This is a genomic window from Sedimentibacter hydroxybenzoicus DSM 7310, assembly GCF_013403245.1.
In the GTDB taxonomy this organism is placed as follows: Bacteria; Bacillota; Clostridia; order Tissierellales; family Sedimentibacteraceae; genus Sedimentibacter; species Sedimentibacter hydroxybenzoicus.
This window is the reverse complement of record NZ_JACBNQ010000002.1, coordinates 403,700-459,376: the sequence shown is the minus strand read 5'-3', so window position 1 is coordinate 459,376 and position 55,677 is coordinate 403,700. Positions and strand designations below refer to the sequence as shown.

55 protein-coding genes and 2 pseudogenes (1 of these 57 running past the window's edge) are annotated in these 55,677 nt (G+C 36.9%); 10 read left to right on the top strand and 47 right to left on the bottom strand.

Annotated features, from left to right (window positions below; all coding sequences use genetic code 11):
- Window positions 1–351: 351 nt before the first annotated feature.
- The 47 genes and pseudogenes from HZF24_RS04805 to HZF24_RS04585 form a co-directional block, all read right to left on the bottom strand.
- The gene (locus tag HZF24_RS04805) at window positions 352–897 is read right to left on the bottom strand and encodes an SDR family oxidoreductase (RefSeq protein WP_179237129.1); all 546 of its coding nucleotides are present in this window, start codon (window positions 895–897) and stop codon (window positions 352–354) included.
- Between the two features lie 28 nt (window positions 898–925).
- Window positions 926–2,971, bottom strand: a complete 2,046-nt coding sequence (locus tag HZF24_RS04800; RefSeq protein WP_179237128.1) for a catalase — start codon at window positions 2,969–2,971, stop codon at window positions 926–928.
- Window positions 2,972–3,600: 629 nt separating this feature from the next.
- Window positions 3,601–4,065: a hypothetical protein gene (locus tag HZF24_RS04795; RefSeq protein WP_179237127.1), complete on the bottom strand. Its 465-nt coding sequence runs from the start codon at window positions 4,063–4,065 to the stop codon at window positions 3,601–3,603.
- Window positions 4,062–4,436, bottom strand: coding sequence for a hypothetical protein (locus tag HZF24_RS04790; protein ID WP_179237126.1), 375 nt, complete (start codon window positions 4,434–4,436; stop codon window positions 4,062–4,064). The genes HZF24_RS04795 and HZF24_RS04790 overlap by 4 nt, the downstream gene beginning before the upstream one ends.
- 108 nt (window positions 4,437–4,544) lie before the next feature.
- Window positions 4,545–5,591 (bottom strand): HigA family addiction module antitoxin, encoded by a 1,047-nt coding sequence (locus HZF24_RS04785; RefSeq protein WP_179237125.1) that lies wholly within the window; start codon window positions 5,589–5,591, stop codon window positions 4,545–4,547.
- 31 nt (window positions 5,592–5,622) lie between these two features.
- Entirely contained in the window at window positions 5,623–5,922 is a 300-nt protein-coding gene (locus tag HZF24_RS04780; protein WP_179237124.1) for a type II toxin-antitoxin system RelE/ParE family toxin, read from the bottom strand.
- Window positions 5,923–6,111: 189 nt separating this feature from the next.
- A complete protein-coding gene (locus HZF24_RS04775; protein ID WP_179237123.1) occupies window positions 6,112–6,594 on the bottom strand; it encodes a GtrA family protein in 483 nt (160 codons plus the stop codon).
- Between the two features lie 40 nt (window positions 6,595–6,634).
- Window positions 6,635–7,999 (bottom strand): aldehyde dehydrogenase, encoded by a 1,365-nt coding sequence (locus tag HZF24_RS04770; protein ID WP_179237122.1) that lies wholly within the window; start codon window positions 7,997–7,999, stop codon window positions 6,635–6,637.
- A complete protein-coding gene (locus HZF24_RS04765; RefSeq protein ID WP_179237121.1) occupies window positions 7,977–9,614 on the bottom strand; it encodes a xylulokinase in 1,638 nt (545 codons plus the stop codon). The genes HZF24_RS04770 and HZF24_RS04765 overlap by 23 nt, the downstream gene beginning before the upstream one ends.
- Window positions 9,615–9,633: 19 nt before the next feature.
- A complete protein-coding gene (locus tag HZF24_RS04760) occupies window positions 9,634–10,290 on the bottom strand; it encodes a TetR/AcrR family transcriptional regulator (protein WP_179237120.1) in 657 nt (218 codons plus the stop codon).
- A gap of 2 nt (window positions 10,291–10,292) precedes the next feature.
- Window positions 10,293–11,444: a class II aldolase/adducin family protein gene (locus HZF24_RS04755; RefSeq protein WP_179237119.1), complete on the bottom strand. Its 1,152-nt coding sequence runs from the start codon at window positions 11,442–11,444 to the stop codon at window positions 10,293–10,295.
- Window positions 11,445–11,467: 23 nt separating this feature from the next.
- Window positions 11,468–12,955, bottom strand: a complete 1,488-nt coding sequence (locus tag HZF24_RS04750) for an aspartate aminotransferase family protein (RefSeq protein ID WP_179237118.1) — start codon at window positions 12,953–12,955, stop codon at window positions 11,468–11,470.
- 208 nt (window positions 12,956–13,163) lie between these two features.
- A complete protein-coding gene (locus HZF24_RS04745) occupies window positions 13,164–13,766 on the bottom strand; it encodes a HutD family protein (protein WP_179237117.1) in 603 nt (200 codons plus the stop codon).
- 555 nt (window positions 13,767–14,321) lie between these two features.
- Window positions 14,322–15,677, bottom strand: coding sequence for an S-layer homology domain-containing protein (locus HZF24_RS19340; protein ID WP_322790718.1), 1,356 nt, complete (start codon window positions 15,675–15,677; stop codon window positions 14,322–14,324).
- 101 nt (window positions 15,678–15,778) lie between these two features.
- Window positions 15,779–16,036 carry a hypothetical protein gene (locus tag HZF24_RS04735; protein ID WP_179237116.1) on the bottom strand — a complete coding sequence of 86 codons (258 nt, stop codon included), beginning with the start codon at window positions 16,034–16,036 and terminating at the stop codon, window positions 15,779–15,781.
- 17 nt (window positions 16,037–16,053) lie between these two features.
- Window positions 16,054–16,431 (bottom strand): hypothetical protein, encoded by a 378-nt coding sequence (locus HZF24_RS04730; RefSeq protein ID WP_179237115.1) that lies wholly within the window; start codon window positions 16,429–16,431, stop codon window positions 16,054–16,056.
- Between the two features lie 30 nt (window positions 16,432–16,461).
- On the bottom strand, window positions 16,462–17,979 hold the full coding sequence (locus HZF24_RS04725; RefSeq protein WP_179237114.1) for an S-layer homology domain-containing protein: 1,518 nt from the start codon (window positions 17,977–17,979) through the stop codon (window positions 16,462–16,464).
- 109 nt (window positions 17,980–18,088) lie between these two features.
- Window positions 18,089–18,853, bottom strand: a complete 765-nt coding sequence (locus HZF24_RS04720; RefSeq protein WP_179237113.1) for a hypothetical protein — start codon at window positions 18,851–18,853, stop codon at window positions 18,089–18,091.
- Window positions 18,854–18,869: 16 nt separating this feature from the next.
- Window positions 18,870–19,844, bottom strand: coding sequence for a hypothetical protein (locus HZF24_RS04715; RefSeq protein WP_179237112.1), 975 nt, complete (start codon window positions 19,842–19,844; stop codon window positions 18,870–18,872).
- 163 nt (window positions 19,845–20,007) lie between these two features.
- Window positions 20,008–20,496, bottom strand: coding sequence for a PAS domain-containing protein (locus HZF24_RS04710; RefSeq protein WP_179237111.1), 489 nt, complete (start codon window positions 20,494–20,496; stop codon window positions 20,008–20,010).
- Between the two features lie 163 nt (window positions 20,497–20,659).
- The gene (locus HZF24_RS04705) at window positions 20,660–21,433 is read right to left on the bottom strand and encodes a helix-turn-helix domain-containing protein (RefSeq protein ID WP_179237110.1); all 774 of its coding nucleotides are present in this window, start codon (window positions 21,431–21,433) and stop codon (window positions 20,660–20,662) included.
- A gap of 46 nt (window positions 21,434–21,479) precedes the next feature.
- Window positions 21,480–22,268 (bottom strand): helix-turn-helix domain-containing protein, encoded by a 789-nt coding sequence (locus HZF24_RS04700; RefSeq protein ID WP_179237109.1) that lies wholly within the window; start codon window positions 22,266–22,268, stop codon window positions 21,480–21,482.
- Between the two features lie 233 nt (window positions 22,269–22,501).
- Window positions 22,502–22,817, bottom strand: a pseudogene (locus tag HZF24_RS04695) (hypothetical protein); the annotation flags it as partial.
- 282 nt (window positions 22,818–23,099) lie between these two features.
- Window positions 23,100–23,318 carry a hypothetical protein gene (locus HZF24_RS04690; protein WP_179237108.1) on the bottom strand — a complete coding sequence of 73 codons (219 nt, stop codon included), beginning with the start codon at window positions 23,316–23,318 and terminating at the stop codon, window positions 23,100–23,102.
- A gap of 11 nt (window positions 23,319–23,329) precedes the next feature.
- Window positions 23,330–23,881 (bottom strand): nucleotidyl transferase AbiEii/AbiGii toxin family protein, encoded by a 552-nt coding sequence (locus tag HZF24_RS19185; protein ID WP_322790717.1) that lies wholly within the window; start codon window positions 23,879–23,881, stop codon window positions 23,330–23,332.
- Between the two features lie 4 nt (window positions 23,882–23,885).
- Entirely contained in the window at window positions 23,886–24,338 is a 453-nt protein-coding gene (locus tag HZF24_RS19180; RefSeq protein ID WP_281372246.1) for a nucleotidyl transferase AbiEii/AbiGii toxin family protein, read from the bottom strand.
- Entirely contained in the window at window positions 24,319–24,987 is a 669-nt protein-coding gene (locus tag HZF24_RS04680; RefSeq protein ID WP_179237107.1) for a DUF6088 family protein, read from the bottom strand. The genes HZF24_RS19180 and HZF24_RS04680 overlap by 20 nt, the downstream gene beginning before the upstream one ends.
- Window positions 24,988–25,172: 185 nt before the next feature.
- Window positions 25,173–25,424: pseudogene (gene rhuM / locus HZF24_RS18920) on the bottom strand (RhuM family protein); the annotation flags it as partial.
- A 116-nt stretch (window positions 25,425–25,540) separates the two neighbouring features.
- Window positions 25,541–25,750, bottom strand: coding sequence for a hypothetical protein (locus HZF24_RS18915; protein ID WP_246345948.1), 210 nt, complete (start codon window positions 25,748–25,750; stop codon window positions 25,541–25,543).
- A gap of 134 nt (window positions 25,751–25,884) precedes the next feature.
- Entirely contained in the window at window positions 25,885–27,054 is a 1,170-nt protein-coding gene (locus HZF24_RS04670; protein ID WP_179237106.1) for an IS1096 element passenger TnpR family protein, read from the bottom strand.
- Between the two features lie 75 nt (window positions 27,055–27,129).
- Complete coding sequence (locus tag HZF24_RS04665; RefSeq protein ID WP_179237105.1) at window positions 27,130–28,911, bottom strand: hypothetical protein; 1,782 nt, start codon at window positions 28,909–28,911, stop codon at window positions 27,130–27,132.
- Between the two features lie 210 nt (window positions 28,912–29,121).
- Entirely contained in the window at window positions 29,122–29,445 is a 324-nt protein-coding gene (locus HZF24_RS04660) for a multidrug transporter (protein WP_179237104.1), read from the bottom strand.
- Between the two features lie 817 nt (window positions 29,446–30,262).
- Entirely contained in the window at window positions 30,263–31,279 is a 1,017-nt protein-coding gene (locus HZF24_RS04655; protein ID WP_179237103.1) for a PDDEXK nuclease domain-containing protein, read from the bottom strand.
- 325 nt (window positions 31,280–31,604) lie between these two features.
- Complete coding sequence (locus tag HZF24_RS04650; protein ID WP_179237102.1) at window positions 31,605–32,159, bottom strand: hypothetical protein; 555 nt, start codon at window positions 32,157–32,159, stop codon at window positions 31,605–31,607.
- Between the two features lie 251 nt (window positions 32,160–32,410).
- The gene (locus HZF24_RS04645; RefSeq protein ID WP_179237101.1) at window positions 32,411–33,229 is read right to left on the bottom strand and encodes a hypothetical protein; all 819 of its coding nucleotides are present in this window, start codon (window positions 33,227–33,229) and stop codon (window positions 32,411–32,413) included.
- Window positions 33,230–33,665: 436 nt separating this feature from the next.
- Window positions 33,666–36,548, bottom strand: a complete 2,883-nt coding sequence (locus HZF24_RS04640; protein WP_179237100.1) for a TrlF family AAA-like ATPase — start codon at window positions 36,546–36,548, stop codon at window positions 33,666–33,668.
- Between the two features lie 157 nt (window positions 36,549–36,705).
- The gene (locus HZF24_RS18910; protein WP_246345947.1) at window positions 36,706–39,204 is read right to left on the bottom strand and encodes a GNAT family N-acetyltransferase; all 2,499 of its coding nucleotides are present in this window, start codon (window positions 39,202–39,204) and stop codon (window positions 36,706–36,708) included.
- On the bottom strand, window positions 39,191–39,682 hold the full coding sequence (locus HZF24_RS04630; RefSeq protein ID WP_179237099.1) for a helix-turn-helix domain-containing protein: 492 nt from the start codon (window positions 39,680–39,682) through the stop codon (window positions 39,191–39,193). Before HZF24_RS04630 ends, HZF24_RS18910 begins: the two co-directional genes overlap by 14 nt.
- On the bottom strand, window positions 39,675–40,331 hold the full coding sequence (locus tag HZF24_RS04625) for a hypothetical protein (RefSeq protein ID WP_179237098.1): 657 nt from the start codon (window positions 40,329–40,331) through the stop codon (window positions 39,675–39,677). Before HZF24_RS04625 ends, HZF24_RS04630 begins: the two co-directional genes overlap by 8 nt.
- Before the next feature lie 30 nt (window positions 40,332–40,361).
- Window positions 40,362–40,652 carry a hypothetical protein gene (locus HZF24_RS04620; RefSeq protein ID WP_179237097.1) on the bottom strand — a complete coding sequence of 97 codons (291 nt, stop codon included), beginning with the start codon at window positions 40,650–40,652 and terminating at the stop codon, window positions 40,362–40,364.
- Window positions 40,630–40,857, bottom strand: a complete 228-nt coding sequence (locus tag HZF24_RS04615; protein WP_179237096.1) for a hypothetical protein — start codon at window positions 40,855–40,857, stop codon at window positions 40,630–40,632. The genes HZF24_RS04620 and HZF24_RS04615 overlap by 23 nt, the downstream gene beginning before the upstream one ends.
- Before the next feature lie 366 nt (window positions 40,858–41,223).
- The gene (locus tag HZF24_RS04610; protein ID WP_179237095.1) at window positions 41,224–42,471 is read right to left on the bottom strand and encodes a recombinase family protein; all 1,248 of its coding nucleotides are present in this window, start codon (window positions 42,469–42,471) and stop codon (window positions 41,224–41,226) included.
- Between the two features lie 243 nt (window positions 42,472–42,714).
- On the bottom strand, window positions 42,715–43,791 hold the full coding sequence (locus HZF24_RS04605; protein WP_179237094.1) for a Shedu immune nuclease family protein: 1,077 nt from the start codon (window positions 43,789–43,791) through the stop codon (window positions 42,715–42,717).
- 233 nt (window positions 43,792–44,024) lie between these two features.
- Window positions 44,025–45,719 carry a hypothetical protein gene (locus tag HZF24_RS04600; RefSeq protein ID WP_179237093.1) on the bottom strand — a complete coding sequence of 565 codons (1,695 nt, stop codon included), beginning with the start codon at window positions 45,717–45,719 and terminating at the stop codon, window positions 44,025–44,027.
- 371 nt (window positions 45,720–46,090) lie between these two features.
- Window positions 46,091–46,891: a UvrD-helicase domain-containing protein gene (locus HZF24_RS04595; RefSeq protein ID WP_322790715.1), complete on the bottom strand. Its 801-nt coding sequence runs from the start codon at window positions 46,889–46,891 to the stop codon at window positions 46,091–46,093.
- A gap of 264 nt (window positions 46,892–47,155) precedes the next feature.
- Window positions 47,156–48,223 (bottom strand): tyrosine-type recombinase/integrase, encoded by a 1,068-nt coding sequence (locus HZF24_RS04590; RefSeq protein WP_179237092.1) that lies wholly within the window; start codon window positions 48,221–48,223, stop codon window positions 47,156–47,158.
- Window positions 48,224–48,225: 2 nt separating this feature from the next.
- Window positions 48,226–48,729 (bottom strand): helix-turn-helix domain-containing protein, encoded by a 504-nt coding sequence (locus HZF24_RS04585; protein WP_179237091.1) that lies wholly within the window; start codon window positions 48,727–48,729, stop codon window positions 48,226–48,228.
- Window positions 48,730–48,880: 151 nt separating this feature from the next.
- Here HZF24_RS04585 and HZF24_RS04580 point away from each other — a divergent pair, with 151 nt between their 5' ends.
- The 10 genes from HZF24_RS04580 to HZF24_RS04535 all read left to right on the top strand — a co-directional run.
- Window positions 48,881–49,099 carry a toxin-antitoxin system, antitoxin component, Xre family protein gene (locus tag HZF24_RS04580; RefSeq protein ID WP_179237090.1) on the top strand — a complete coding sequence of 73 codons (219 nt, stop codon included), beginning with the start codon at window positions 48,881–48,883 and terminating at the stop codon, window positions 49,097–49,099.
- A 31-nt stretch (window positions 49,100–49,130) separates the two neighbouring features.
- Entirely contained in the window at window positions 49,131–49,769 is a 639-nt protein-coding gene (locus HZF24_RS04575) for a BRO-N domain-containing protein (RefSeq protein ID WP_179237149.1), read from the top strand.
- A 55-nt stretch (window positions 49,770–49,824) separates the two neighbouring features.
- Window positions 49,825–50,031, top strand: coding sequence for a hypothetical protein (locus HZF24_RS04570; RefSeq protein ID WP_179237089.1), 207 nt, complete (start codon window positions 49,825–49,827; stop codon window positions 50,029–50,031).
- Window positions 50,032–50,066: 35 nt separating this feature from the next.
- Entirely contained in the window at window positions 50,067–50,216 is a 150-nt protein-coding gene (locus HZF24_RS04565; protein ID WP_179237088.1) for a hypothetical protein, read from the top strand.
- A 38-nt stretch (window positions 50,217–50,254) separates the two neighbouring features.
- Entirely contained in the window at window positions 50,255–50,644 is a 390-nt protein-coding gene (locus HZF24_RS04560) for a hypothetical protein (RefSeq protein ID WP_179237087.1), read from the top strand.
- 162 nt (window positions 50,645–50,806) lie between these two features.
- The gene (locus tag HZF24_RS04555) at window positions 50,807–52,678 is read left to right on the top strand and encodes a CHC2 zinc finger domain-containing protein (protein WP_179237086.1); all 1,872 of its coding nucleotides are present in this window, start codon (window positions 50,807–50,809) and stop codon (window positions 52,676–52,678) included.
- A 5-nt stretch (window positions 52,679–52,683) separates the two neighbouring features.
- Window positions 52,684–53,082 carry a sigma-70 family RNA polymerase sigma factor gene (locus HZF24_RS04550; RefSeq protein WP_179237085.1) on the top strand — a complete coding sequence of 133 codons (399 nt, stop codon included), beginning with the start codon at window positions 52,684–52,686 and terminating at the stop codon, window positions 53,080–53,082.
- 197 nt (window positions 53,083–53,279) lie between these two features.
- Complete coding sequence (locus HZF24_RS04545) at window positions 53,280–53,726, top strand: helix-turn-helix domain-containing protein (protein WP_179237084.1); 447 nt, start codon at window positions 53,280–53,282, stop codon at window positions 53,724–53,726.
- On the top strand, window positions 53,716–54,963 hold the full coding sequence (locus tag HZF24_RS04540; RefSeq protein ID WP_179237083.1) for a PBSX family phage terminase large subunit: 1,248 nt from the start codon (window positions 53,716–53,718) through the stop codon (window positions 54,961–54,963). The genes HZF24_RS04545 and HZF24_RS04540 overlap by 11 nt, the downstream gene beginning before the upstream one ends.
- A 10-nt stretch (window positions 54,964–54,973) precedes the next feature.
- A protein-coding gene (locus tag HZF24_RS04535) for a phage portal protein (protein ID WP_179237082.1) crosses the window boundary here: on the top strand, window positions 54,974–55,677 show its 5' portion. 613 nt of this gene lie beyond the right edge of the window; the window shows 704 of its 1,317 coding nt (coding positions 1–704); it begins with the start codon at window positions 54,974–54,976; the stop codon falls past the right edge of the window.

Below are 55,677 nucleotides of genomic sequence, written 5' to 3'. Positions count from 1 at the left end.
TTATACCTGTTTTTGCCAACCAAAAAAAGCTTTTTCTTTATTTGTTACTTTTTCTTAACTCATGCGTTTGTCGTGAGTATATTTCCATGATTATCTCACCTTATCTCATCAGTGGGTATTAATGTACCGTCAGTCATAACAACAACTCATTAAAGTTTGTATTTTTACCCTCTATATTACAATCCTGCATCAGAATTACGCATCCAACGTGCCTTGTTGCTGCAAATATGATGACCATCTATCCTTGTGCCCCTTGACGTCAGGATGTATTTTTAATAATTTCTATGCTCAACATTTGGTCACACTATAAAGGAGCAGCCTTCCAACTGCTCCTCTTCTATGAACTTGTGACTACGAATAACGAATTAAACCTCCGTTTACGTGGAGTATCTGTCCGGTAACATATGCTGAATCATTTGAAGCTAAATAAACATATGCCGGGGCAACTTCAAAAGGTTGAGCGGCTCGACCCATGGGGGTATCTGTCCCGAGAATCGCTACATGCTCCGGAGGATAAGTACTTACACTCAATGGCTTCCAGGATGGTCCCGGCGCTACAGCATTTACACGAATACCTTTTTCTGCAAGAGATAGCGCCATAGTTCGAGTAAAAGAAACAATAGCACCTTTAGAAGCTGAATAGTCAATAACCGTCGGTGCCCCCTCATAAGCAACCCTAAACGTTGTACTGATAATAGAGCCTCCATATTCTAAATGAGGCAGTGCAGCCTTTGTCATATAGAAAAGCGGATAGACATTAGTACGGAATGTGTTTTCTAATTGTTCGTCCGATACATCCGTTATATCTCTTGTATATGGCTGCACAGCTGCATTATTCACGACTACGTCCAATTGTTGGTACATTTTAATAGTATGAGCTACTGCTGCCTCATTCATTTTTCTCCTTACTTAAAATATACTTATCTTAAACATGATAAAGATAACTAGGTCGTTCCCAAAAACGTTGCTTAGCCATCGCATCAATAAATATCTGTCCAAATTGAGGTTCTGAATCGATAATAACTCCCGGCATTTCTTCAATACCCATTTCTTTCAGTAAATGGCTGCTCTCTTTTATAGCTCCTATCGGTTTGAAATGATTGTACATATGCATAATGAAGGTACGAGCTTGGTAATGAAAATAATCATCCGCTCCGGTGCCGCCAACAAGATAGGCGCCCTCATAGCTCAATGGAGATCCTGTCAGAAAGCTTTGATCCACCTTATATGAGTATCCGTCACTACCGTTAACCTCACCCAGTTTGTTGCTGACAATAACCGGATGCATCCCCGATTCCTTCCACTGTTTCAAAAGGACATCCACTTTACTCCCGGGAAAACCTTCAGCAAGGAAAATAGCAACCTTAAGTGTATTCGCCACAAAAGTTGTATTCATCAGGCTGATAGCCGGCGACGATTTCGTAACCGTTGATTCTTCAACATTTGGTACGGTAACACCAACATTTTTGGCAACAGGCTCGGCAAGTTCTCTGCTGACCCTTGCTAAGCGGTCAACCATTTGCTGGCGAACAGCTACATGAAGGCATCTTCCTAATTCAAAACTATAGGCTCCAATAATATGCTCTCGCTCTACCGGTGTCATACTGTTCCAAAATAACCTGGCCTGTGAATAATGATCTTTAAATGATGGGGCTGTTTTACGCTTTTTCAATCCTTCTACACTTGAAGGATAGGTAACAAAACCTCCCTTGTCTACCGGAACTTCTGATGGTGTATTGCCTGCCAATAAGTTTTTGTGATATGAGACTTTTCCACGGTCAATCACATAACGTGAAGCCCCGTCTCGTTGGTTGTTATAAACCGGAACAATCGGTTTATTAATCGGGAGCTGTTGATAATTCGGACCTAATCGTGCCTGTTGTGTATCGGTATATGAAAATAATCGTCCTTGTAGCAGTGGATCATTGGAGTAATCAACCCCGCGAACAATATTCCCCGGATGGAATGCACTTTGCTCTGTTTCCGAAAAGGCATTATCAACCGTTCTGTTCAACGTTATCTTCCCTATTTTTTGGAGCGGAACTTCCTCTTCCGGCCACAACTTAGTTGGGTCTAAAATATCGAAATCAAACATAAATTCTTGATCTTCTTCGATAATCTGTACAGCAAGTTCATATTCCGGATGATTTCCCATCTTAATATTTGTCCAAAGATCCCTTCGGTGAAAATCGGCATCTTCACCAAGTTTTTGTGCTTCATCCCAAATTAATGGATGAACACCTAATACAGGTTTAACATGAAATTTGATGAAGCGGGCAACTCCATCTTTGTTTACAAAACGATACGTATGCACGCCGAAACCCTCCATCGTCCGGTAATTCTTTGGAATGGCCCGATCAGACATAATCCACATCGCCATATGGGTTGTCTCCGGGTTACTGCCCATAAAATCCCAGAATGTATCGTGAGCCGTTTGACCTTGGGGGTATTCATTGTCAGGTTCTGGTTTAACAGAGTGAATCAAATCAGGAAATTTAATAGCATCTTGAATAAAAAAAACAGGCATATTTATCCCGACAATATCAAAGTTTCCATCATTTGTATAGAACTTAATTGAAAAACCCCGCACATCTCGAACTGTTTCATTGCAACCTTTTGATCCAACGACTTGTGAGAATCTGACAAATAACGGCGTTTTTTTAGCAGGATCTTGTAAGAAATCTGCCATTGTCACATCACTCATAGATTGATATAATTCAAATTCTCCATGAGCACCGTAACCTCGCGCATGGACTACTCGCTCAGGTATTCTTTCTCTATCAAAATGTGCCAGCTTTTCTCTGGCAAGAAAGTCTTCTATTAAAGTTGGCCCACGCTCTCCTGCGGTCAGTGAATTTTCATCATCAACAATCTTTTTTCCTTCATTAGAAATCATCTCTTGATTATAGGTATCTCTAACAAATGATTCTAATTGCTCTTCTTTTTTGTTTAAATTTTTACGTTCACTCATGTATATTCATCTCCTAACAATGGTAATTAGACTTATCTTTACTAAAAAAATAAAATTTATTCGTAGGAATCTTCTCTTTATTACCTTCAGTGTTAATCTATAAAATCGTAAGGGGGAGGAAAATTAGGGCTATAATACGTAAGAAAGAGGTTATCGAAAATCAGGTAGTTTCAGCTTCATAAACTAGTTACCTTTTCTTTACAGGAATCCACAGTTCACTATAATAGTTCTCGTCCTGCACTCCATTTTTGTAGACGTACCCAAGAAGGACGTACCTTTTGTGAATACACCAAAAAAAGATACGTCCCCAGAGACCTTAGAATCCTCTGATATAAAGGAAGTATGGGTTCAGGGGTGCAGAGTTTAATTATTACTACGCCCAGGACTGTCTACAGGACTTCTTTGGATTTTGAGTATCCTAAGGATAAGATGGTCACGATTATGGATGAGATGAATGAGAGTATGAAGGAGTTTTTGAGGAAGAGTAGGAGGTGATTTTCTCCACTAAGCCATCATAAGATATCTAGGAAAGATCTGTTGCGTCTACATTAATTAGAACATCCTCGTATGAGAAATACCTACAATTCTGAGCAGCCCTTTCAAAATGTTGTTTGAAACATTTACCCGTATTACTTACAGATATCACCTTTATACATTTCAGGATAATTATATTTTTGTTTCTTTTTAATTTTAAACAAACCATCCCACCAATTAAAGTATTTTGGAAGCTTCTTTCTTAATAGTAAATTTAACTTGCTTTTCGGACTATTAGTTGATTTTATAACAGCATATTCATTTGTAGCTAATAGAATACAAAATAATAATACTGTTATTATCATAAACATAAAAATACCCCCAATATAATCATCTATAAAATCAAGATTTAATGTTCCAGTAAGTTTGAAATATATATATACGTATATTAGAAAACCAAATAGAATTAATATTGCTATTATCATATCGTATAATATCTTTATTACTTCTTTAAACAGCCTGACAAAAATATTATTTTTCTCTAATTTCATAAACCATTGGTATTCTGCACTCTGTATGCCACATGCTTCAAAATAGCTGTTTTCTACCATTCTTTTCAACCCTGTAAACTATCCCAAAAGTTCTCCCAATAACCACCATCCCGTTTTTCTAGAAATATCTTAAATTGTTCTTCCGTTTCATAGTAACAATTTAAAAATAAAAAATCCAATATATAATGTATATTTGATTCTTCACTACTGTATTTGTCAAAAAATACTCGAAGATTCTTTTCTCGTTTTTCAGCTGAACTTTCATTTTCAATATGCCTTATTGCGTGAAAAACAGGGCAAAGAACTTTCTCAATACTCCTATCCAACTCATGATAAAACTTTTTCCTTTTTTCCTGTCGTATCCATGACATGTATCCAATAAACCCTGTCAACAAAACTGGTATTATTGTCACAATCATGCTGTTAAACTCACTTTTCAAATAACCACTTCCCTTCAACCAACTAAATGTTTTTCATATCGCTTAATAGGCTTTAGATTAACACTATGCCCAACCTATAATTCAATATTTTAACCGTCCGTATTATCATTAACTTATTATATACTTCGTTTTTAAATTGTTATACCGTCCGTAATTTATATATCCCTCTTTTTGAAGCCTTCCAACAACAATTCCCGGATCAATATCTACTTCATGCGCAAAGTCTATAATACTTCGTTCGTTAATTTCATATTCTTTTACATACTTTTCAAATTTCTCGGTAGGAATTAATGTATTCTTAGAAAAAATATCAGCACTATTCTCATCATCGGTTGTACATTCTGCTTTTCCGATATGACCTAAAATAATATGACCTAATTCGTGAAATAAGCTGAACCAAAACTTATCTGCATCCTTTCCTCTGACAGATAAAGCTACAACTATTTTACTTCCCTCATAGAATGTTGCTCCATGGAGAAACGAGCCTCCAATATGAGGTAAAAACACCAATGCTATACCGCATGAAGCCAATTTAGTTTCTAATTGTTGACAAAAATCTTTTGGATTCATCATTGTCATTTTTCTGATTTGCGGTATTATTTCAATTAGCCTTTTAATATCTATCGGAGATGTATCTGCTTTTCTGCTTTCCAGTTTAGCTTTCTGAGCCCATGCCAATAAAGCATAGTCACTTTTTTCTGATGTTGACAGCTTTCTGCATGCGATTCCCGGGACAAGGTTTCCACGCCAAAATTCCAATTGTGCAACTTCAAAATATTTTCGCAAATTAATAACTTTCTCCTGACATTTTGACGTGTCCTCCACCCATCCGTTCTTGACCATTTCTTTATAAGGAATTTTTTTTGCTATTTCTATATCTGTATCCATTGCATTTTCTTCATTTACTTTTGCTATTTTCTCACGATATATAGATTCTAAATTGCACCAAAATTGAGCCGGAACCCCCAATACCATCTCCAGTCTCATTGCCGTATCAATTGTCAACTGAACCTCTCCATTGATCAATTTACTTATATGTTTTTCTGACATCCCCATTCTTGCTGCAAACTCTTTCTGATTCATTCCACGGTTAAGCAGCTGCTCCTTTATGGTTACACCTGGTGGTGTAGCTATATAACTACGACTTCGCTCCATCGTACTTCCTCCTTTATAGCTTTCAATTGCATTAATTATGATAGTCTACTATTTCCATAATATTCGCAATCTGAATTTCCTTTCCTTTTTTCTCAAATACAAGTCGATATGGATGTACCAAATCTACCGCGTATTGATCCCTCCTGTTTCCCTTAAGCTGATGGCATCGACCTATTCCAAATTGAACCATCATTTCCACATTCAAAGCGGCTTTAATTTCATCTATACGTTGATGTATCTTTAATGCCATATCACGCCCATGTCTTTTTTCTGCTTCTTGAGCATTCGTACACACCTTCTCAAGTTTTTTGGTTTTAAATTCAATTTGCAACGAACCACCTGCCTTGTATCATAATTAACCTTTGCGGTAAATTTATACTATCATTTTATCATTTAATTGTCAATATAAAATTAACCTATAAGGTAAATTTATGTGTTGAATCTTGTGTTTCACATAAAAATAAAAAAGCACCTGTATTGTCAGATGCTTTGGTATAATTATAAAATCACATGTAAAAATTTATTTTTTCTTCCTTGCCAAATTATTTGTATCAATCGTATTTCGGAATACGTAAAAGCGGTCGTACAGGAATTCGAGGACGAAATTTGACAGCATGATAATTATTGTAACCAGATACTCGTTCCAGAGCAGGGTGTCGGCCAGGTGATTTCCCAGGAGAGTTGATGCCGGGGTGAACACGCAGTAGAAACCGAAGGTTTTCAGCATGGCAGAGGATACATTGTCTGCAGAGCGAAATGTGTATCTGCGGTTTAAGGTGAAATTCCAAAGTACGGACATGACCAGAGCTATTAAATAGCACAACCAGTAACGCAAATTTGTCAGCTCATTGAGCAGGGAAAAAACAGTTATCTCTATTACTCCTGCGGAAGCAGAGAAAAGTGCAAATTTAATACCGCGAACTACTTCTTTTTTTACAGTTTGATTTTTCACTTCATTATATTCGTCATTGTATTCATCTTCTTTTTCAGGTACTGCGTTCATAATATCCTCCATTGACTGATGTTTCATGTCCAGCTATATATTATTTTAAGAAAAATCTCATAAGCTTATCTCTTTTGTGGGAGTATGGTCTGTAACGGATGGGGATGTCAAGCCAGTTTGCTTTTTTTAAAATACTCCTGTAATGAGTAAATGTGTCAAAGCTCTTTTTCCCGTGATAGCTTCCCATGCCTGAATTTCCCACACCTCCGAAGCCCATATGCGGAGTGGCAATGTGAATAATGGTGTCATTGATACATCCTCCTCCGAAGGAACACTTGCTGAGCACCTGTTTTTCAATGTGGGAATCCTTAGTAAACAGGTACAAAGCCAACGGTTTCGGTTGTTTTATGATGTAGTCGATACATTCGTTGATATCCTCATATGTGATAATGGGCAGAATCGGAGCAAATATTTCTTCCTGCATAATCGGTGAGTCCGGCTTTACATCATCAAGCAGCGTTGGCTGTATAAATCTGCGTGCTGTGTCCGTATTTCCGCCCTCAACAATTTTACCGCTGTCAAGCAGTCTTATTATGCGTTCGAAATGCTTTTCATTTATAATTGTGTTCATATTATTAATTTCATGTCCGGGAAAAAATGTTTCCAAAGCATACTTATAAAAAATTATAAATTCATCTTTTACATCTCTGTGAATGAAAAGATAATCCGGAGCCACACAGGTCTGACCTGCATTCAATACCTTGCCGAAGGCAATACGCTTTGCGGCAAGCTTAAGATCTGCCGTTTTGTCTACGATAACCGGGCTTTTTCCTCCAAGCTCCAAAGTCACAGGCGTAAGATTCCTTGCGGCATTCTCCATTACCTGACGACCTACTGCCGGGCTTCCCGTAAAAAATATATAATCAAATTTTTCCTCCAGCAGCATGGTATTTTCCTGTCTGCCTCCTTCTACAACGGCTATATATTCTTCGGGATATATGGACCCGAGCATTTGTGCAATGGCATGACCGGTGGCAGGGGCATATGCCGACGGCTTTACAACAGCCGTGCATCCTGCGGAAATAGCTCCGATAAGCGGCTCAAGACACAGCTGTATAGGGTAGTTCCATGGAGCCATAATCAGTGCAACCCCATAGGGCTCAGGCGATATAAACGATTTGGCAGGAAAGTGAGCCAGAGGTGTGGGAACTTTTTTATCCCTCATCCATCCGGACAAATGCTTGATATGGAAGCGCAGCTCCTCTAAGACCATTCCAACCTCTGTCATATACACTTCCGAAGGGCATTTGTTCATATCCTTTTTCATTGCTTCGTTAAAGATATTTTCATTGTTTTTTATGGCATCTTGTAATTTGCGGAGCATTGATATCCTGAATTCAAAACTTCTTGTACCGCCCTCCCGAAAATATTCTCTTTGCCTTTCAACCAAGCTGTGACAATTCATTTCCTGACACCTCAACCTTCGTATGTAAATATTTAAAGTTTTTCTTATTGCACTTGTATAGTCTTTTGAACACCTGATAGTTTCTTTCATATACTGCTCTTGTTTTTTCGTCCGGTATAAAGGACTGCTCAACAGAAACGTATTCCTTTACCGTCTCAAGCTTTTGGATAATTCCCAGACCTGTACCCATAACCGCCGCCGCACCTACTGAACCTACATTCTGGGGATTTGCGGTCACATCAATCCTGTGTCCCGTTATATCAGCCAGCATCTGTGCCGTAACGGGAGAAAGAGCTCCACCGCCCACAAACCGTATTGTATCAGAAGACTTTATTTTTTCCTTCTGGCACTCAAGCATCCATTTCAGATGGTAGCATACACCCTCCACCACAGCACGTATAAGCTCGGTCTTGCCCGTATCGAGGGTAATGTTGAAAAATATCCCTGAAGCATCAGGATCCTCAAAGGGACACCTGTTTCCGTGAAGCCACGGGGTAAAAACCACTCCCCCTGCTCCCGGTTCTATTTTACTTATGGTTTCCATCAGATAGTCGTACAAGCTTGTATACAGAGTTTCCTTGCTTTCGACCACGTGTCTTTTTTCCAAATATATGTCTATTTCGTCCAAGGCAAGGTGATCCTTCACCCATTCGAGACACTTCCCTGCAGTTTCCATTTCCGCAAAATAGTTATAATGCCCGCTTTGTGCTCCGACAATGGCAGCAATCATTTTTGATACGTCAACTTTTTGTCTGTCCACAATTGTCGACACCCATCCGGAGGTTCCCAGGTATATGTGAGTATCTCCCGTCTCAACACAGCCTGCTCCTATTCCTATGAGAGAAGCATCTCCTCCGCCTCCGAACACGGGTATACCATGTACAAGACCCAATGCTTCGGATGCTCCCCGGGTGAGATATCCTGCTACGTCCGTTGATTTAATCACATGGGGAAGATGCTCCGTCCTGACTCCGTACATTTGGCAGAGTGTTTTGCTCCAGCCTCTTTTTCCTTCTCTGGTATCATACAATAGTGTTGCAAATGCGGAATCCTCCGTCATTACAAATTTGCCTGTACACCTGCAAATGAGATATTCCTTTACGTCCAGCCATTTATGCGTTCTTTCAAAGTTTCGCGGCTCATTGTGCTCCACCCATTTATATTTCCAGACCGGATCCTTGACGCTGATGGAGGCTGCCCCGGTTATAATCAGGCTTTTTACAAGCTTGAATACATTGGCTCCCGCGACCTGAATCCCATGTGAGATACCTTCCTTCATTTCCCTGACGGCACGCTGATCCATATAGCTCATGGGTCTTCTGACAGCGGAGCCGTTTTCGTCAACCAATACAAGTCCCTGCATTTGCGAACAAAAAGATATGCCCTTTATATCGGACGGTTTTACATCTGCAGAGTCAAACAGCTTCCTTGTGGTGGAGCACATGGCATTCCACCATTCATTTTCATCCTGCTCCGCCCCGCCGTTTTCAACCATATAAAGACCGTAGCCCTCATGCACACCTGCTATGAGCTCTATTTTTTCACCTATGCCGAAAAGGCAGGTTTTAACACCGGTAGTTCCTATATCATAAGCAATTACATATATCATATCCATATCCTTTTCTTCGTGCTCATCACATCTGATCCCTATGAACAATCTCAGACCGGCTGAAGGTAAATGCAGATTCGATAAATTTCAACAGCTCTGAAACAATCATTTCATCATTATCGAAATCTTCCTTGCAATATACCCTTGCTCTTTCGGTATAATAATCACAGCAGTAGGAAAACTGCAGCATAGTCAGCAGATTATCAAAGAAAAATGCAAAGAGTCTCGGGTTAATATCATTCCTTATGTCTCCATCCTTTATGGCTCTTTCGATAAATTCCGTATACACCCTTGCGGTCATGCTCTCTATCTCGGCAGCATACATGGACACATATTTCCTGCCATTTTCCGAAGCAATCCTATTGTACATTTTGATATAAACACCGTATTCCTTTGAGTAGTCCTGCACCGCACGTATCATCCTTTCAGCCCGCACTAAAAGCTTATCGTTGCTTTGTGTTACCTCATTCAATACGGATTTCAGTATATCGAGGCTTTTTCTCAGGCAGGCATGGAAAAATTCTTCCTTATTTTCATAATATTTATAAAGAACTCCGACGCTTATCCCTGCTTTTTTTGCAATTGTGTTGACATTTGCACCATCCAGTCCCTTTTCGGCAAATTCAGCTATTCCGGTTTCAAGCAGTTCTGAAAGTTTTTCCTCTGTCAGCTTTTTTAACATATTTAACCTCGTTGTTCTTTCATCTTAGAGTATTTATTTTTATAGACAAATCGTTGTATGTGTGCATCCATCGTACTTAAATAATCTGTTTTGTTTATGGCCGCGGCATACAAATCGGCAGCGCATCCCTTCCTCAGGATCATGGCGGCGGCTTTTGCATCACTTTCGGTTTTTCCCGTGCAGAGAGCACCTTCATTCTCTATTAAAACAGCATTTTTCTTCTTTAATTCCTTTGCTATAGCCCTTGTATTCAGCAGGGCGTCTTTTACCGTCCTGATATTCACACCCACAATCTGCACAAGATCATCCATAAAGGGTCTCAGCTCCCGTCCGGTGCTGCTGACTTCAACTATCTCGTCGTCAGTTGAATGTATAATATAAAGAGCATCGCAGGATTTATAAATTTCGGCATGAAGGACCGCTGCCTCAGGTGCCGCTTCCGGCAGTTTTTCTGTCAGATATTCTGAGGATTTGCCGTTGCATTGAAGAATAAACTTGTTTCCTTCACGACAGCTGCTTCCGTAATCGCGGATCTGTACCGTATTTTTTATATTTTTACCGCTTTTATTTTTGCCGCATGACTGCTCATATATATCCTTTGACATTTTTTCGAGAGTCTGTGCAATTTCAAAAGAATTATCAAGATCCTCGCCCATGCAGATTGTTCCGTGATACTTCATCAAAACAGCCTTACACCGGGGATTACCGCCAAGTGCCTTGACAACATTTTTACGCAGCTTCCCCGTTGATGACATCCCATAGGCCGCACATGGGACAATATCTCCTAATATTTTTTTATACTCATCATTGACCGGAACAATGTCTTTCCCCTCAATACTGAGGACAGAGGCCATCTGCTGATGTGTATGAATTATATAATTAACATCCGGACGCAGCCTGTAGGTATCCGCATGTATCCCCTTTTCACTGGAGGGTTTTATATCTCCCTCATAGGAACAATCGGCAATATTGACCTCCACTATCTGCCCGGGTGTAAGCGTTTCATACGCAAGACCGCTGGGGGTTATGACAAATTTGTCGTCGGAAATACGGGCGCTGATATTGCCCCATGTCCTTGCGATAAGACCGCTTTCCGCCAATATTTTTCCTCCGAGTATCACAAGCTCTTTCGCTTCTTCAATTGAATACTTCATAATTGACTCCAATCTTTATACCGTCAGGATAAATCCAAAGGTCCGCATTTGGATAAAACACGGTCAAACCTTGACAACACATCGTCTATCATTTCCTCCGTGTATGCGGCACTTGTATATAGTCTTGAACCGGCTAATGTTACAATTCCTTCTGCCATATATGCGGCTCCCATGTGCTCCATTTCCTTTTGACGTATTCCTGTTTCCTTCAGAATATTGGGGATTTTCCATGGCTTCTTCCAGTCCACGGAAAAATGCATGGTTCCCGCATTATCCAGATGGCAAATCGACCCCTGATTAAATGCCACAAAAGGCAGCTCATACTTCCTGATTATTTCCTGCAAGCCCTCAGTCAGACGGTCTCCCATGCGTCCCGCAGCCTCACAGGCATTTGTTCTTTCAATTTCGCACAGAGTATAATAGCCCGCTACGCAGGATATGGGTGTTGCCGCCATTGTACCTCCGCACATGGCCTTGGGGATTTTCTTGCCGGACGAATCAAGACCTGCTCCTAAATGAGCCATACAGTCCTTGTGTCCGCCCACACCTCCGGCACCGGGATAGCCTCCCGCAATTATCTTTCCAAAAATCGTCAGATCCGGGTCTACTCCAAAATAGCCCTGAGCACCGCTCGGTCCGATACGAAATCCCGTCACAACCTCGTCAAAAATCAAAAGTGCCCCATACTGATGCGCCAATCTTTCCGCTCCCTGTATAAACTCCCTGGAAACAGGACGAGTACCGCTCTCCGGTCCCATGGGCTCAATATACACCGCAGCGGTTCCGCCGTACATCTTATTTTTTCTCAGCTTTCTTTCAAGATCATCAAGATCATTGGGGAAAAATTCGTCCGTGTGCTTGAACACGAAGTTCGGCACACCCTTTGACATCATCCCCTTGGTCCCGGGTACACGCATACCATAGGCAAGCTGATCAGACCATCCGTGATAAGCTCCACCCATTTTCAAAATATTCTTCTTTCCCGTTTTCAACCGTGCAATACGTGCCGCACACATGCATGCTTCCGTTCCCGAGCCCAGCATACGGAACATATCCACAGAGGGCACCATCTCAGATATCTTTTTTGCAAGCTTGTATTCATATTCGTGAAAAAGACCGGTCGAGGGTCCGCATGTATTTAAAAGTTCGATTACCTGTTCTCTGACGGAATCCGGATTACTCCCCAAAATTGTAGGTCCTCCTGCCTGCAGCAGATCATAATACCAGTTTCCGTCGGCATCGTACAGCCTAGCTCCCTCCGCCTTGGTTATAACGATGGGAAAGGGATAATTAAATGCAAGATTGTGCTGCACACCTCCGGGGATTATCTCCCTGGCTTCTTCAATCATTGCCCTGGATTCAATGCATTTTTTATTGAAATAGTTTTCGACGTAATCATCCAGAAATGCTTTCCGAATCGAATACACAGGCTTTTGAATCAACTCATCAAGCTGCTTGGTAACCTTTTCCGCATCAAGGTAATTATCAATTGCAAATCCATTGTAAGCCAATTTTACACCTCCATTCTCGTGAATTATAATTCACGTCTTACACATATTATATGCCGGCATATATTTCTTGTCAAGGAATAAAATGATGCTGTACAGAGGACTTGTGATATTTTTGGCAGGACACACTTTCGCGCAATGATACTGAACCGATCAAACACTCAGTTCGGAAATTGTGCGAGTAAATATCCTCAGAATGCCCATGATATTTCTACCATATATATATTTTCGCCGCTAAAATATCAGCATTTCCCATAGAACTTATTTTTATATTTAAAACGCATTCACTTTCCACCTTAATTAAAAGAGTCTGAAACTGATTGATATTATAACCTTTCCCATCTACATCAACAGATACATCCTTGCTGCAGGCATATATGAAATAAAAAAATTCTTTAAAATCTCCATTAATTTCTTCCACAAATAATTGTTCCTTATTAATACATATACTATCAAGCTTCCCCTCAGCTCCGCTCCTGAGCATCAGGTTGAAATCTCTTACTTTTCCAAAGCTTACAGTATCCTTATTCCCATCAAATTCATACACTTCAAACGGTTGCAAATCAATATACTGTATATGATTATGTGTAAGCTTGAGCTGTCCGTCAAGAGGAGTAATGAATCTATATACACCTTCTAATTTAGTGAACTCTGATTTTTCTGATTCTACTGTGGCAGAACTTAATCTGAATTTAAAATTACGCCTGCTATAATCAGCCTCTTCCGGATATATAAAAAGCTGGGTGGTTTTACCCCCTGACCATGCTGTTGTAATATATTCATCTTCTGTTATCAGTCTTGTATTGATCTCCATTTTTATTTCCTCACAATAGATTTGTAATACATAAATTGTATTACATTATTTTACACTTTACAATATAAACTCACCTTGTCAGTAATCACAATTGTACGCCCACATTTATGACGCATTTTATGAGAAACAAGCTGTAACTGATGGTGCGTTGAAGAATACAATAATAACAATATTATACAGGAGTAATATTCATGCATAGAAGGATATTTTAATAAATTTATACGGAGACGCAAAAAAGCTAACGCAATTAGAAAATGTTTTGTCCGGATTTCTTAATAGAAATAGTATTCCCCTTGAAATACACCGTGTTTCCGACTCGGAGCAATTCCTGAGGGAATTTCAATGTTTCAAGCCCTTTTTTATCAAGGGTCGTACTTTGGAACATATCCAAGGTTAGCTCTCGTTTGTGAGATATCCGGTATGATAAAAGCCTGCCCTTCAGATAAAGGGCAGGCTTTTACGCATTGTTGCAGCCAGGCTAATCGGCACGGGGAGCAAAGGAGCAGTCAACCACACACTGCGGATGGCTACTCCTTTTTCGTTAAGGCTGCTCCGCTATCTTTTCAGCAGATTATACAGCACCTGGACCATCTCCGCCCTGGTGGTCGTACTTGTCGGATTTAACATCCCAGCATTACCTCCAATGGTTTCTGTTTTAACCAGCAGTGTCATGGCATCCTTCGCCCATGATGCAATCTGCCCCGCGTCGGAGAAGTTATCGGCAGGGTTTGCATATGGCTCGATGCCGTAGGCTCGCATCAGCATGACGATGAATTCGCCGCGGGTCAGCTTGGCGTTGGGGCTATAGTTACTGTTGCCCGTGCCGCCTGTTATTCCTCTGGCCGCGATGAAGCTTACTGCCTTGTGATACCACGCGCCCGCAGTCACATCGTTGAAGCTTACTTTATTATAGGCCACCGCGTAATTGCTGAAGTGTGTGGTGCTGAAGGTGACCATTCCAGTTGCCGGATCATAATGTCCGTTGGGGATGGTGACAACATTGCCGGAGCCGTCGATGTACCAGATGACAATGCTTTCCGGATTGGCAAGCTCCGCCGCAGTTGGTGTATAGGGGATGGACACCGTTACAGGCGCGTTGGGATTGTTCCAGTTGGTTTGTCTGCCGTCGATGGACAGCGTGAGTTGGATCAACGGTTTATCGCCTAGGGCAGCCCTAACATCGTTGGGCAGGGTTGCCCTGTCGCCTTTGCCGATACTGATCTGCGCCTTATCTCCATCCACGCCCTCAGTGCCTGTCAGCATATTGGACGGAACCATGATGCTGCCTGCATCGGTATTAAGAGTCAGCGCACCTTGGACATAAGCCGTTGACAGCTCCGGAACCGGTATGCCGACGGAATAAGTGCTGACATCGGGTATAGACGGTATGGTAATGACAGTTCTACCCTGAGCGAAGTTCTGTGAGCCTGCATCTACAGAGGCACTTCCGGCACCCCCGTCAACTGTGACCGGCAGCGTCGTTTCAGTACTGTTTCCAGCTTTAACGTCTGCTTTATAGGTCGGAGTAGCCGGAGTTGAGGGAGTACTGCTTCCGCCCCCTGAACCGCCTCCGCCTTTATAGGTAAATGTGGCGTTTATTGCATGGTTGGTCGTAACATTTGTAAAGGTATAAGTTGTTATAACGCCCTGATTGACGCCGTTAACCGTCACGAAGTTTATCCGGTATCTTGAGTCAGGAGTTATTGTAAAGGTCTGGTTGCTGCCTTCTGCCACATTCACAGCACCGCTCGGGCTGACACTGCCGTCGCTGCCCGCCGAAGAAGGGGTAAAGGAGATATCGTTTCCGGAAACCGTATAGGAGACGTGACCCAATGTACCGGAGGTTCCCAAATGATCCTGAAGGGTTACCGGGGTTCCATTAAGCCTTTGTCCTGTGACTGTGAAGCTCACCGTCTCCGGTTCTCCCTCCGTCAGGGACACGGCGCTGTACAGCGTGACGGAAGGATCGCCCTCGGTATAAATGCTGTACGCATCGACTTCTCCCGTGGCGATTATTGAGCCGTTATACGAGTCGTCTCGCCAACCGTATCGGAAACGGAAAGCTTACCACTATCGTTCGTGATACCATTTATAATACCGCTGATTTTACCACTAGTAATTGTCACTTTGGCGGTGCTTTGGGTTCTTATGCCCTCCAGTCCTTCAATTTCCCCACCGCTGATATTGACTTCTCCTGCTGCATTAACCCCGTATGACCCGCAAATCGTGCCGACGGAGATATTGACCTCACAGTTTTGATCTTCCGCCAAAATGCCGCTGGCAGTACCTACTGCTCTCCAGTAACTATGGCGTCGCCGCTGATGTTGGCGGTACTGCCTGCCGTCAAGACAACACCCGCACCACCGGTAGTATGCGTACTCTTTACCTCGCCACCACTAACGTTTACCAGACTTTTGCCGTTGGCGTATATTCCCCAATAGCTTCCCGTTACTTCACCACCGCTGACATAAACCGTACCTCCACTGGTAACCTCGATACCAGCGGTGCCGCTGATGGTTCCGCCGATACCCTTGATATAGTTAAATGCTAAAACAAAATCGCCCCAATTATCCACCAAGTTTTCATCCGCTGCCAATGCGGTAACTGGGAACAGGCACATGACCATCATTACGGTTAAGATAAAAGAAATAAGTTTTCGTTTCATATCAACACAGGTCTCCTTTCTGTCTTTCCGCTATTTACTGAAGTATTCATACGCCCTTGTGCATACGGCGACGGCCTGCTCACGCGTAGCATCCCCATCCGGATTGAATAGATTGTTTCCGACACCGGTGACAATACCTGCCTTGGCGCAGTAATAAACACCGTCCCGCGCCCAGGACTCCACCTTGCTGTCATCAGCAAACAAAGCACTGAAATCGGGGGTAAAGTCCTCGCCCGGGCTGATAACCTTGAGCGCCCTTAACAGAATGGTCGCCATCTGCTCTCTCGTCACCAGTTGATTCGGCGCATATTTGTTGTTGCCGACACCTGCTACAAGTCCCAGGTTTGCAGCCTTAAGAATTTCGGGATTCGTTGTATCGCTATAGCTCGCTGTTCCAACCGTCGCTGTTTTTCCCGTATATTTTTCATACAGCTTTACGGCGATTTCCGCGAATTCCTCACGGGTGATCTTGCCGGACATATCACCTTTGATACGGTCGGTGATGAGTCCGTAACCGGCGGCTTTGTCAAGCTCCGGCTTTGCCCAATTGGAAGCGCCCTCATACGCCGGCATCCCATGAGCAATCACGTTGGAGAAAGGCGAATAAATGTCCCCGTTTTTGCCGGCTGCCGGGTAATCAGCATAATCAAAACTATAACGGAATTTGACCTCGTACGTTGCGGCATCAAAGTTTTCCGTATTCGCGAAGTAGTCGCCGGCATCCGCGGTGAACTGCTCCTTCATCCACATATATGAGCCCGCATCCGTCCATGTGCCGCCGTCCGCCTTGATCCAGACGTTTGTGAATACTCTTTGATTGGAAATATTGTTGAGCAGCTGGATATCGTCGTGGGCTTTGTCCGCGCGGAAATCCAGATACGGACGGCCGTCGTAAGCCTGTTTCAACTCCGCCGACAGCAGCACAGGTGCGTGGCTTATCAGCGAAGAGGGGTCTTGAACCTCCTGTTTGTTTGAAAAGGATACGGCAGCGGACCATGGGGAGTAATATTCGTAATCCTCACCGCTGTCGGAATGGTAAAAGCTCACATAATAGCGAACCCTGAAATGCATCGAATGGCTATCAAAAAAAGCTTTGCCGCCCGGCAGGATGCCGTCGGGGATTGCTTCGTCAAAATAGGCGTCGTAGATGTGGTAATTGGAAACCCACACGCCGTATTCATCGCTGAACCCGGTATCCTGTGTAAAAACCCAGTCATCATAGCCGGGCTGCTCCGAACGCCACTTGCCGTTATCGAGCTTGTAGTCGACCTGAGCAGAAGTATCGAAGCTGTTGTATCCCGCTTCCTCCATGCGGCCATCCTCGCATGCCTTCACCAACTCCCGAAGCTCGTCGGTGCCGCCGAAGCCGATGTCAAAGCTCCATCGTCCGTCTTCGTCGTATTCCAGATCGTCACCGTTAAAAAGGACACCGACGTTTACAGGCGCGTTGTAGGACGAGGGCGGCGTATAAGCCGCGAAGGCTACTGCTGGAACAAAACCTGTCACCAATATTAACGCAATAAGTAATGAAATTGCTTTTTTCTTCATAATATAATCATTTCCTTTCTTTATTTAAAATCAATATGTTATTTGGAATCGTAAGCCCCTTTTACCGGCGCCGCCACATAGGGGCTAAATCCTTCCGTCAGATCTAAGGCTATGGAACCAACGGCGCAAGCTCGATCTCCGAAGGAATTGCGCCCGCCTCCAGGCGTTCTATTTTACCGTTGAAGCTTCCAAAGACATCCGTAATCAGCTTTATTTCGGAATTTGTTTTAATGATCTTGCAGGTTGCGGCCATGTCGAGCTGCATATCCTGGCCGAATCCATACCCTTGCGCCGCTCCGCTGAAATTGGTGGGGTTATCTCCCTTTGTGGGCATAAGAAACTCGGCGTTCGCTGATCCTTGCAATAAAGGGTCGGGGTCTTGCGTGAGCGGCGCGAGATTATTCGGTACAAGCTGAAATGTGCATTGCTGAATTACATGATCGGACTCAAATTCCAGATAGTCCACGTCGGCAAGCTCATAATCTTCCTTAACGTCCCAATATGCATGGATTTTTCCGGCTACGGTAAACTCCCCTTCATAAGGCGACGGACTGCCGTCGTTGACGGCATAAAGCTCTATGGTGTATTCACAGGGGATTTCATCACTGCCGTACACGCCAAAGAGCGTTCCCTGTTTCTTTTCTTCTATGGTGATGAGCCAAAGATACGTTTCATCATCCGCAGTGCCGGAGGGTGTCGGCGAGGCTTGGGGCGAGACATCAGAGGCCGATGAAGTCTCCGGAGGAGAAACCGCTGAAGCGGCAGGGGATGAACCGTTTTGCGCATGGTCGACATCTCCCCGGGCACCGCATCCCGCTAAAGTGGAGAGCAGGCAGAAGGTGAGACAGCATAGTAAAAGTAAATTTCGTTTCATGATACCGCCCCCTCTGTTACTGCTTGAATTGGATGCCATTCAAAATCGCTTCATAATCCGCGGCAAGGGAATCAAAGCTGTCCGCCAGATCGCCAAATGTCAGCGCATAGGTTTCATCCTCCGCAAAGAGATACACAGAGGTGTATTTCATTTCCATCTTGCTGACTTCACAGGTAAAGGTCAGCTTTTTCGCTTCCAAGCCGCTTATCGTAATGTCCTCTACATCTCCCTGTACCGCGAAATTGTCAAATTGTCTACCGAATATATCAAGCGCCTCGCTCACTACATCATCCAGCGTGTCCCCTGAAAAATTTTCGGTTTTGATCATGAAGCCTGCGGTGTTTTTCATGTATTGGTGCTCCAACACAGAACCTTCCACCGGCTTCCATCCATCGGGAAGCGCTACGACAATATCAAGCTCGGTTGCCTGATCCGGTGATGAGGGTTGAGGCTCAGCATCGCCGGAAGCGGGGTCCCCTTGGGCGCCGTCCGTTTGGGGCTGCTGTGCCTGATGTGTATAGGAGATAAAGCCTTCCTTTGCGGAAAAATTGTAGATAAATTCGGCTGCATCGCCGTTTTCGTTCAATCCTCCCGTCATAATCATGTCGGCATCGGACAATTCCATACCGCCCGTATATCCAAGCGCCTTGAGTTTTTCAACATACGCTTCGGCATCATCTTTTTCCATCCCCTCATAGGTAACCGTGCACTGCTGCTCCCCGTCGTCATTGAGTACTGCGGCGATGGTGGCCTTGGGCTTGGGGAGATCTCCCATCTTGTCGCCGGGCCAGGGCAGATTGTCTCCGGCGGTGATGCTTCCACCATCTTCTCCCTCGATAGTGAATTTGTCGCCGTCGATATCCACATTCCCTCCGCCAATTCCTTCAATAAACTCCTCTGCGGCCTTTTCCGCAATTTTTTCCTTCGCGCCGCAGCCGACGAGAGCGGTAAGCATAAGAATTGCCAACAGGCAACTGATTGTTTTTTTCATTTTTCTTTATCCTCCTTCATTTGAGTATGGTGAACTTGCCTATGAGGGGAAGCGGTTTTATTTTTTTCGATATCTTCCGGTGTATAGATGCTTTGATCTGTCATAATCAGTTCCTCCTTTCATTACGGAATGACAATTTGTGTCGGCAGACCGACTTTGGCGCTCAGATGGTAAAAACGGCTACGCCGTGCATGATCAAACCGCCCTCGGCAGGGATTGGGAAAATAATGGCCTTACGATATCCTTTTAGTGGCAACTCCGTTTTTTTCTTTAATCCCTCGAATCCGGTGAGTGGATTCTTCAAATTGTCTAAAAATTGGTTTTTTCCCGCAAAGACCTGCCTGATTGCGCTATCCAACTCAACGTTATTTGAAATGCAATCGTAAATACTGAGTTTTCTGTCGCCGAGCTCTTCGCCGTCTGCTCCGGTCGCAGCAGAAAAGGCATCATTGACTGTTTCCAAAACTCCTTGCGGTGTAAAAACCGCAATGGGGTAGGGGCAAAAATCAATGATCTGGGAAAACAGGCTTTCGTTTGCGGTAAGCATCTGGAACCGCCGGATCATCTGATCCTGATGCTGTACCTTCTTTTCTAATTCTTTTTGGAGCACAAGCAGTTCCGACAGCAGTTGTTCTTTTGTTTTCTTACCCACGGAGCATATCCTCCTTTCCGCATAAATTTGATTTTATAGTAACAGAATACTTCATTTTTAGATATAAGCTATGGACCCAAATTCAGTAAGAAAAAGACCATTTAACGCCAAAAGCCTCCGGAATTTCCGGAGGCTTTTGGATGGTACTTTCATCTGTTCAGTTCTATCGTGCGCTTTTCCGATATTGGGAGGGGGAAAGTCCCGTCCTTTCCTTGAAAACCTTCGCGAAATAGCCGTTATAGTCTAAGCCGCAGGCGGAGAAAGTCTGGGATACAGACAGGTTTGAATCCAACAATTTTTCTTTTAGCTTATTGATTTTTAGGCTTATGTAGTAATCGTGGGGCGTCATACCGGTATGCTTTTTAAACAGCCTTGAAAAATGGGTTCGGCTCAGCCCGACTGCTTTCGCGGTTTTGTTTACATCGAAGGTTTCTTGCCAATGGCTTTCGATATATTCTTTCGCTTGAATGATTTCATTTAACTTTCGGTAAACCCTTCTCGGGTATAGGACAGCAACCACAAAAGACAATTTATCATGAGAATCCTTAATCGGGAAAAGGGTAATATCATGATAAATGGTCTCAAGATCACAATCATTGATACCGTAACGTTCAAAGACGTCATCAAGCGGGGCTCGAATATCGCTAAAAAACACCGTTTCACCCTGGAAGGCTTTTTTTACCTCATTCATATATCCCATAGCCTGAATGGATGGATCCTTCAGAAGATTATACTTGCCGATTACCATATCTGCACTGGGGATATTGAATTCTTTTAAAGCGGCCTGATTGACCAGCACAGATATTCCATCCGGACTAAATACTTCAATTTGAAAAGGACATAGCTCAATAATTTGTTCAAGAAGCTCTTCGTTCTGAAAAGCAGCTTGAAATGACTCAGCAATACCGGGCTGCTGATCCTTTAAGTCATCTATCACTTAACTCACCTCCATTTTGAGAATTGTAGATATAACTCCATAAAAGCTATCTTTTTGTGTCCTTATTCCGGTATTGTGATGGGGAAAGTCCCGTCCTTTCCTTGAAAACCTTCGCGAAATAGCCGTTATAGTCCAGGCCACAAGCGGCAAACGCTTGAGATATGGACAGATTTGAATCCGACAATTTATCTTTAAGCCTACCTATTTTAAAGCTTATGTAATAATCATGCGGCGTCATACCAGTATGCTTTTTAAACAGCCTTGAAAAATGGGTTCGGCTCAGCCCGGCCGCTTTCGCGGTTTCTTTTACATCGAAAGCATCCATCCAATGAGTTTCAATGTATTCCTTTGCCCTCTCAATTTCTTCCTTGCCGCGGTAAATTCTTCTGATTATCTGAATGCTCACTATATACGCGACTTTTCCGGCATTATTAAAAATTGAAAACATCGTGATATCTTGATACATAGCTTCCATATCATAATCCTGCACACCATAACGCTCCGCCAAAGTATCCAGCGGGACCTTAATATCCGGGCAATAAACAGTTTCTCCCTGAAATGCCTGTTGCAACAGGCTGCAGGGAATTGCGGCTGAAATAGTTGGGTCCTTTAAAATATTGTATTTGCCGATAATGGTGTTCTCAAGCAAGGCCCGGGTAATTCCGTATTGTTGAAGCACAGCTTCGTTGACAAACACCGCTGTGCCGTCAGGCGCAAAAACATGAATCAGGTACGGGAAGAATTCAATTGCTTTGGCAAGCAAACCTTCTTTATCGGAATTAAAAAAGGATTGAAACGAATCCGATAAGCGGCTTTGATTGTCTTTATCGTTCATCGACATAGAATGTCAACTCCCTTCTTTGTATCACCTATCTTTTTTTGTCATTATACTACAACTTACAGGATATTTCAAGGAAAGGAAAAATACCGTAAACTCAATTGCAAAAGTAAATTCCACCCCTTATGCAGCAAACCATAGAAATTTTTTCCGATGCGGCAAACAACGCTATCTATATAAAAAAGTTGCTTACTCCAATAGAGCAAACAACTTTTTGTTTCCATTCAGTTTTATATTACTCGGAAATATTTCAACGCATCTTTAATTGCCTCTACCATTTTAGGCGTTGGGTGTTTCCGTGCTGCTTCAATTCCTCTACGGCATTTGGAGCGTCATACTTCGTCAATGTAAGCCGTATGCACCTTAAAATCTTATTTACTTTCTATGTACTCTTTTATCATTTTATAGGTGGCTCTTTCGCTTGGCCTGTATTCCTCCGCCTTTTCCGCTATTTTATCAATGGGATTTTTCCTTCACCCTCGCCAAAGTCCACATTTGCGTTGATATATGCGTCTTGTGTGAGAGAAGTACAACCGTCTCCACATGCCCTGAGTGTGCAATTCTGATGACCGTTAAGCCTGATACCCCCTTGGCGGAAGGGTATATTTTCAATAATTCCATCACTCAACCTTTCTTTTTTTATAAATATCTTCATCGTCGAAAATCGGAACGGTAAATTAATCCTCTCCAATAACCGATACAAGTTCACTATACTTTTCTTCGCTTAACTGAGAACTGAATCTATTGATTATATCAACGATCAAAGCTTCTACAGAAATGCAAAAGGCACACCGTGAGTTCATTCACAGTGTGCCTTGGAAATATTTTTTATTGATTTTTTAGCTCGCTTACCTTGGCAGTGTCTATATAGTGGGTGGCATAAGCTTTTTCAATATCTTCCTTACCGCTTTTAGAGAAGCGAAGCTGCTTTGTATGAGGAAACTTTTTATCTCCCCACTGCTTATAAAAAGCCCCTGAAGCTATTGCCACACCAGTCTTCTGATACATAGAATTATGCACTTTCCCTATAATTTCATTGTTGTTCATCCTATGCCTCCTTACAGCATTTTCTGCTGTGTATCCCCACCGGCAGTTTGAATCCTTTCAAGCCCCTCATCTAATTGGAGCAAGGTTTGATTCAATGCTGTTATGCTTTCCGATAGCTGTGCCGTTGAAAGGACATCTCTTTGGGAAAACACATAGATCTCCTGCATTTTTAAAAAAGCTGCTGTCAGCTCGGAATCCACTCCTATGGCATCAAACAGAGTAAATTCAGAAAAGGGCTTTTCCGACAAATCGCTTCCGATGCGTTCCCTTTCCTCTGTTCGTTTATATGCCAGCATTGCGGTGAGCTCATTGGGTGATAAAAGCAAGAAACGTATTTTTTCCTGTTCCATCATAATGGTCAGATCATATAAATGCTTAGCTGTATCGAACAGCATACGCCGTTGATAGTAAAACTCTGCAGCCAATATTTTGTCGGCAAAGATTCGTTCCAGCTTGATGGTCTGAATGAAAAAGGGCTTAATCCTGTAAGTTGATTCGAGAATTATTTGCTGCTCATGGGTTGCCTCCGAATAAAGCAAGGGTGAGATTTCAAGAGGCTCCACCGGCTCACTGATGGTAAAAGAGGTTGCCTCTACCTTGACATAGCACAAACCGTTGCAGAGCATCGGCAGCATCTACATCGGTTTCTGGAATGTATTCATATACGCTGGTGATGCTGCCCCTCTGATTACTTTCTCTGGCTTTATCCCTTGTTCTGGAAAGGGTTTGATAGCTATTTGCCGATGTTTCCAGCCGCTTTTTCCCTTGACTTTTAGAGCAGTCATGGATTGCAACTGTAAGGTCGATATCTTCAGAAAAGCGTTTCATACGACCAATTGATTTGTATAGGGCAGTTCCGCCTTTAAAATATGCAGGAAGGGACTCCTGCTTTTGGGACAGCTCCTGCAGCAGCAAGGTCAGATAGTAGTCCTTTTCTATTATGTCACTTCGGATGCCTGTTCTGCGGCTAATATCGGAGAGCAGGGCCTCAAATGCGTCTTTATCCTGATGTAAGTTCATCATTCACCTCCATGAGTAAATCAATAAGGGGCAGTATAACTTTCGTCGGGTAATTCCTGCGGGCGGTAAATATCAACGTAAGAATATCCAGCTCCTGTCTCTTTGCGTGTCTTGCCAACAACAGCTTCGGTCTTTCCGCATCAATATGGGAGCCTTTAAGCTCTATTGCTAAATCAATAAACTGGAGATATTTCCAGTTGTCATTTGTTACGGTCACAACCGGCTTTTTCAGTTTGATATGATATTCGTCAGGGAGTTTTGCAGTGTGGCGGTTTGTGGTGATTTCCATGTCACGGGGTATCAAGGTTGTCAGTCCCAGCTTATTCAGCAAAAAGGCACCGGATTCATATCCTATTTTTTCTCCGTTTTGTTCCGTCAATGCTTTTTTCATCACCTGATCAGTGCTTGGTGTTGCTTTTCCAAAAACAGTCTGCTTTACCTGACAATAGACACCTTTTTGAAGTCGCTGGATTTCCCCTTTGTCTGCCATCCGTTTCAGTTTCACATTGGTTAAGGTTTTTGCTTTCTCATATGGCAGAGCAAAGGCTCCCGCCAATTGCCGGGCAATATCCTCTGTCTGGATTGCTGCCTCGTAGGGCATATTTTTAACCGTATCTGCAATATGCTCTCCATATCCAATCTGTTCCATGAGTTTCACCTCCCAACAAAGTGATATTATGATTAGATATTTTAATTATATTATTACCATTATAATATCACTTTATTCATTGGAAGTCAATCTGTTTCCACTTGCATCCCAAGGATCTGCCAAATATACAGAGGCGCTGTCAATGTAAATCCCAGACAAGCAAAGCGTGTACTTTCTAATCAGAATTACTCATCGGTGCTCTCTAAAAACAGATCAAAATCTCTCTTAAATAATTGGTCTTGCACAATGCGATATTTTTCAAATTGTGTTTCAGCATGGAGTTTTGCCTTTTCTGCTGATATTTTCCCTGCATTCATCAATAAATCTCTTCCGTTGAACTCTATAAAACTATCCAAGCGATTTGCCCAATCTTCCATTGTCATCGGAATGCTGTTCTCTGCTTGTATTTCTGCATAATCGAGATACATTGAAAGTAAGAGATCATCACTAGCAGTTTGTGCAAAAATTGCACATACTGAATCTTCTTCTAATACATCGTCCAAAAATACCTTTTTAAGTGTTTTGTAATCACAGAACGATCAACACAGTACAGTTATGAAATCATTTTTTGTGTCAGCCATATATTTTCATCTTGGTAACGAACTTCAACGGAGCTTTCACCGCTTCCGGAAACAAATGTTAAATATTCTGCCGCTGCAGAAACCGTCAGATTACTTTCCTTATAGTCCGTCAAGCTTTTAATCGCTTTATTTCTTTGGTTTTCTAGTTTTTTGACTTTGCTTTCTCTATCATCAGATTTCATAATCAATTGTCTCCGATCCTTTACATTTACGCTTTTCCATGAATTTAGCAAGCATAACTGTCACTTTTCTTATATACTATTAGAATGTTTCAGTTCAATATTATTCATATATGTACCACTCAATTCCCATTTTACTACCAATCGCAACCATACTGCTTCGGTGCTTCACCTTTTACCTCACTTATCTCGCATTCCTGTGTATGTTCATTCAATATACGTTCTACTGTAATCTGAAAATTCCACTTATCCCCAAAATCAAATAAATATCCGAATTGCATTCCTTCATAAGGCAAAAGCTCTGCCAATAAAACTGTATCAGCCTGCCATATTTCATCCTCACACTCCGGTGCATAGTACCTTCTTTGGGAGGTTCCTGAGCCAATTTGAAAATAATACAGATGATCCATATCAAAGCCAACACTTTTTTGAATCAAATAATGCAATTCCTCCAGAGTAAACTGATCACCTATTGTTATTTTCCTGATACAGGAACCAATCGTTATTTTAAATTCAATTGTGTGAAGTCCTGCTTCCACCGGATATGCCCAAAACCCCATCAGCTTCTCTTCCATGTTAACAGTATCTTCTTCTACGACATTCCTAATGATTGGTAACACCGTACTGACATCTAGGTTATACCAAAATATCCTATCCTGTTTTTCCAACAGATCTTTCCAGGCATACCCTTCCTCTGTCAGATAAAGTGTCTTAATTCGAAACTTATTATCTTTATTCTCTTCTTTATCCTCCAGCCATTGAATACGAAGCAATTGGAATAATGCAAAAAGGCGAATCTCCGGAATATAATAGCTTCTCCAGGGTGACGCTATCTTTCCTCTGAACGGACCTTGTAGTGCTTCCTCTTCCCTTGCTCCTCTAATCACCTCAAATATTCCGTCTCTCATAAATGGCGAACGTAAATCCCCCAATGCCTGCTGATACTCCACAAGCCATATCGTCATCATAAGAATATACCGTTCCATAGCCGACATATGAAAAAATATTGAATATCTTTGACCCTTTTGAACGGTCATACCTTTCCCTTTCTTGCTCACAATCTTAAGAATACCGGCACGTATCGAAAAAAAATAAAAGAAATCAATTACTGTATAATAATCCTGTGTTCTTCCATATGTCAGGTATTTCTCCTGAACTATATCAAACAAACCATTCAATGCAAAGCAATCCTTTTTCCCAATATGACCTGTACGCTTTGACAGTTGTACTTCATTTAGCTCAAGATAATCCAAGAAGAGTTGATATTCCTTTTCTAATTTTTCTGCTGCCTTTTGAAATAGTTTCATATAATCTCCTTTTGTATCGATGGAGTATGTTTACTCCCATATCCTATCCGCTGTTTTTTAATATCATTGATTCATCTATTTTTTCATTCCATATATCACCAATTCCTTGCGGAACGCACTTCGTCTGGAATACTCATTTCTGTATTTCTCCATAATATGTGCCTTAGCATCAGGAATACCAAGAGACTCCTGTACTTCTCCAAATGCAGCGATAAAGGAAGCACACTCCCCATAATAGTTTCTATGATTTCCTTCCATAATCCCAGTCACTCTGCCGGCAATCCATTTTTCAATTTTCCCTAACCATTTCTTTGATTCTTCTATTGTTAGTTGTACTTCATTCTTCCATGAATTGAAAAGCTGTGAAAACAATTCATTATCCGATAGTTTAGAATTAATTTCCGTTCCCCGATAAAACTTATCAGCGGATATTTTGCAGACAGACTTTGCCCTGCTTTGCATTGTCTTCATACCTTCCGGAAATTTTTCTCCTTGAAACAGAAGCAAAAACATAAATGCCAGTCCCTGCTTCATAAACGTTGATGACCAACCAAGGGCATTCTTTTCATGCATACCCACAGAATACATCCTTTCAAACTGTTCTTCAAAAAACAGCATAGTACAATAACTCTCTTGATAAAGATAATTTTCCCTCTCGGCATTCATGTCGTAAGAAAGACTTTTTTCTCGATTTTTCGTTTTCTGATAAGTCTGTTCTATAATAAATTTAAGTTCCTGTTCCCATTGTTTCCAATTATTAGAGCAGATTCTTATTCGCATATAGTTAACCACTGTAGTTTCAGAACGAAATGCTTCAATCCAGCATTTTTCCATCTTCTCATGATCATTCAATTTCACTGCATACTCTGCTGTAAGAAGTGCTATTTCGCTCCTGATTAGATAAGAAGATGGAATTTTCTCCATTGCTTCTATCCCAATTTGAAACATACTATCACTTTCATCAGAATTCAGTTTTATCTCTAAAAACTGCTGATACAAGGAAGGATGCTCCGCCACATATTTTCTTGCATTTTCCAATAGACAGCTTTCATCCTGAATCATGGATTGAGATTCTCTTAATAATTTGTCCGCTGATTTACTTTTTTGTGCACCAAGGTATCCTATCCACATCGTAAGAAAAGCATCAAACTGTGGTAGTTCATCATTTCCAGATTGCATGATATCCTCAAGCTTCACATCATTACACCTAAAATTTCCCATCATGCAATATATTTCGTCTGCTCTTTCTTCAAGTGGGTTTCCCATATAGGCAAGATATAAACATTCCTTTACAAACGGAATATACTCATGCCCTAATAAATTATATTGTTCTAACTCATGCATATATAAAGGGGAACCATTATAATCGCAATAATCACCTTCCGAAGAAACCTCTAATACAGATAGAATTTCTGAAAGCTCATATCCCTCTATATATAACTCCATGTCAACGCAGGTATGAATTAATTCCATTGCTTCATTAATATCCTTTAAAATTCCCTTTGGGTCAGAGAAGAGAACCTCATCTACATCACTATTGTACCAGTCATCCCACTCTTCATTATATTCACTTTCTAAAAGACGATCTGCAGAGTTGATTTGAATTAATCTCTCTTTTATGCTTTCTATGTCAGTTACTATTTGAGATATTCCATCATCAATGCACTTTTTGCAGGATTTGCTCCCTGATATATTTTCATAAGATCTCATCAATTGCAGCAAATTATTTCTTCTATTTTCAGGCCACGTTCTTGCTATCTCATGGATCAGCATTTCCATATTTTCATGGCTTAAATTCTTTGACAGTGCATCCACTTCTTTGAGAAATTTAGGCAACTTCATGCGCTCATTATTCATTTTTTTCCTTCCATCATTTCAACTCTTTTGAATTTATCTTTAAAAACCTACGAATTTCTATCATTTACGATCGCTGTATCCACAAAATCTGTTCAATCCAAAAACTTCTGATTTTTCTTTGAAGATGACAAACTCCAAACCGTATACCATTTATTGTTCCAATAGAGCATTTCATATGGATCAATCATTCAAAACTCCATATACTCTGAACTACCTCTTAACAAAGGCACTTACCGTTTCCTTCAGCTCATCACTGAACTCTTCGAGATCTTCAAAGCTAATTGCACCATCATTTATAAGTGAAACAATGTTATAAATAAGGTTCGACCGGCTCATTTCTAATTGAACACCAGTTTTCTTCATATCTGCCTTTATTCTCTTGTCCAGCCTCCAAAACTTTTCTGATGGGTTAGCGTCTTCACTTAGTAATTCTATATATTCCTTCTTGAGCTTATTCATGTAGGCTTCCTGCCAATCAGCAATTTTATTTTTGAAAAGCGTCCAGTCCCCCTTTGCAAATCTCTGCTCTTGCAAAGTCTCAAGCCTCCCTTTAATTTAAGATTTTTATTCTATTTCAGTTATTAAGTTTTCTTTATAATTGGCAACTGTAAAGTTTTTCTTTAAAGTCCATATGGGCAGTTATCATAAAGATGCATATTTTCATAAATCTTACTCTATCTATAAAACTCCATTAAACCTCCACTGCAGTAGCACAAAAGCCTGCCTCAGTCTTCTATAATATTCTCAACTGCTCCCATTTCATAATAATTCAACCATGTTCTAAAATGCGAGGTCTGAACGAATCCTTCCAATTCTCAATATTTAACACCATCAGTCCTTCAAAACTGCCTGCTTTCTCAGGCTTATATCAAACATCCTCCGACAAAGTACAATCGTACTTTCTTATCTCTACCTTTAATACAAAAACAGACCTCCGAATGTTCTACAAAAATTCCGGGAGTTAAATACTTCTTCAATATATCCTATGCACTTGGTTTGATAACATCTGTTTTAATATATAAATCTTTATCGGCATCGGCAGAAATTCAATCCACTATTTTAAAATAATAACAATTACTTCAAAATTAATTTTTAGTAGCTACCTTTTCTTTTATTTTACCATATAGAGGATATAACGTACATTATCATCTGTTATTTTACATGACATATTTCAACGCAAATCTCCACGTGCCTTGAGAGTACAATAATGATGTCATAAGTATCTAGTATCCCCTTGGTGGGAAGGTATACTTCTAAAAATGATTACCCGTTTATCAGTAGCTTGCTCCTCAATTATAAGTCGATATTCCCCGAGACATTAGAGCAGGCTCAATGTCCTATACTCAATGAATTATTTTTCCTGTAATCTGTTAATTACCTTTTCCACCTGCTCTATCAGTTCTTTCTTATCTGGAATATAATACGTATACTTCGAAGCAAAAATATTATTGGATAAGCCACCTAAGGCATACTCTGCTGTCAATGCATCTTTATCTGTGCACAATATAATGCCAATTGGCTTATTATCACCTTCATCATTAACTTCATTTTCGTAATAATTCAAATACATATTTAACTGCCCTGTTGCTTCTGGCATAAGCTTCGTTGTCTTAAGTTCAATAATCACATATGACTTCAAAGGTTTGTTATAAAAAACCATATCTGCATAATAATGTGTATTATTTATAGTAATTCTCTGCTGAGTACCTACAAACATAAAGCCTCTGCCAAGTTCCAACAAAAACTTTTCAATTTGTTTAATTAAAGCCTTTTCAAGATCGCTTTCCATCATTGGCTTGTCCTCTGGTATACCAAGAAATTCAAAAACATAAGGATCTTTTATAATATCCTTTGGTTCATTAATTTCAATTCCGTTCATCGCTAACTTTGAAACTTCCTTTTTATTAACTTCACCTTTCGAAAGCAATAATCGCTCATATAACGAAGTACTTATCTGCCGTTTCAACTCTCGCACAGACCACTTTGCATTTACAGTTTCCTTTTCATAAAAATTGCGTTTATCCTTATCAGATATACTAAGTAATTCACAATAATGAGACCAACTCAATTTTCCAGACACCGTCTGGATTTTTTGATATGTCTGATAAAACAATCTCATGTTATAAAGATTTGCACGCGAAAAGCCTTTACCAAACTCTGCTGTCAGTGATTTTGCTAGCTGTTTCAATGTCTGTTCACCATACTCTGCTCTAATACTATCATTTTGCTCATAGCGAACAATAATTTCACCAATTTTCCAATAAGATAAGATTAATTCATTATTGACTTCTCTCGCAATATTCTGACGTGCATTATCCAAAATGTCTCTAATTTCACCAACTATAGGATTCATAATATCATTTGCCATATAGAATCTCCTTCCCAATTTATTGAATTTCACAACTAGTCCCGATTTAATTTATCTATAATTCAATTGTAATATGTCATACATGTTTATAACTTGTATGACAATCATCCAGACACACTCCCATATATTCTCCGAAAATTACGCCGATGTTCTCTTAGCAATTTTCCTTCAAATAAACTTTAATCCCTTCGAATCCAGAAAATTAAAGTGTATTTAAAGTTTGCTTTTTCTATTAATTATGTAGTTATGTGGATAAAATCAAATATCAAAATGATATAAAAGCATGATGCTGCACTTATGTCATATATTAAGACTATTTTTATTTCTATCTAAAATTGTTTTTTATCAATTTTAGATTTTCATTCCATATTAATTCCAAGTCCTCGGTGTCAGGTTCAGCTTGCTCCCAATGAGTACCATAGTTCTTTAGGTGTTCATATATCAATTCTAATTGTAACCACTTTTCTTCATAAATTGTATACATAATTCCAGCTAATCGATTAACCATATATTTGTTTAGTATTTTCATGTCTTCTTGTGTTAATTTACCATTAGCATGCATATCCTCAACTGGTCCATTTCTAAATGCATAATGAGTTAATGCTTTAGCAATACCATCTATATTTTCTTGTTTTAAAAGTCTGGCTTTGGAGTCATTATTCAAACCTTTGTAAACTTCACTGCTCTGTGAAATAAATTCATTGAAAATTTTATTTTTTATTGATATGCCAAATTTATTGCGTTTATATCTGACTTGATTTTTGGTAACACCATAAATCTCTGCAATAGTATAATCAGATAGATTTTGTTCATAATATAGATCTTTAAGCTTTGCTTCACTAATTTCTTTCCACTGTTTCAATTTAATTTTATCATTCATTATAACAGTACACTCTTTTCTCAATAATATAATAATTGATACTCTCAAATATCCTTTCACACTTCATTACCTTAGGAATCTTGACACAAAACCTACATCAACATCTTTAACATAGCCCAGCGTTCTTTGTACTCAATATTAGGATTTAATATTACTTAAGCTGACAATATTGATTTTGTTGCTTGATAATATTTTATTATTTAGAGAGTATATTTGTTGTAAAAAGTACCATACCAATAGCTTAATCACTTCTAATATAAATCATATGCTTGAGAAAAGATTATTTCCCGAGTAACTTTCACCTCAAATGGAAAATAATCATTTATCTGTTCAACTCCATTAATAATTTCTCCAGCAAAAGTCTTATTTTTAAATATTTGTGTGGCAGCAGTATTCTCACCTATTGAGATCATTGCTCCTATGTGGCGATAAAATCCATATAGTGACACATGAGAAAAAGCATATCCACTATTATTAAAGGCAATATACGGGAACTTAGGTGGAATCCAAATTCCAGTAATATCACAGAAATTATCCTTGTTCATAGATCGTGTTATTTTAGGAAATTGTGTATACCTATTATCTATTCCTAATCTTTCAGCATAAATTTTTATAAAATATTCGAGTTCATTATATGTTAATCCAAAACAAGCTTGAGACAATTCCTTGTTTTCCTCAAAATACAACGAATTACTCGTTTCTATTCTTTCTTGAATGCCAAAATAGCAGCTATTAGCTACGGGTAGACGAACAATATAATTATTAAGCGACTTATACATTTTCTTATTATAAAATTTATGGTCTACAAATCCAGTTAACAATATGCATCCATCCTTTATCCTAAAAAACCCCTTTATATCTTCTTTGCAATCTTTAGTGTGTTTTCCAATTAAATAATAAGGCCAACCTTCAAAGAAAACTTTACCAGTATCTTTGCTGTGAATACCAGAATAACAAAATAGCTCCCCATGTTCAGAAAGATAAATTGCTTCATGTGAAGAGTCAGGAATCACAATTTCTTTCCCAATTTGTTCTGGTAAATCTAACTTTTTATAAAAGTCTGCTAACATACTTTTCCCTCCCATAAAATTGAATGTAACAAATTTCTTCTTTATAGATTACTTTTCCGAATATATGTTTGCAGACCGTCTCAATGTGCCCTGTTGCTGTAATTCTGATGACCATCGAGCCCGGTACCCCCTTGACGTCATGATATGATTTTATAATCTCTACTATCAACCTTTGTTTTTTAATAAATATATTAGTATGACATGACCATATCTTCAAAATTTAAACTGTTATAGTAACCTTTGTAGTCAATCCCATATAAGCATCTTTAATTTATACTATAATTACGCTTAGGAATTAAAGGCACTATCAAACCGCGAAGTTGCCTTTTCTTCAATCCACACTATCGTTGCAGATTTTACATGACAGCTTATGCTAATGGAACAGATTTATCGTAAGCATCTCCACTGTTGAATAATGCTTAAGGCAATTCTTAATTTAAGAAATATCATACTTGGTTTGTCTAATCCTAAATGAGCTTTTAGTACCTTCTAATACATCTACTACATCGTTGATAATATTACTTTCGAGTGAACCGCTTTCAAATGAAAACTTATCGCTCGTTTTGTCAAGTCTCACACGAATAATTTGTTCAGCATCTGATACTACAGCAAGGTTGGAATTATGTGTTATAATTATTATTTGTCTTCTTTTTTTTGCTTCCCTAATAAATGGAACTAATATCTTTGCCACACTTTCATTATCAAGATTATCTTCAGGTTGATCTAGCACTAATGGAATATCCCTTGCGTCTAATAGCAAATAAAACACAAGTAATAAACTACCTCTTTCACCAGGAGATAATTCTTGTAAAGGCTTCCCGTATAATTGTAAAGAATATCTAGCTTTTAAAAATTCTAAATTATAAAAACAATCTACAAATGCATCATATTTTCCTTTTTTGAATATATGGTGGTAACACTTTTTACTGTCTTTTTCAAAAACAGACTGTATCTTATTTATAAATAATTCTACTCTTTCATAAGTAGTAAAATCAGATTCATTAACAATAGTCTTAAATAGCTTTTGACCATCCTGTCCTCTAAATTCACTTGTAACACCACTATCAATATACGTTTCAACAAAAGAGTTAACAAAATCATCTTTTGGGTATAGTCCCACATCTATCTTAACATCGTAACTGTCTAATTGTTCTTTATAAGCTTGTATAAAATTGGTTATTGGTATTTTAAACTGATTGTAAATCTTAACCTCATCATTGTAACAGTCAAAAATTTGTTTGACTTTTTCAAGCCGTTCTAACTTCAACTTGTTAATGTCTGCTACAATAGGTGAATCTACTAAGTCCCCCAAATATTCAATCTTATCATTTAGTTCTTCCTTATGTTTAATAATCTTTTCAAGTTTTTCATGCCATTCTTTGTTGTCATCTATAAACTTTTGATACTTAGATAGCTTACCTTCGTTTTCTTGATTAAAAGCATCTATTTTTTTCCTCATTTCATTTTCTGAAATTATTAATATCCCTAAGCTCCCTGGATCATCTGATATTTTAAGTTTTGCTGCCTTGATTTCTTCTTTAACAGTTGAGAGGATAGCTGTAACATCACTAGAATTAACATTAAAACTAAATACTTTTTCGATATCAACTTTATATGTCTGTAATTTCTTAGATATTTCACCAATAGAAGCTTTTGTTCTTTCACTTAAGTTCGTTATACTTTCAATAATTATTTCTAAATCTGACTGTTTTTGAAATAATTGATTCAATAATTTTTGTTCATTAGAAATTTGCTCTTGGACTTTTTTATGCTCTTCTATCAATTCTTGATACTCTTTGGTATCCAAATCTTTTGGTGGTTTTACTTCTGTAGGCTTAATTTTATTATGCTCTTCTAACTCTAAGTTGTTTTGCAAAATTGCTGATTGTAAGGCTTGTACATTTTTATTATCTTTTGATTCTTCTAGCCTCTTGATTGATTCATTAAGAGATTTGATTTTTAACGACAATTCGTCCCTTCTTTCAACAATCACATTTTTCTTCTTTTCAAGTAAACCTTTAAAAGTCGAAAAGCCTAATGTCTCTTCTATAGGCATACGTGAAAATACTACCTTATTAATTTCTTCCTCAAACTTTTCGTCACTATCATTACAGAAAGATTCAAAGCTTCGCTGAGGTACAAAATGTATCAATTCTTCAGCTGTAAAGTCTGTCTCTTCATCCAAATTTTTTGTTTTTTCTAAAACATTATTATACCAATTTAACCTAGCCTTAAAGTTAGTTGCTAACTTTTTGTTTTTAAATTTTGTTTTATTTAGGAAAACAAAATCATTACTATTTTTACACTCACTAAGAAGAGCAATTATTTCTGCAATAGCCGTTTTGCCACTACCTTTATTTCCAATTACAGCAGTCATTTCAGGATTAATTAAAATATCGACATCTTTAAACCATTCTCCACTTAATCCAGTATAAGAGTCTTCCCAAGATACTGTTAACCTTTCTAAAGTTTTAGTTTTGTTTTTCTGAAGTCTATCAAGTGCAGGTGGAATTTCACCAATAAAAATTCTATCAGGTTCAATAGACGCATGCTGTAATCCATTTATATTTGGATCTGCCTTAATCCAGCTATATTCTTCACCTATTTTCTTAAAATCATGAGCATCAGAAGCAACAATCGTGTTTCTGTTAAATTTTTTCAAATAAAACTTTGTATTTTTTTCATCCCATGATGACATTTCACATAAATCCACATATTCTTTAAGAATTTCTTCTTTTACAGGCCCCAAAGAATCGGCAATATTACTAACATTTCTAGGACTTTTTCCTTGATGCTTCATTTCTTCTATTGAACCATGTTTATCCCCAGAATGTACTGTCACTAATCCGCCATATTTTCTTATAAGTTCAGAAGCCTTTTTAAAATCTACTTGTACTTGAAACATACCTTTCTTAAAAGCTTTATCTTCAGTCAAAGAAGGATCACTTTCACGACCTTTAGCAATTATTCTAGTTTCAGACAAATCTAATGGTGATAGTATTAAGTCATTTAATGCTTTTGAGTTTAATTCTATTTCATTAAAAACATCAGGAAACAAGCCTATAATATGGACTGATTTTTCTCCATATTCAGTTCTAAATTCAATTCCAGAAATTACATGAATACACTTATCCTTAGAATATTCTTTTATTTCATCAATATTTTTTACAGTATGATGGTCAGTTAGCGCAATTACGGAAATGCCTTTCCTTATTGCTTCATCAACTATTTCAATCGGTGTTCCGTTCCCATCAGAAGCATTGGAATGTATATGCAAGTCCCATTTTCTCCATTCAGATCCTCTTTTATATTCACTCATATTAACCTCTTTATATTATGGTTTTATGTTTTTCCTGCCTACATAACATATTCATTGTGTTTTCTTGTTCGGCTAATTGTTCATCACTGTTATAGTATTTCAAATAATTTATTAACTTTACTTTTAAGTTTCCATATTTAGGATTACACTAATATCATTACAAATATTTTATCATTAGAAAGTCTTTTTCACTTTCCTTTACAATTTTGTAACCCAGCCTTTTATATAGCCTAACTGCAGGGTTAGATTTTTGAACTGAAAGTGATGTTTGCTTGTATCCCTTGTCTTTAAGATAAGACAATAAATTTGACAACAATTTAGTTCCAATACCCTTACTCCTGTGTTCTGGACGAATAGATATAGCAAGTTCTGGGGTCTGATCATCTACATATCCATAACTACCACATATCCGAACCCACGCCATACCAATAATGTCACCATCTTTCTTTGCAACATAACAGATGTCACTCTCTTTCTCTCCAAAGTTATCAATGTAAGCAGATATGCCAGACTCTAGTAAAATCTGCTTACTCGGCGGTGTGTTTCCATACGGCACAAAAATAGCTTCATAAAGAAAGTCTTTTAATAGCGGAAACTCAGATAGCCGAGCTTGCCGAATTATTAATTTATCAAGCAGCTGAAATGCTTGATCACCCACATCTATTATTGTAGCATCAAGTTTAGGCAGATTTTCAATGGATGTCTTTAGTTCTTCGTTATTAAGGGTTATTCCTACAATAACTTGACTTGATCCTTTCAAATCAAGTACACTTTGAATTAAACTTTCCATATCAGAAGTTACTATACTGTGCTGTGCAGGTTCATCAAAGATTATTAAGCCAGGATGATTTCCGGCTTTTGCGATAGAGGTTTGAAGCAAAGCCATTGTAAACGACCAAATTATTCTAATATTATCACTAGCAGATGAATCAAATTTCATGTCAAACCCATCAATTGTCGGAAGACACGTTTCAATAGGAATATCAATTGCATCAATGTTCGGTGCACTTTTGTATTTATATTTTCGAAGATTAGCAATAAAGTTTGATTTAAGAATTGAGATAATTTCAACATCTAAATCAGATACTGTCTTTTTAGGAAGTTTCGCATAGTCTTCTTTATATTTCATCCAGCGATTGGAGAGTTCATTAATTTCATATAATTGCTGATCTATAAATACTTGAAGTTCCTCATAGCGCCTGATTCTTGTTTCTATATCAACAAGTTTTTGAACAACAGATTCAGACCACTCTGTTTCAGTAGAGTAAATATCTGATCGGATTGTCTGAGCAAGACGCCTGAGTGTTAGCAATCTTGATTGTAAGTCATTCTTTATAAGTATTGATTCATCTAAATTTTCTCTGTGGCTATTACGTGTGAATTCAAGAACACTTTTCTGACCTTCAAGATGTCTGATGTTTTCTTCAACACTCATAACAGATATCCCATCACCTACATGTAAAAGTGAATCTTGTATTTGTTGATTACAAGTTGGGCAAACATTAGTTGAGACCTGACAGCCTATTATAGAACCCATATTTTGTAGCTTTGCAGCATCCTTATTGTTCCTTAAATCACGCAAAACCACTTCGAGACTTTGTTCAGCTTGAATAATAGCGCTACGCGACAAAATAATTTGGCTCTCACATTCAACAGCTTTCTGTTCAAATAAAGCTATAGTTTCTTCTACCGTTTGTAATTCGTCATTCAAGATTTCAAAATTGTCAATATTTCTTGGCTTGAGCTGCTTTATTGAATCATGCTCTTCTTGTAGTTCAGATATTGCATCATTAAGTGACTTTTCGTCTACTGTTGTAGCGAATATAATCTTATAGTCCCGCTCACTCATTATTTTCGGGTTACTTGGCAACCCACTTATAAAGCAAGCCTCCCGATTTGCATTTCTATTAATATCATCACATATTGCTTTCCACTCAATTGTTATTGCATCTCTTATTGCCTTAAGTCTATCTTTCTCTTTTTCATTTTTGAAAGTGTCTAATCCAAGTAAAAACTCAACAACACGCTTTTTCGCATCCCTGATGCCAAAATAAGGCATTCCTGAGAAGATATCACTCCAGCCATGTTTTTGCTCAATAAACATGCAAGAAAAAACTACTTGCAAATATAGTTTCTGATCATTACCACTTGTTTGTACCTGCGGCAATTGAAGATATAAGAAGGATTCTAAAAAAGCATGAAATCCTTTTTCATTAGTTGAGGCTCCTCCATCATGCAGATACATATCCTCTATTAAAGTATTTTTATCTCCAATGGAGTCATAATCACCATAATAAACTGTTACGAGCCTTGAATCTCTACCCTCCATAGTGGCTGTTCTATATATCGTTATAGTTTCATTGCCATTTGAAATTTCAAGGTACATACCTGATTCTAAAACACTCCAGTCTTTGTCATTATCTTTTATTATCGACTTATAAACTGCGGTTAGAACCTTATCGTTTTTGCCACCAATAATTTGTTCAAATCCGAGACAATAAAAAATAGCTTCAATTACAGAACTTTTACCTGATGTATTGCTATGACTTGCAATAAAATTCAACCCATAAGAAAATCTCTCATCAAATCCATAAATTCCACCATAAGATTCATTTGCAGCTTTAATTTCAATACGAAGACGATTAATCCTCAGCATAAGTATTCCTCCAGATATATGATAGCTGTTTTATCTTTTCATCAGTAAGCTTTTTTGATAATTCTGAAAGATCCAATTTTTCGGCAGCAAGTACGGTTGGATCTTTATCAATTTCTTCAACGAATTTCTTTCCTTTGTCTGTTAGAGTGTATTTACCATTTTTACTATGAATAATCAAATTGTCCGCTATTGCGAAAGTTACTGCTCTGTTAACTGCTGGATCAAAACGAATTATAGGAGTGTCCGCAAATTCATTCAGAGCAAAATTTACGAGTTTGTCCATTGTAGACTTGGAGCAAAGTGCAAATGATATCATATGTAATTTTACTGGCAAGCATCCAGATCTTCCCCAACAAGATTTTGCAAGAATAAGACAAATTTGTGAAACCTTATAGCTAACTCGATAATTATAAGGGACAGCATCTGGTTTGGCATTAAAAACAATGCCGTTATTCTCAATTAGATTTTGTCTATCCAATATTGTCACCTGCTTTCCTGAATTCCATTGAGCAATCTGCCAACCAACTTGCAACTAAGTCTTGCTTAAGTTCTCCAATTGATGCCAAATCAATAGTTGTAGAAAATTGCTCTTTAAGTCTACCTTCAAAATCATCTAGCAGTTTATTGAACAAATTTGAGTTTTCTGAACGATCTGATATCGTTCGTGTTTTTACTGATACATCTTTTTTGCAACTTTGTTCCAATTCGATTAATGACTTATGAATTTCTGGAAAACTCAACCTTAGCTTGCTTAGTACTGCTAATCCACTAAGGTATGATTCTACAAAATGATTAACTAAAAAGACAACATCCTCATCAGAATCATCATCTGTATTCTTAATCGCTTTAATCTTTCTTTGTATGTTTTTTACTTTTTCAGATCCACATTGTGTATAATCAAGAGTAATCGTATCCCTTATTTCCAAATTCAGTAGATAGTCCTTGTGGGGAGAGAGAACTATTCTGCTTATTTCCAACAAGAAATCATCTGCACATTTTATTATTACCTTAAAATCATCACTAATATGTGTATATATTGTTGGATTTGATTTCTTAGCATCTAGCACTTCTTTCCTTTTAGTTTCAGCATGCCTTACAATACGTGAATCATTTTGCTCCGGAATCACAAAATGCCACTCTATTATTTGTGGTACACCCTATTCACAAAGTTTCTTAATATAAGCCGGTTTATGGAGTTTTCCAATGTCTCTTGTCATCTTGTCACGCAAATGTTCATAATTTTCTTCATCTGAATAATCTTTTTCAGGACAATAACATTGATGAACAATACCGCACTGAGTGAATCCCTCAATTCCACCATCTCCACCTTGAGCAGCAGAAATAGGAGTATAATGCTCATTTTGATATCGCATACGGTAACACATAACACATAGTTGTTCCCATGCATTACCATTCATATAACCTTCAATAAAATTCAGAGCACTCATTTTCTTCCTCCAAAAAAAGTCGCAAAGATATAGAATTAGTATAATTCGGATTAATAGTCAATGTACAAATGTCGACCAAAAGGGACCGCTGACTGATTAACTCCTTTATTTCCGCAAGATGAAAGCAATCCCAAACCTTTATGATTGTTACTTCTTTGTGCATAAAATAATACTTTTCTCCTGCCATAAGAAGACGTTCCAACATAGTTCAAAATCCTCCTTTATCAGAATACGATTATACTATTCTATTCATGAATTCGCCATCCAATCTTCATTGCAATATACAATTTTTGACATTATTTTACCATAAATACAGCATAAAAGATAGGAAAATATAAAATATATTTGTCGTTGTCCTTAATCTCAACTTTTTACTAATTATACTTTAAGGTTATAATTCTTACTAAAACATCAATATATCATAATAATCCCTTAAAAAATGAGCACAAACATTTGATGCATTTTTAAAACACTTTATTCAATAGTAAAACCTATAAGAATAAAACCTTTTATTACTCACATCCATTATATAAAAGTAATTTCACAAAAACTCTATAAATTTTAAACCACTCTAAAATGTTCTTTTCTCCTGAGAACCATTATATTTTATATAAAAAATAAAAGTATCAAAAATCTGGATTTTACCAACTTCATCCCTTACTATGCTTTCATCATAAATTCCATTCTGGCAAACAACTTCATTCAAGGTATCCTTTATCCAGCCTTCGTCCAAAGTAGGAGAATTAGAACAAGTCTGCCTTCCTTTTTCAATTCTTGTTGAACATCTCCACACTACCTTACCTCTTTCCGTCCTTCTACGATATGGCATACCACAATCGCCACACACAAGTAAATTACCAAGCAGATATTTGCTATTATATTTGCTCCCACTTGTTTCTAATGTACCCTCCTCATTACTCACATACCTCGCACGTTTTGCCATTTTTTGCTGAACTTTATCAAACACTTCGGCAGAAACAATGGCTGGATGACTATCTTTTATATAATATATGTTTCGCTGGTCTGTATTTTTAATTTTCTTTCCAGTCATAAAATCCTCTGTAACAGTCTTTTGCAGCATTGTATCGCCTTTGTATTTTTCGTTTTTCAGCATTTTATGAATTGTTTTTGTATCCCAAGTTTCTTTTCCCATTGCAGTTTTAATGCCTTGAGATTCCAAATATGACTTTATTTGCCCTAATGAAAGACCTTGCAAATATAATTCAAATATCTTTCTGACAACCTCTGCCTGCTCCGGAACAATGGCAAGCGTATCATCTGCACAAGTATATCCCATGAAACTCTTATATTTTGTAAAGATATCCCCTTTTTCAAATTTGCGTTGTAGTCCCCACTGAATATCCTCACTTTTATTTCTGCTTTCATCCTGTGCCAACATACCTCTTAATGTAATTTCATATTCATTGTTTATATTGATTGAATCTAAGTTTTCATTTTCAAAATGCATATTAATCCCTCTCTCCCTTAAATTTCTTATAATTTTAAAAACTTCTAAAGTGTCTCTGGATATTCTGCTGATTGACTTTGTAATAATATAATCTATTTTACCTTTTTCAGCTTTCTTAAGCATTTTATCCAGTTCAGTTCTTCCTTTCCGACGCAGTCCGCTTTCGACATCATAAAACACACCGGCAAATCTCCAATCTTTATTATTTTTTATCATTCTTGTGTAAGCTTCTATCTGAGTATCCAGACTATGTAATTGAGCAGGTCCGAATGTACTGACACGACAATAAGCAGCAACCCTAATCTTTTTATTTTCTTTAGGCGCAGGGGGTATAATCCATACTTTTTTCATTTGTATTCCTTCTTTAATCTATATAAAATATCATTGTACATTAATATTTTATCAAAAAAAGAAAAAACGCGAAAGTATCATATCATTCTTTCGCGTCAAAATATATTTCTATTTATAGTCTTTCAACCCCACTATTTATCAGGCTTTCAAGCGTTGCAACAGGATTACGGTCTCCACGTGCCTTGAGTGTGCAATAATGATGACACTTGAACCCAGCATTCCCTTGGTGGATAAATATCATGATCATCTTCTAATTTTGAATAGCAAAGAATCCCATGTTTCAAGTTTTAGTGACATTTGGGAATTGCTTTCGTATTCATGTCTTTTTTTACTTTCTTCTAAATCATCAACAGAACGACCACATATAATAACATTTCTAATTATGATATCTTTATTACTGTCTACGCTTAACCTTGGGGATGCTCCCAAAAAGGCATTATATTTTAAACCTCCTCTTTCGATAGTTAATCTTAATTCATGAACATACCTTCGAAAATATTCATAGTTACGATGTATGTAATTCCAATGAGAGCGTAATTGACTTGCCGCCTCCTCAAGTTTACTAGAAAAGTTTGCGTAATTATTTTGATTAACAAGACTAAAATCTGCACCTTTTACTTCAATTAAAACCACTTCCATTCTTGATCGACCAGTAAATACTACAAAATCCACTTTCCTTTCACCAATAGGAAATTCAGAAAAACAAATATACTCATTTTGAAAATAAGCATATGTTTCTCCTATTACAGATAAATCAGTTTTTAATTTCTCTTGAAGTTCATGCTCATTAGCTTTAGAATCAACTAATTGTTTTAATGACTCTTTAGATATTTTCCCATCTTCAATTTCAATTCTCCGTTTAATAATGATAGGGTCCTCTTCATATGGGAAGTCCATATAAGGATCTATAGCATGTCTTTTCAAATCAATTTCTTTTTGTAATCGAACATTATCTTTCGTTAAACATAAAAATTCTTCATCATCACAAGAAAGCAAGATTTTTACCTTTTTAAAACCAACAGAGTGCCACTGTGGGCATCCAGAGTTAAATTCAATAATATCAAATGTATGACTTAAATCAAAAACATCATCTTCGTAGTGCTCAATAAATAATGTGCTATCAGTAACTAGACCTTTCTGAATCAAAGATTGACAGATACTTTCAATTGAATTTGTTACAGATGAAGATGGATTTTTATCTCCAATATCAGTCAGAACTGAAACTATATTTCCTTCAGAACTAACAAAAATCCGTACTCTACACAAACCTGGATATCTTGAATGAGTAGGAAATTCGAATATAAAATCACTTATTTTCATAACTTTTCTCCTAATTCAACTTCGGTATAATATTATCCTACAAACTTTTCTTAAGTTGATTAAATCTTTTAAACTAGAATTAAATCAATAGGTAGATTACAAATACTTTTAATAGAATTTCTTAATCTCTATTAGAAGTTCCTCAACATTAGTATCATGTAAAAAATCCATCCTTTGGTTTTGTCCAATTTTTAATTATTTGAATTTGAAATTGAATGAATCTCTTTTAATTATCACACGTCACCTAAAATATTCTCCGGAAAACTCCAAATTTTTGATTGCCTCAATTGGGTTAATCTTGCTGCACTATCAGTTTCCCAAAACCTTCTAAAGTCAAAATTGGGACGCAATCTCTTATTAACGGCATAAAAACTCATATCAACTAGATATGCTACAAACTCTTCTTTTTTTCGGTTTTCCGAAGTCACAGAATCTTTTATTATGTGAAAATATCTTAGATTCACCAAGTTTTTAAGCAATACTTCGTGTTTTTCTGCTAATAATTTAGGATACAAAATAACATTGGTATTTAATCCACCAACAACTTCTTCATTAATAATTTCTACTGCTTTCCGTATTATTTGCGGTGATATGTCTGTATCATATTCAATATTATTATCTTTGTCTTCGCGTAAACTTTTTATAACAGTATATACATGTTCTTTCTGGATACTGCTTTTATTATCATTTCGAACTGCTTTAATCAATTCTGCAAAAATTAATAAAAAATCCCTTGGTACTCCTCCTGTCGCAATAATAGAATACAGCAAAACTTCATCATTATTAAACAAGTTTACAATGTCTTGCTTTTTAATATCTAATGTTGAATCTAAATTTACTAGAATACTCAATAAATAATCTTTTGTAGACTCCAATTCAGATAAATCACTATCTAATTTAATCGGAGAAAAATCATCTTTATATGACATATCAACATTGCCAGTTTTGTTCATACGTAATCTGTACGGCAATGCAGCCAATTTGAAACAGAAAGAATAATTAGCGCAATACTTATATATGTCATGAAAATATTGTATTATTACAGGTTGTTTTTCAATAGGTATTTGATAGAAATCATCTAGATATACATATACACCGACATTATATATTCTTTTGATTTCATTAAAAATGAAAGCTATTCTCTCCCGCTGCTCCTGAATTATATCTGATTTTTTTAATGTTTTCATATAAGACGCTATAATCTCAGAAGATTGATTACTATTTGATTCAACCGTATCTTTATAGTTTTTTGAAACCACTGCAGAAAGAGTTGCATCTATTTTCCCTTGAATGATTTTATATCGACCATTTATTTGTGTTTCTATATCTAAAGAACCTTTCTGAAAGGTCTCATTACACTCCATTTGTTGTTTTTTGCTTATTGTTGTATTTTCTTGCGAAATATTATAAGTTATTTCATCGGGTATATCTTTTATAGTATCAAGCAACTTTTTTTCTGTTTCAATTAACTTGCGAAATTCAACCCCTCCCACATAACTTTCTTTTACTTCTTTACTTCTTCTTTTCAGAATAAAATTTTGTATTCCTGAAAATCCTCTATATTGTTCATTATAGTCTTTTTCAATCTTATAAAATAGTTCATGATGTGCCTTTAATAACTCCGATAAAGTTTGAGTTAATATTTTTAGAATAACGTTATCAATTGCATCACTTTTTATAGGTTGTATATCAATTGCAGAAACAACATTCTTAGTATTTCTTTTTAATGCAGCTAATATTAGTGTAGTTTTACCACTTCCCCGTCGTCCAAAAATTAAATGATTATTAGAAATTTGTACTTTCTCCAAATTATTAGAAACATCTATATAACCTATATCTTCCTCTGTTCTGTAATCAACAATTTTTCTTCTTCGTACTTTTTCTATCTCATTCAATAATTCAGAAAAAACCTTGTCTGTAATCTCCATGTCTTATCGTTCTCCCCTAATAAACTTTTTATATTATTTCACTTTTTATAAGTTTCTCCTACATACTATCATCATTTGATTTTATAATATATCTATAAATTTCCTACTATACCTACTGCATATTTATTAGTTCCGTAAGCATATCCCTTCTTTCAGACTTTGTTACTCCTATTTGTCCCTAATGTTCTATTCGTATAAATCATTTGAATTTGCTGTAATTAGAAAATCAAGTTAATATGTTTCAACAATTTCAACAAAAAGAAAAATTATTGAATATTATCCAACCATCAGTATCTCTAAATAATTGATTTTATTAAGTTTTACCGTTTTTAAAGTTAACTATGGACTCCTTATTCCTTTAACTGCAAATTTTAATCACATTTATATATCGGTAGTACATCTGATTTAGTGTTGTTTTTACACACTATTGCAACACTAAACTTTGCTCTGGTTACAGCTACATAAAGTTTACATTTTATTTCAAAACTATCTATTTTTTCACCTTTTATTATCCAGTCTAACATCTTCTTTGTTGGATAGATTAAAACCCTATTATATGTTGCCCCTTTTGATTCACCAAAATTTTTTACGTCGTAGTTAGGATTAACTTTTTTAGTTTTCCTATCATATCTTAATTGCAATGGTGAGTATTTTTTTAGGTAGTTCTCTATATCCTTTTCTTCTACGAAGAATACACCATCATGTTCAGTAGTTTCCTCCTGTAATGATTCACATTGTGGATATTCTGGAAACAATTTATTTGCAAATTCGCAAATAGCTAGATTATTACGCCAGCTGCCTTTAAGGCTGTATGTATCAATAATACACTCCGTGTTGAGACATTCCTTTAACATAAATTCTTGAATTTTTCCCTCAGAATATTTTTTATATTTACTAGAAAAATGTGTATGATAGGTTACTTGTCTAGGATCACCAGCCATTCTGATTACAGAATCAGTTTCCATTAATAGTCTTATAAATTCCAAATCATATCCTGCCATATCTTGTACTTCGTCAATAAAAATATTCTGAAACAACGCTGAAATTCGTTCGACTACATACCCTTTACTTTTCTCATTACACTTAACAGCAAATTTAGAAAGTTTATCAGAATATATTTGGTAATCACTTGTAAAATAGTGTTTATCAATTTCATCCTCTGAAAAATACACCGGAAATTTGCTCTTGTATTTTAATCCCGATTTTTCATTTACAAGCAGTAGGCCGTTTATTCTTTTATTTGTAAGTTTTCCTTGATATGGTTTAGCACCATGCTCAATTAAAAATGAAAACCATGTTTGTATGGTAACATTATATATATATCGTGACTCCTGATGTTGAAAAATAAATAAAACGTTGATAAATCAATAAATATCATATTATCTATATTCTCATAATATTCAACATTTATCACTAAAATGTTGTCAAAAATGTTGTCATTTGGCTAAAAGCATTTCATTCATTTTTGACAACGCACTTTCTTTGTTCTTCTTATCAAGATGCGTATATACGTCCATAGTCGTTTTTATGTTTGCATGCCCCAACCAGTTTTGGGCTTCTTTTATACCTACACCTGCATTATATAGCATTGTTGCACAAGTATGTCGGCATTGATGAAATGTAAAATCAAATCCTAATTTCTTGCAATAATATAGTTTGCGTTTATCAAGTGTGCCATGCTTAAACATATTGCCATTATAAGAAAAAACATAGATGCTTTCAGTTTCTTTGAACATACATTCAAGTATTTTATATAGAGGTTCAACTATTGGAATATCTCTAATACTTGCGGTTGTTTTAGGTGTTTTTGTATTTGCTTCATCATTGTAAAAATCAGCGGTTTTAGTAACGTGTATAATTTTATTCTTGAAATCAACATCTGCCCATGTTAAGGCAACAGCTTCTCCGATCCTCATGCCGGTATAGATTAAGAATAGAATCACATTATGCATTGAATGATTAGTATTTTTAATTTTATTTATTTGCTCGTCCGTCAGAGGTTGTTTTTCCGGTGCCTTGTAACTTTTTATCCTTACACCTTTAGCAACATTTTTATAAATATAATCATTTTCAACAGCTTGCTCAAGAATTTGGTTAAGAGTAAGTTTCATTAATTCTATTGTTTTAGTAAAACCATCCTGCTCCTTTTCATTAAACATATTTTGGACCTGGTATTGTTTTAAATCCTTTATTTTAATATATCCTATGCATGGAATGATATGATTGAATACAATATTTTCGTATTTGATTTTAGTATTATGTGCCTTGGTGGTTTTCTCAACATAAGACTCATACCACTTTTTAGCCCATTCACCTACTGTCATGCCCTTATCGTCAATAATAATACCTTTGTCAACCTGTAAGGTTAATTCAGCAACCTTTAAATCCAATTCTTTTTGAGTATTAGCATAAATCATCTTACGCCTTAAACTTCCATCTTCATTCCTTCCGACGGTTACATTCTTACAGTAACGTCCGTCAGACCTTTTCTTTAGCTTTGCCATTTTCAAACCTCCTCATTAGTCTTGTCATTGTTTAAGTTATCACTTTCCTGTTTTGATAGTTTTGTTTCTGAAAGTTCATGAATCTTAAAACTGATATATGATTTAATACTATTAATAAGTTCTGTGAATTCTTCTGTTGTTATATCAAATGAAGCCTTGTTATACTCAACTGTATAACCAGCAGGCTCAATAAAATTACCTTCTAATTCAGACCATTTCATTTCAATTTTACAACCCATAAAACCAAGTAGTCTTTGTATAATTACAGTATTTCTATTTTCTCTCAAATATTGCATACGCTCCTCACTCCAACCCATTAATTCAGAAGGTGACATCTCTAAGGCTTTCGCAAAAGCCTCAATTTTGGATTGGGGTACATCATTGTCACCAGATTCTATTTTGTTAATTGAAGAACGTGACTTATAACCTAACTTCCTTGCTAATTCATCTTGAGAAAGATTTAACTCTTCTCTTCTTTGCTTTATTCTTTTAGATAATTCGCTCATATATATGTCCTCCTATGAAGACAATATATCATATTGTATAATATAATTCAACTAAAATACATGATTTTATAAATAATTGTTGACAATAAATCTACAAGATGTTATTATTGGCTTGTAGAATAAAAATCTACAAAAGAAAGGGGTTGATAAAGTGACAAACACTGTTGAGTTAAAAAGGATTATAAAGATATCTGGGTTAAAATATAAAGTGATTGCTGAAAAATTAGGTATTACATACTATGCTCTACAGAAAAAAATAAATAATATCAATGAATTTAAGGCTAGTGAAATATCAATTATGTGTAATATGTTAAATATTAAAGATTCAAACCTAAAAGAGAAAATTTTTTTTGCAACTCATGTAGAATAAAAATCTACAAAATAAAAGGAGTTAATCAATGATAAAAATCGAAAAGTGGAATGGTCATGACATAAGATTTGTTGAACATAACGGCGCTTGGTGGGCAGTGGCGGCAGATGTTACGAATGCTTTAAATCTAAAACAAACAACAAGAGCATTAGAAAAAATAAAAGATGGGGTTACTACAAGTAAGGTCATCGACCGATTAGGTAGAGAGCAAGAAGCAAATATAATAAATGAAAAAGCAATATATAGGTTGTCATTTAAAAGCAAGAAGAAAGAAGCAGAAGCTTTTCAAGATTGGATATTTGATGTAATTAAAAAACTTAGACAATCAGCAGGATTAGAGGGATTTGAAGTATTTAAGATGCTTGATAAGGAACAACAAAGAGCAATGATGAAAAAATTAGATTCTTCTTTAGTTAAAGCCTCAAAGGTTGATTATATTAAGGCTAATACAATAGCGAATAAGGTAGTATCTAATTTATATGGATATACCCGGATGATTAAAAAAGCTGAAATGCAGCCGGATATGTTGGTTAAAAGACAAAGCATACTTGATGAGACGGTAAACTTGATGGCAATGAATTCAATATTTAATTTAGGTATTTCAGTCAGTGATAAGATTTACGAAAAGTATAAATTAAATGATATAGTTTTTGCTAATCCTCCTTGTTAAAAAAGAAAGGAAAATAATTATGTATGTTAACCCGTTTTGATAAAATAAAGCAACAATGAGAAAGGAGAGAGATAAAATGGCTAAGAGCAATTCAAGAGAAGAGGAATGGGTTACAGTTCCTAAATTTATGGAACACTACGACCTATCAAGTGCGACAGCATACCGAATTATCCACGCGAAGGGATTCCCCAGTCAGCGGGTCACCAAAAGAGCTTATCGCGTTGATTTATCAAGAACCGATAAATATTTTAAGTCTTTATAATTTGAGCAGATGGCAAGAGGGAGGATAATACATTGATGAAACGACATATTAAACCAATTAACAATGAAATAAGATGTCCTGACTGTGGGACGTTGTTGTGTAAGACGTTGCACAGTGAAAGCCACGCAAAAGAAGTATTGATGTGGTGTAAATACTGCGGTACACAGAAATTAATATCGTTTTAGTGGAGTAAAAAAATAAAATTATAGGAGAGTTAGAATAGATGGGAAAAAGTGAATTACTTAGGGAAATTAACAAAACTTTGGAGAGCGCCCCGGTTAAATGGTTGGAAAGAGTAAATGATGTTTTAGCCGAATGTATTGAAGAGGATATAATAATACCGATTGAAGAAGAAATGGCTGAAAGTACATTTGTTGCAGTAACAAGTTTTATACTTGATTGTGCAGATATCCAAATACATAATGCTGATAGTGGTAAAGTTGAAGCAATTGGTGTAAACCTGACGGACAATATTTCACTTATTGTTTTTCCACCAAATGAAAATATTAACTTATGTATTGATGGCAAATCAATTCTTGAAATCGAACCTCGAAGTCCAATATTAAAGGCATTTAAAGTTCTGTTTACAGAGCTTGATTGCTATATTCCATAACATGATTAAGCAGATTTTTTAAGGTTAGTTCTTGGACGAGCCTTTACCCAAAATTTAAATATATTATTTAGAAAACTTTGAGCCTTGAGCCAGTGGTTATTAACTTAGCCATTGGCTTTTTTTATTTAAAAATATGGTAGATGTGCAGGGGAGGAGGAAGAAATGCAAAATAAAATAATTAAGTGCATGTTGCATAAAACTAAATACAAGGTGAAGCCTACTTCGGATCAAACAGAAAAAGAAATTGTGTATAACATGCCCATAGTGAATATATCAATTGAAGAATTAGCGGAAAAAATAATACAAGGTAGAACTTTTAGACCTGCAATTATTACAGGTAAAATTAATCAGGAACATTGGAAGGAACAACAAATATTCGTATTAGATTTTGATGGTTCAACCATAGAAGATGAAATAAGCAGATGCTACGAACTAAATTTATTTCCTACATTCGTATATACAACATTCAGCCATTCAGAGACGCAGAACAAATTCAGATTTGTATTTGTACTATGTGATGTTGTGAGAGATTATAATACGGCCGTAAAGCTACAAAGTACATTGATGCAATTATTTAATAGATGCGATAAAAGTTGTTGCAATTTAACACGGCTATATTTTGGGGGGAAAGACATTGTATATAAATATTACGATAATATTTTAAGCGTTAACTCAATTTTTGAAAATAAAACGGAAAAATCCATGCTATCACGTTCTGAAAATATAAGAACGCAGCCATTACATAATAAAAAAATAATAAATGATAATGTACAAGCTATTAAAAATCTTGATATTGAAACCCTACAAGCACTGATATCTCAACGCAAACAACACATGAGTTTTTCCAATACTAATAAGGAAGATATATATAATCTTTATATAAGTATTGAGAAAACTCCAACAGCACTCAAAGCAAGTAGTACCAACGACTTGTACACTGTTATAAACAGCTTAAATTTAAGTTTGTATCTAAATGTACCAAGCGACGGATCATTTTTCAATTGTATTATTCCAGAACATAACGATACAAACCCATCTGCCCATATATATTTAACAGATAGTAAAATGCCTGTATATAAATGTTTTGGTTGTGACCGAGCTTATACCATAATCGGCATTACTGAAAAATTAAGCGGTTGCAGCAGAAGACAAGCAGTTGAATTTATAAAAAAAGTTTACGGTATTGAGTACGAGGACAGCGCATGGGTTAAGGAACAGAAACTGTTAATTCTTGATATGGTGAACTACCTTGATACAGATGAATTTAAAACTCAATTCCCCTCATTATCATCTGCTATCCGTAACAGAAAAACCGAATATCAGGCGATTTTAACTCATATGTCACAATTTATCAGCAATGATATGGAGAAGGATGGCAGCTTAATGTTTTATTCCAGCTATAAGGATTTAATGAAAGTTTGCAATGTAAAAGATAGAACAGCATTTTCCAAGATTTTAGTTTTGTTTGCGCTACTTGGTATGTTGGAAAAGGCAGACCTTGAAAGTATACCAGAAGAAGAATTAAACCGTGCCAGAGCTATATCTGAAAAATATGGATTCACTAAGCTTACGGGATTTTATACAATCCCAAGTTTAGGAGTATGTACACTTGAAGCAGGCGAGGGCAAAGCAAGGATATTGAAAGATAGCCACATTACTATGATGGGGTTGAGCCGGGAATGTGTATTGCGAACATTTGGAGAGGAAGAAGCTAACAGGGTTTACCCTCAATTTAAAGCTGAAAACAAGAAAGGGGCAAGCCGCAAGTCTAATGCAGCAACAGATAACTTAGTTAAAATAATTTGCGGTGATATTGAGAAGAAGGGATATATTCTCGAAAACAAAATTTCTGATATTTATATTAAACGGTTCAAAGGTTGCAATAAAAAGCAAGTTGAAATCCAAATTAAAAGATCCATGCAACAAATATTGAATGATTATAATTTGGTTCGTATAAGAGCAAATAAAGACCTTAAGCGGAAATACGGAATTAAAGGGTCTGGATATCCATTTATTATGGCAAAGGGGGAGTAAATAAAATGCCAGAAAGTAAAAAACCAGAATCATACAAGAAAACAGAATTATTACTTTACAATTATAATAGTTTTGTGAAATCAATTGAAATCAAAGAATTTCAAATTAAAGCTATTAAAGAGATTAGCTCAGATAAAGGCGAAAAAGAGATAAGGGATATAGAAAAAAGTATATGTAAAACCAAAAATCTTATTGGAGCCATTGATGCTGCCGTTGAGACGTTAAAAGATGATATGTACTTTGATATTATACGCCTGAGGTATTTTGAAGGAAAAACAATTGAGAATATGGCTGAACATTTTTATGTAGAGCCTTCCACTATTTCAAGAAATAATAATCGATTAATTGAAAAATTAAAAATATGCTTATTTTCTGATGATGTAATTAAGGAAATAATGCAATAATCACGCAAAAAACGCGCAAATTTAGCGCTATGGAGTAATTATATGAAGTGTGGTACGGTAATATTAAGCTTTAATTACATCTGCCATAATGTAATTCTCCTATATTTAGTTAAGAGGACATCTTTGATGAAAAATTGGGGGTGTCCTTAAAACTAAATATTTGGACATAAGAAAAATTATTTATAGGTGGTGAGTTTATGGCAAAAGGCAAGTACAAAGAATGGCTTGAGCCGGATAACTTACTAAGGCTTGAAGCATGGGCGAGAGATGGGTTAACCGATGAACAGATAGCAAGTAATATAGGTATAAATGTAAAAACTCTTTATGATTGGAAAAACAAATACAGTAATATTTGTAATGCTTTAAAAAGAGGTAAAGAAGTTGTTGATATACAAGTTGAAAATGCACTTTACAAAAGAGCAGTAGGGTATTCGTATTTAGAGACGAAAACAGAAAAAGATTTAGACGGAAACGTTAAAACCACTCAAACCATAAAAGAAGTGGCTCCTGATGTAACAGCTCAGATATTTTGGTTAAAGAATAGAAAGCCTTCAGAATGGCGAGACAAGCAGCAGTTAGAGCATAGTGGAACAATAAACAATGATATTGAAATAAATATAGGGGCTGAAGCTTTTGACGATTAAATTACATATTGATCCAGAAGTGTTTAATCCAATTTATTTAAAATATCAGCTTAAAAATAAAAATCGATATCAAATATATTTTGGCGGCAGCTCAAGCGGTAAAAGTTATTCGTTAGCACAAAGAACAGTTTTAGACGTGTTTAACGGTGATAGGAATTACTTAGTTGTTAGAAATGTTCAGAATACAATTAAACGGTCAGTCTTTAATGAAATTACAAAGGCTATATCAAGCTTTAATTTATCGGAATACTTCGATGTTAATAAAACAGATATGATTATTACCTGCAATATTAACAAGAAACAAATATTGTTTTGTGGGCTTGATGATGTTGAAAAGGTAAAGAGTATTACACCTATAGACGGAGTTATAACTGATATATGGGTTGAAGAAGCAACGGAATGCAGCTACAAAGATATTAAACAGCTTGATAAGCGTTTAAGAGGGCGTTCAAAGGTGGTTAAACGCCTTACAATGAGCTTTAATCCTATACTACAAACACATTGGATATATTCAATGTACTTTGATATTTGGGACGATAGCGAGCAATATGTTGAGCACGGCAACCTTTCAATATTAAAGACAACCTATAAGGATAATAAATTCCTGACTGATGATGATATTGCGGCATTAGAAAATGAAACAGATGAATATTATTACAATGTTTATACCCTTGGAAACTGGGGTGTATTGGGTAGTGTTATATTTAAGAATTGGAGTGTCGAAGACTTTGACGAAAGCACATTTGATAATTATAGACATGGTATTGACTGGGGATTTGCAACTGATCCATTCGCGTATATAAAAGCACATTATGACAAAACAAGAAAAAGACTTTATATATGTGGTGAAATATATGCTGCAGGGCTTCTTAATAATGAATCTGCTCCAATGGTAAAGGAAAAGGCAGGAACTGATTTAGTTATTTGTGATAGTGCCGAGCCTAAGAGCGTATCTGAGTATAAAGCATTAAGGGTTAATGCTAAAGGTGCAAAGAAAGGTCCGGGAAGTATCGAGTTTGGAATTAAGTTTTTACAAGGTTTAGAAATAACAATACATCCACGTTGTCAAAATTTTAAGAATGAGATATCAACATACCAATACAAAGAAGATAAAAACGGAAATGTGCTACCAATTCCAATAGATAAGAATAACCACTTGTTAGATGCTCTAAGGTATGCCATGGAAAATGATATGACATATAAACAAGTTACAATACGAAAAAATACATTAATGTAAGGGTGATGAAGTGTTTTACATAGATAAAAATACAGAATTGACAACTGAACACATAATTAAATTTATAGAGGTCTTTAAAACGTCTTATCTGCCACGACTGAAAAAGTTAGAACAATACTATAAGAACGAAAATAACATCAAGCAAAGAACGTTTAAAGATGCCACAAAGCCTAACAATAAAATTGCTCACTCCTGGGGCAATTATATAACCGATTCTATGACTGCCTTTTTTATAGGTGTTCCGGTAAGTTATTCAGGGAATGATAAAGATTTAAAATTGTTACAAGAAATCTTTGACGATAACGATGAACAAGACCTCAATAGTCAACTTGCAAGAGACTGCAGCATTTACGGTGTAGCTTATGAGTTAGCATACTTAGATGAAAATGCAGACTTGCGTTTTACAAAGTTAAGTCCTTTAAATACCATCTGTATTTACGATGATTCCGTTAATAGCAATTTGTTACATGTAATTCGTTTTAATGAAACAACAAATATATTAGACAATAAAACGACCATGACTATTGACTTATATAGTGATTTAAGTATTAAGAGTTATAAGAAGATGGACAGTTGCGCACTTGAGTTCATTAATGAAACACAACATAGTTTTGAATTAGTACCGATATCCATTTTTAAGAATAATGATGATATGCTGGGAGATTTTGAATTAGTCATTGATTTAATAGATTTTTATGACACATTAGAATCTGA

Coding starts and splice junctions, on each gene's coding strand:
- HZF24_RS04805 (WP_179237129.1), bottom strand. CDS start 897: ATGAATGAGGCAGCAGTAGCTCATACTATTAAAATGTACCAACAATTG.
- HZF24_RS04800 (WP_179237128.1), bottom strand. CDS start 2,971: ATGAGTGAACGTAAAAATTTAAACAAAAAAGAAGAGCAATTAGAATCA.
- HZF24_RS04785 (WP_179237125.1), bottom strand. CDS start 5,591: ATGGAGCGAAGTCGTAGTTATATAGCTACACCACCAGGTGTAACCATA.
- HZF24_RS04775 (WP_179237123.1), bottom strand. CDS start 6,594: ATGAACGCAGTACCTGAAAAAGAAGATGAATACAATGACGAATATAAT.
- HZF24_RS04770 (WP_179237122.1), bottom strand. CDS start 7,999: ATGAATTGTCACAGCTTGGTTGAAAGGCAAAGAGAATATTTTCGGGAG.
- HZF24_RS04765 (WP_179237121.1), bottom strand. CDS start 9,614: ATGGATATGATATATGTAATTGCTTATGATATAGGAACTACCGGTGTT.
- HZF24_RS04760 (WP_179237120.1), bottom strand. CDS start 10,290: ATGTTAAAAAAGCTGACAGAGGAAAAACTTTCAGAACTGCTTGAAACC.
- HZF24_RS04755 (WP_179237119.1), bottom strand. CDS start 11,444: ATGAAGTATTCAATTGAAGAAGCGAAAGAGCTTGTGATACTCGGAGGA.
- HZF24_RS04745 (WP_179237117.1), bottom strand. CDS start 13,766: ATGGAGATCAATACAAGACTGATAACAGAAGATGAATATATTACAACA.
- HZF24_RS04730 (WP_179237115.1), bottom strand. CDS start 16,431: ATGAAACGAAAACTTATTTCTTTTATCTTAACCGTAATGATGGTCATG.
- HZF24_RS04725 (WP_179237114.1), bottom strand. CDS start 17,979: ATGAAGAAAAAAGCAATTTCATTACTTATTGCGTTAATATTGGTGACA.
- HZF24_RS04720 (WP_179237113.1), bottom strand. CDS start 18,853: ATGAAACGAAATTTACTTTTACTATGCTGTCTCACCTTCTGCCTGCTC.
- HZF24_RS04715 (WP_179237112.1), bottom strand. CDS start 19,844: ATGAAAAAAACAATCAGTTGCCTGTTGGCAATTCTTATGCTTACCGCT.
- HZF24_RS04700 (WP_179237109.1), bottom strand. CDS start 22,268: ATGAACGATAAAGACAATCAAAGCCGCTTATCGGATTCGTTTCAATCC.
- HZF24_RS04690 (WP_179237108.1), bottom strand. CDS start 23,318: ATGAACAACAATGAAATTATAGGGAAAGTGCATAATTCTATGTATCAG.
- HZF24_RS19180 (WP_281372246.1), bottom strand. CDS start 24,338: ATGAACTTACATCAGGATAAAGACGCATTTGAGGCCCTGCTCTCCGAT.
- HZF24_RS04680 (WP_179237107.1), bottom strand. CDS start 24,987: ATGGAACAGATTGGATATGGAGAGCATATTGCAGATACGGTTAAAAAT.
- HZF24_RS18915 (WP_246345948.1), bottom strand. CDS start 25,750: ATGAAATCTGATGATAGAGAAAGCAAAGTCAAAAAACTAGAAAACCAA.
- HZF24_RS04670 (WP_179237106.1), bottom strand. CDS start 27,054: ATGAAACTATTTCAAAAGGCAGCAGAAAAATTAGAAAAGGAATATCAA.
- HZF24_RS04665 (WP_179237105.1), bottom strand. CDS start 28,911: ATGAATAATGAGCGCATGAAGTTGCCTAAATTTCTCAAAGAAGTGGAT.
- HZF24_RS04655 (WP_179237103.1), bottom strand. CDS start 31,279: ATGGCAAATGATATTATGAATCCTATAGTTGGTGAAATTAGAGACATT.
- HZF24_RS04650 (WP_179237102.1), bottom strand. CDS start 32,159: ATGAATGATAAAATTAAATTGAAACAGTGGAAAGAAATTAGTGAAGCA.
- HZF24_RS04645 (WP_179237101.1), bottom strand. CDS start 33,229: ATGTTAGCAGACTTTTATAAAAAGTTAGATTTACCAGAACAAATTGGG.
- HZF24_RS04640 (WP_179237100.1), bottom strand. CDS start 36,548: ATGAGTGAATATAAAAGAGGATCTGAATGGAGAAAATGGGACTTGCAT.
- HZF24_RS18910 (WP_246345947.1), bottom strand. CDS start 39,204: ATGCTGAGGATTAATCGTCTTCGTATTGAAATTAAAGCTGCAAATGAA.
- HZF24_RS04620 (WP_179237097.1), bottom strand. CDS start 40,652: ATGAGTGCTCTGAATTTTATTGAAGGTTATATGAATGGTAATGCATGG.
- HZF24_RS04615 (WP_179237096.1), bottom strand. CDS start 40,857: ATGTTGGAACGTCTTCTTATGGCAGGAGAAAAGTATTATTTTATGCAC.
- HZF24_RS04610 (WP_179237095.1), bottom strand. CDS start 42,471: ATGAAAAAAGTATGGATTATACCCCCTGCGCCTAAAGAAAATAAAAAG.
- HZF24_RS04605 (WP_179237094.1), bottom strand. CDS start 43,791: ATGAAAATAAGTGATTTTATATTCGAATTTCCTACTCATTCAAGATAT.
- HZF24_RS04600 (WP_179237093.1), bottom strand. CDS start 45,719: ATGGAGATTACAGACAAGGTTTTTTCTGAATTATTGAATGAGATAGAA.
- HZF24_RS04590 (WP_179237092.1), bottom strand. CDS start 48,223: ATGGCAAAGCTAAAGAAAAGGTCTGACGGACGTTACTGTAAGAATGTA.
- HZF24_RS04585 (WP_179237091.1), bottom strand. CDS start 48,729: ATGAGCGAATTATCTAAAAGAATAAAGCAAAGAAGAGAAGAGTTAAAT.
- HZF24_RS04570 (WP_179237089.1), top strand. CDS start 49,825: ATGAGAAAGGAGAGAGATAAAATGGCTAAGAGCAATTCAAGAGAAGAG.
- HZF24_RS04565 (WP_179237088.1), top strand. CDS start 50,067: ATGAAACGACATATTAAACCAATTAACAATGAAATAAGATGTCCTGAC.
- HZF24_RS04560 (WP_179237087.1), top strand. CDS start 50,255: ATGGGAAAAAGTGAATTACTTAGGGAAATTAACAAAACTTTGGAGAGC.
- HZF24_RS04555 (WP_179237086.1), top strand. CDS start 50,807: ATGCAAAATAAAATAATTAAGTGCATGTTGCATAAAACTAAATACAAG.
- HZF24_RS04550 (WP_179237085.1), top strand. CDS start 52,684: ATGCCAGAAAGTAAAAAACCAGAATCATACAAGAAAACAGAATTATTA.
- HZF24_RS04545 (WP_179237084.1), top strand. CDS start 53,280: ATGGCAAAAGGCAAGTACAAAGAATGGCTTGAGCCGGATAACTTACTA.